Origin of the sequence: Mycolicibacterium aromaticivorans JS19b1 = JCM 16368, assembly GCF_000559085.1 — a bacterium.
In the GTDB taxonomy this organism is placed as follows: Bacteria; Actinomycetota; Actinomycetes; order Mycobacteriales; family Mycobacteriaceae; genus Mycobacterium; species Mycobacterium aromaticivorans.
Window position 1 is genome coordinate 2,572,624 of record NZ_JALN02000001.1, and the last position, 57,671, is coordinate 2,630,294.

46 protein-coding genes and 1 pseudogene (2 of these 47 only partly in view) are annotated in these 57,671 nt (G+C 65.4%); 15 read left to right on the plus strand and 32 right to left on the minus strand.

Going from position 1 to position 57,671, the window contains the following annotated elements; translation table 11 throughout:
- On the minus strand, positions 1-293 hold the start of the coding sequence (locus tag Y900_RS12505) for a DUF732 domain-containing protein (protein ID WP_036342142.1). It extends 598 nt beyond the left edge of the window; 293 of the gene's 891 nt are visible here — the first part of the coding sequence; its start codon is at positions 291-293; its stop codon lies beyond the left edge, outside the window.
- 133 nt (positions 294-426) lie between these two features.
- Here Y900_RS12505 and Y900_RS12510 point away from each other — a divergent pair, with 133 nt between their 5' ends.
- Positions 427-1,458, plus strand: a complete 1,032-nt coding sequence (locus tag Y900_RS12510; RefSeq protein WP_036342143.1) for a fused (3R)-hydroxyacyl-ACP dehydratase subunits HadA/HadB — start codon at positions 427-429, stop codon at positions 1,456-1,458.
- Here the strand turns inward: Y900_RS12510 and Y900_RS12515 are convergent.
- The 6 genes from Y900_RS12515 to Y900_RS12540 all read right to left on the minus strand — a co-directional run bounded on the left by Y900_RS12515 (position 1,451) and on the right by Y900_RS12540 (position 11,542).
- Positions 1,451-2,086 carry a chemotaxis protein CheB gene (locus Y900_RS12515; RefSeq protein WP_051660025.1) on the minus strand — a complete coding sequence of 212 codons (636 nt, stop codon included), beginning with the start codon at positions 2,084-2,086 and terminating at the stop codon, positions 1,451-1,453. The two genes, Y900_RS12510 and Y900_RS12515, sit on opposite strands and share 8 nt — an antisense overlap.
- The gene (locus tag Y900_RS12520; RefSeq protein ID WP_051660026.1) at positions 2,073-2,939 is read right to left on the minus strand and encodes a CheR family methyltransferase; all 867 of its coding nucleotides are present in this window, start codon (positions 2,937-2,939) and stop codon (positions 2,073-2,075) included. Before Y900_RS12520 ends, Y900_RS12515 begins: the two co-directional genes overlap by 14 nt.
- Positions 2,932-6,474, minus strand: coding sequence for a response regulator (locus Y900_RS12525; protein ID WP_036342145.1), 3,543 nt, complete (start codon positions 6,472-6,474; stop codon positions 2,932-2,934). The genes Y900_RS12520 and Y900_RS12525 overlap by 8 nt, the downstream gene beginning before the upstream one ends.
- Complete coding sequence (locus Y900_RS12530) at positions 6,471-9,071, minus strand: two-component system response regulator (RefSeq protein WP_109751212.1); 2,601 nt, start codon at positions 9,069-9,071, stop codon at positions 6,471-6,473. Before Y900_RS12530 ends, Y900_RS12525 begins: the two co-directional genes overlap by 4 nt.
- A gap of 199 nt (positions 9,072-9,270) precedes the next feature.
- Positions 9,271-10,665, minus strand: a complete 1,395-nt coding sequence (locus Y900_RS12535) for an APC family permease (RefSeq protein ID WP_337588775.1) — start codon at positions 10,663-10,665, stop codon at positions 9,271-9,273.
- Positions 10,666-10,678: 13 nt separating this feature from the next.
- Positions 10,679-11,542 carry a universal stress protein gene (locus Y900_RS12540; protein WP_036346570.1) on the minus strand — a complete coding sequence of 288 codons (864 nt, stop codon included), beginning with the start codon at positions 11,540-11,542 and terminating at the stop codon, positions 10,679-10,681.
- A 347-nt stretch (positions 11,543-11,889) separates the two neighbouring features.
- On the opposite strand from Y900_RS12540, the gene Y900_RS12545 reads away from it, so the two are divergent.
- Together Y900_RS12545 and Y900_RS12550 are read left to right on the plus strand one after the other, a co-directional pair.
- Positions 11,890-14,013, plus strand: a complete 2,124-nt coding sequence (locus tag Y900_RS12545) for an EAL domain-containing protein (protein WP_036342146.1) — start codon at positions 11,890-11,892, stop codon at positions 14,011-14,013.
- Positions 14,014-14,092: 79 nt separating this feature from the next.
- Complete coding sequence (locus Y900_RS12550; protein WP_036342148.1) at positions 14,093-14,572, plus strand: hypothetical protein; 480 nt, start codon at positions 14,093-14,095, stop codon at positions 14,570-14,572.
- 132 nt (positions 14,573-14,704) lie between these two features.
- On the opposite strand, the gene Y900_RS12555 is transcribed toward Y900_RS12550, so the two are convergent.
- The 4 genes from Y900_RS12555 to Y900_RS12570 form a co-directional block, all read right to left on the minus strand.
- Positions 14,705-17,581 carry an MMPL/RND family transporter gene (locus tag Y900_RS12555; protein ID WP_036342149.1) on the minus strand — a complete coding sequence of 959 codons (2,877 nt, stop codon included), beginning with the start codon at positions 17,579-17,581 and terminating at the stop codon, positions 14,705-14,707.
- On the minus strand, positions 17,578-18,024 hold the full coding sequence (locus Y900_RS12560; RefSeq protein ID WP_109751065.1) for an MmpS family transport accessory protein: 447 nt from the start codon (positions 18,022-18,024) through the stop codon (positions 17,578-17,580). Before Y900_RS12560 ends, Y900_RS12555 begins: the two co-directional genes overlap by 4 nt.
- A gap of 120 nt (positions 18,025-18,144) precedes the next feature.
- Complete coding sequence (locus Y900_RS12565) at positions 18,145-18,975, minus strand: LLM class F420-dependent oxidoreductase (protein WP_036346576.1); 831 nt, start codon at positions 18,973-18,975, stop codon at positions 18,145-18,147.
- A gap of 63 nt (positions 18,976-19,038) precedes the next feature.
- The gene (locus Y900_RS12570) at positions 19,039-19,722 is read right to left on the minus strand and encodes a TetR/AcrR family transcriptional regulator C-terminal domain-containing protein (RefSeq protein ID WP_131536160.1); all 684 of its coding nucleotides are present in this window, start codon (positions 19,720-19,722) and stop codon (positions 19,039-19,041) included.
- A 74-nt stretch (positions 19,723-19,796) separates the two neighbouring features.
- On the opposite strand from Y900_RS12570, the gene Y900_RS12575 reads away from it, so the two are divergent.
- A complete protein-coding gene (locus Y900_RS12575; RefSeq protein ID WP_036342152.1) occupies positions 19,797-20,570 on the plus strand; it encodes an emopamil-binding protein in 774 nt (257 codons plus the stop codon).
- Between the two features lie 40 nt (positions 20,571-20,610).
- On the plus strand, positions 20,611-21,135 hold the full coding sequence (locus Y900_RS12580) for a hemerythrin domain-containing protein (protein ID WP_036342153.1): 525 nt from the start codon (positions 20,611-20,613) through the stop codon (positions 21,133-21,135).
- A gap of 44 nt (positions 21,136-21,179) precedes the next feature.
- On the opposite strand, the pseudogene Y900_RS12585 reads toward Y900_RS12580, so the two are convergent.
- Positions 21,180-22,120, minus strand: a pseudogene (locus tag Y900_RS12585) (lysophospholipid acyltransferase family protein).
- Between the two features lie 315 nt (positions 22,121-22,435).
- On the opposite strand from Y900_RS12585, the gene Y900_RS12590 reads away from it, so the two are divergent.
- The gene (locus Y900_RS12590) at positions 22,436-24,010 is read left to right on the plus strand and encodes a phospholipase D-like domain-containing protein (protein ID WP_081845087.1); all 1,575 of its coding nucleotides are present in this window, start codon (positions 22,436-22,438) and stop codon (positions 24,008-24,010) included.
- On the opposite strand, the gene Y900_RS30890 is transcribed toward Y900_RS12590, so the two are convergent.
- A complete protein-coding gene (locus Y900_RS30890) occupies positions 23,934-24,599 on the minus strand; it encodes a TIGR03086 family metal-binding protein (protein ID WP_081845088.1) in 666 nt (221 codons plus the stop codon). The two genes, Y900_RS12590 and Y900_RS30890, sit on opposite strands and share 77 nt — an antisense overlap.
- A gap of 87 nt (positions 24,600-24,686) precedes the next feature.
- Here Y900_RS30890 and Y900_RS12600 point away from each other — a divergent pair, with 87 nt between their 5' ends.
- Positions 24,687-25,115: a MarR family winged helix-turn-helix transcriptional regulator gene (locus Y900_RS12600; RefSeq protein ID WP_051660029.1), complete on the plus strand. Its 429-nt coding sequence runs from the start codon at positions 24,687-24,689 to the stop codon at positions 25,113-25,115.
- Positions 25,116-25,171: 56 nt separating this feature from the next.
- Positions 25,172-26,539 carry a hypothetical protein gene (locus Y900_RS12605; RefSeq protein ID WP_051660378.1) on the plus strand — a complete coding sequence of 456 codons (1,368 nt, stop codon included), beginning with the start codon at positions 25,172-25,174 and terminating at the stop codon, positions 26,537-26,539.
- Here Y900_RS12605 and Y900_RS12610 read toward each other — a convergent pair.
- The 5 genes from Y900_RS12610 to Y900_RS12630 are packed head-to-tail and all read right to left on the minus strand — an operon-like array spanning position 26,512 to position 36,840.
- Positions 26,512-27,858 carry a cation:proton antiporter gene (locus Y900_RS12610; RefSeq protein ID WP_036342159.1) on the minus strand — a complete coding sequence of 449 codons (1,347 nt, stop codon included), beginning with the start codon at positions 27,856-27,858 and terminating at the stop codon, positions 26,512-26,514. The genes Y900_RS12605 and Y900_RS12610 overlap by 28 nt on opposite strands.
- Before the next feature lie 5 nt (positions 27,859-27,863).
- The gene (locus tag Y900_RS12615) at positions 27,864-28,724 is read right to left on the minus strand and encodes an ABC transporter permease (protein WP_036342160.1); all 861 of its coding nucleotides are present in this window, start codon (positions 28,722-28,724) and stop codon (positions 27,864-27,866) included.
- Entirely contained in the window at positions 28,724-29,572 is an 849-nt protein-coding gene (locus Y900_RS12620; protein WP_036342161.1) for an ABC transporter ATP-binding protein, read from the minus strand. The genes Y900_RS12615 and Y900_RS12620 overlap by 1 nt, the downstream gene beginning before the upstream one ends.
- Complete coding sequence (locus Y900_RS12625) at positions 29,569-35,061, minus strand: type I polyketide synthase (RefSeq protein ID WP_036346582.1); 5,493 nt, start codon at positions 35,059-35,061, stop codon at positions 29,569-29,571. The genes Y900_RS12620 and Y900_RS12625 overlap by 4 nt, the downstream gene beginning before the upstream one ends.
- A 9-nt stretch (positions 35,062-35,070) precedes the next feature.
- A complete protein-coding gene (locus tag Y900_RS12630; protein ID WP_237752549.1) occupies positions 35,071-36,840 on the minus strand; it encodes an NAD(P)/FAD-dependent oxidoreductase in 1,770 nt (589 codons plus the stop codon).
- Between the two features lie 270 nt (positions 36,841-37,110).
- On the opposite strand from Y900_RS12630, the gene Y900_RS12635 reads away from it, so the two are divergent.
- Positions 37,111-38,382: an NAD(P)/FAD-dependent oxidoreductase gene (locus Y900_RS12635; RefSeq protein ID WP_237752550.1), complete on the plus strand. Its 1,272-nt coding sequence runs from the start codon at positions 37,111-37,113 to the stop codon at positions 38,380-38,382.
- Between the two features lie 15 nt (positions 38,383-38,397).
- Here Y900_RS12635 and Y900_RS12640 read toward each other — a convergent pair whose 3' ends face one another.
- Positions 38,398-38,745, minus strand: a complete 348-nt coding sequence (locus tag Y900_RS12640; protein ID WP_237752686.1) for a DoxX family protein — start codon at positions 38,743-38,745, stop codon at positions 38,398-38,400.
- 122 nt (positions 38,746-38,867) lie between these two features.
- Positions 38,868-39,305, minus strand: a complete 438-nt coding sequence (locus Y900_RS12645) for a MarR family winged helix-turn-helix transcriptional regulator (RefSeq protein ID WP_036342164.1) — start codon at positions 39,303-39,305, stop codon at positions 38,868-38,870.
- Positions 39,306-39,496: 191 nt separating this feature from the next.
- Between Y900_RS12645 and Y900_RS12650 the strand changes: the two genes are divergently transcribed.
- Both Y900_RS12650 and Y900_RS12655 read left to right on the plus strand, forming a co-directional pair.
- Entirely contained in the window at positions 39,497-41,530 is a 2,034-nt protein-coding gene (locus Y900_RS12650; RefSeq protein ID WP_036342165.1) for a toprim domain-containing protein, read from the plus strand.
- Positions 41,531-41,539: 9 nt separating this feature from the next.
- A complete protein-coding gene (locus Y900_RS12655) occupies positions 41,540-43,681 on the plus strand; it encodes a DNA gyrase subunit A (protein WP_036342167.1) in 2,142 nt (713 codons plus the stop codon).
- On the opposite strand, the gene Y900_RS12660 is transcribed toward Y900_RS12655, so the two are convergent.
- Genes Y900_RS12660 through Y900_RS12685 form a run of 6 tightly spaced genes read right to left on the minus strand, consistent with a single transcriptional unit; the run spans position 43,678 to position 49,934 of the window.
- Positions 43,678-44,625 (minus strand): alpha/beta fold hydrolase, encoded by a 948-nt coding sequence (locus Y900_RS12660; RefSeq protein WP_051660033.1) that lies wholly within the window; start codon positions 44,623-44,625, stop codon positions 43,678-43,680. The genes Y900_RS12655 and Y900_RS12660 overlap by 4 nt on opposite strands.
- Before the next feature lie 35 nt (positions 44,626-44,660).
- The gene (locus Y900_RS12665) at positions 44,661-46,049 is read right to left on the minus strand and encodes an oxygenase MpaB family protein (protein ID WP_036342168.1); all 1,389 of its coding nucleotides are present in this window, start codon (positions 46,047-46,049) and stop codon (positions 44,661-44,663) included.
- Positions 46,050-46,093: 44 nt separating this feature from the next.
- Complete coding sequence (locus Y900_RS12670) at positions 46,094-47,305, minus strand: lycopene cyclase family protein (protein WP_036342170.1); 1,212 nt, start codon at positions 47,303-47,305, stop codon at positions 46,094-46,096.
- A 24-nt stretch (positions 47,306-47,329) separates the two neighbouring features.
- Complete coding sequence (locus Y900_RS12675; RefSeq protein WP_051660034.1) at positions 47,330-48,049, minus strand: DUF3159 domain-containing protein; 720 nt, start codon at positions 48,047-48,049, stop codon at positions 47,330-47,332.
- Entirely contained in the window at positions 48,046-48,981 is a 936-nt protein-coding gene (locus tag Y900_RS12680; protein ID WP_036342171.1) for an alpha/beta fold hydrolase, read from the minus strand. The genes Y900_RS12675 and Y900_RS12680 overlap by 4 nt, the downstream gene beginning before the upstream one ends.
- 20 nt (positions 48,982-49,001) lie before the next feature.
- On the minus strand, positions 49,002-49,934 hold the full coding sequence (locus Y900_RS12685) for an MBL fold metallo-hydrolase (protein ID WP_051660035.1): 933 nt from the start codon (positions 49,932-49,934) through the stop codon (positions 49,002-49,004).
- 109 nt (positions 49,935-50,043) lie between these two features.
- Here Y900_RS12685 and Y900_RS30245 point away from each other — a divergent pair, with 109 nt between their 5' ends.
- The 3 genes from Y900_RS30245 to Y900_RS12700 are packed head-to-tail and all read left to right on the plus strand — an operon-like array spanning position 50,044 to position 51,631.
- Positions 50,044-50,616, plus strand: coding sequence for a TetR/AcrR family transcriptional regulator (locus tag Y900_RS30245; RefSeq protein ID WP_081845090.1), 573 nt, complete (start codon positions 50,044-50,046; stop codon positions 50,614-50,616).
- On the plus strand, positions 50,613-51,041 hold the full coding sequence (locus Y900_RS12695; protein ID WP_051660037.1) for a DUF4174 domain-containing protein: 429 nt from the start codon (positions 50,613-50,615) through the stop codon (positions 51,039-51,041). Before Y900_RS30245 ends, Y900_RS12695 begins: the two co-directional genes overlap by 4 nt.
- On the plus strand, positions 51,041-51,631 hold the full coding sequence (locus Y900_RS12700) for a CIA30 family protein (RefSeq protein ID WP_051660379.1): 591 nt from the start codon (positions 51,041-51,043) through the stop codon (positions 51,629-51,631). The genes Y900_RS12695 and Y900_RS12700 overlap by 1 nt, the downstream gene beginning before the upstream one ends.
- A gap of 15 nt (positions 51,632-51,646) precedes the next feature.
- On the opposite strand, the gene Y900_RS30250 is transcribed toward Y900_RS12700, so the two are convergent.
- The 3 genes from Y900_RS30250 to Y900_RS12715 all read right to left on the minus strand — a co-directional run bounded on the left by Y900_RS30250 (position 51,647) and on the right by Y900_RS12715 (position 53,937).
- Positions 51,647-52,582 (minus strand): coiled-coil domain-containing protein, encoded by a 936-nt coding sequence (locus Y900_RS30250; protein WP_192827507.1) that lies wholly within the window; start codon positions 52,580-52,582, stop codon positions 51,647-51,649.
- A gap of 115 nt (positions 52,583-52,697) precedes the next feature.
- A complete protein-coding gene (locus tag Y900_RS12710) occupies positions 52,698-53,573 on the minus strand; it encodes a universal stress protein (protein ID WP_036342173.1) in 876 nt (291 codons plus the stop codon).
- A 52-nt stretch (positions 53,574-53,625) separates the two neighbouring features.
- A complete protein-coding gene (locus Y900_RS12715) occupies positions 53,626-53,937 on the minus strand; it encodes a hypothetical protein (protein ID WP_036342175.1) in 312 nt (103 codons plus the stop codon).
- 131 nt (positions 53,938-54,068) lie between these two features.
- Between Y900_RS12715 and Y900_RS12720 the strand changes: the two genes are divergently transcribed.
- Positions 54,069-55,037 (plus strand): amidohydrolase family protein, encoded by a 969-nt coding sequence (locus Y900_RS12720; protein ID WP_036342178.1) that lies wholly within the window; start codon positions 54,069-54,071, stop codon positions 55,035-55,037.
- Positions 55,038-55,074: 37 nt separating this feature from the next.
- Here the strand turns inward: Y900_RS12720 and Y900_RS12725 are convergent, their stop codons facing one another.
- The 3 genes from Y900_RS12725 to Y900_RS12735 all read right to left on the minus strand — a co-directional run.
- Positions 55,075-56,124 carry a VldE C-terminal domain-containing protein gene (locus tag Y900_RS12725; RefSeq protein WP_036342180.1) on the minus strand — a complete coding sequence of 350 codons (1,050 nt, stop codon included), beginning with the start codon at positions 56,122-56,124 and terminating at the stop codon, positions 55,075-55,077.
- Between the two features lie 134 nt (positions 56,125-56,258).
- Complete coding sequence (locus Y900_RS12730; protein ID WP_131536162.1) at positions 56,259-56,699, minus strand: pyridoxamine 5'-phosphate oxidase family protein; 441 nt, start codon at positions 56,697-56,699, stop codon at positions 56,259-56,261.
- A 51-nt stretch (positions 56,700-56,750) separates the two neighbouring features.
- On the minus strand, positions 56,751-57,671 hold the 3' portion of the coding sequence (locus Y900_RS12735; RefSeq protein WP_036342182.1) for an arylsulfatase. The gene runs 690 nt beyond the window's last position; 921 of the gene's 1,611 nt are visible here — the last part of the coding sequence; the start codon falls outside the window, past its right edge; its stop codon occupies positions 56,751-56,753.

Genomic DNA, 57,671 nt, shown 5'->3' on the forward strand with positions numbered 1-57,671 from the left:
GTCGTGACGCCGGTGGCCAGCCAGGTCAACCGGACACTCGATCGGGCCACCGGCACCTCGACGTACGCCGGTAACATCTGCCCGCCGACGGGGTCGTTCGCTTCGGACCTGCCGTTGCGCACCCGGTTGGTCGCGTGCCCCGCCGTGTAATACCGGCCTTCGTAGCGGGCCGTGGGATCCGGCCGCCAGCCCGTCGGTCGGGTGGGCGTCAGCACGCCGCCGCAACGCGCGCATATGCCACCTGCGTCGAGGTCAGCCCCGCAATAGGGGCAGGACGCGGGAGCTCCCTTCATTGCTCACCCCAACCGCCGTGCACTCGGTTCTTCGTGACAGCCGAATCGTATCGGCGTGCCAGGCTATGTTCACTGCGCGTTAGGGTGCTGTGGTCGGCTTCAGTGAACAAGCCGATAGAAAAGTTGAGCATCCATGACCGCACCAGCAGAGACGTCGCCGCTTGAAGCGCGTGTCGGCCACTACTACCGGATGGACGGCACCTACCTCGTCGGCCGGGAGAAGCTCCGCGAGTACGCCCGCGCCGTGCAGGACTATCACCCTGCCCACTGGGACGTCGCCGCGGCAGCTGAGCTGGGCTATTCAGATGTCATCGCCCCGCTGACCTTCACCTCGGCACCGGGCATGCAATGCAACCGGCGGATGTTCGAGTCGATCGTCGTCGGCTACGACACCTACCTGCAGACCGAAGAGGTCTTCGAACAGCACCGCCCGATCGTCGCCGGCGACGAACTCGTGATCGATGTCGAGTTGACCTCGGTGCGTCGGACGGCGGGACGCGATTTCATCACCGTCACCAACACGTTCACCGACACCCGCGGCGAACGGGTGCACACGCTGCACACCACCGTCGTCGGAGTGACCGCGGAGGACATCGACGCGGGCGTGAAGATCGCCGTTCAGAACGCGATGATGCACGACATGAACATCCTCGACATCGGCGGAGACGACGCCGATTACGAGAAGGAACTGCGCCCCGACGGCGAGATCCGGATATCGGACGGCGGTCTGACCCGTTCACCCGGGACCCGGTCGTTCGACGACCTGGCGGTCGGCGAGGAGCTTCCCGCCCACCACACCCGGGTCTCCCGCGGCGATCTGGTGAACTACGCGGGCGTGGCCGGCGACGCCAACCCGATTCACTGGGATGAGGACATCGCCAAGCTGGCGGGTCTCCCCGACGTGATCGCTCACGGCATGTTGACGATGGGCCTCGGCGCCGGATACCACTCGGTGTGGTCGGGCGACCCGGGAGCGGTCACCCGCTTCGCGGTGCGGCTGTCGCAACCCGCGGTCGTCTCGGCCAAGGAGGGTGCCGACATCGAGTTCAGCGGCAAGCTCAAGTCGCTGGATCCCGAAACCCGCTCGGGTGTCGTCCTTATCGGCGCGAAGTCGGCGGGCAAGAAGATCTTCGGTCTGGCGACGATGAACGTGCGGTTCAGCTGAGGCTGTGTCGGCCGTCTAGTCCGGAGAGCCACCGCCCGATGTCTGCTGGATCCGCGATGTGATCGGGATCCACCCGGCGCAGTGCGGCGTTGACGGCGACGGCCGCCTCGCATGTGTCTGGATCCTGGAGAACAACGCGGCCGCCGCCGGCCTTCACCTCTTCGCAGCCCCGGGCCCCGTCGTCGCTGGCGCACGAAAGCAGCACAGCCGTAACCGAATTGACCAATTGCGCCGCGCTGGAGAACAACGCGTCAAGTGAGGGCCGCGAATGCAGGAGCGGTGCGTCCAAGGTCAGGTGGGCGCGCACACCGGGGCCTGTCTCGTACTGCTCGACCGGGGTCGCCGGTTCCGTCGACGGGTTCCGGTCATTGCCCACCAGCAGGTGATAAGCGGCCGGGGCCAACGTCACCTCCCCCGGCGAACACGCCCAGGGACTGGCGGTCGGCTCCCGAATCGGGATTGCCGTGTAGCCCTGCAGGACCCGGTCGAGTCCCGCATACTGCGGCGCGCGATGCAGTGCCACCAACACCACGATGTCGCGGGCGTCGCCGAGGGTGTCGAAGACGCCGCGCAACGCTTTGATGCCGCCGGCGCTGCCGCCGATGACCACGACGTCAGGGCCGGGCACGCTGGTTCTGACTCTTGGCGTAAATGCCCAGCCGGCGGTCCTGCGCCTTGAACAACTTCATCCCGTCGACGGTGAGGCCTTCGCGTGGACCGATGACGAGATTTCCGAAGGGAGCCAGGCTGTCCCAGAACATGCGTTCGGCCCTTCGCTGCAACGTCTCCTCGAAATAGATGAAGACATTTCTGCACAGGATCAGATGGAACTCGCCGAATGTGCTGTCGGTAGCCAGATTATGGGAGAAGAACTCGAGTCGGGACCGCAGTGTGGGGCTCAGAATAGATCTGTCGTACTTGGCGATGTACCAGTCCGAGAACGGCCTTTCACCCCCACTGGCCTGGTAGTTGCGGGTCGCTTCCACCATCGTCTCGGCGGGGTAGATCGCCGATGCGGCAACACGTAGCGATTCGCTGTCGATATCGGTGGCATAGATGGTGGACCGATCCAGCAGGCCGGCCTCATCCAGCAGGATGGCCACGGAGTACGCCTCCTCCCCCGTCGCGCACCCCGCCACCCAGATCCGGATTCGGGGATAGGTGGCCAGCCTCGGCAGCACCTCCGTGCGGATCTTGGCGAACACCAAAGGATCCCGGAACATCTCGGTGACGTTGACCGTCATCGCCGACAGAAACGAGGCGAGCAGGGTCGGATCGCGAAGCACCCGGTCTTGCGCTGAGGAGATGCTGCCGAGCGAGTGGCGATCGACGAACGCCATCAGCCGCCTGTTGCGCGACGCGTCCGTGTAGTGGCGAAAGTCGTAGCCGAGGAACTCGAAGACCGTGTAGAAGAACGCCTCCGCCTCGATCGCCGTCAGTTCTTTGGACCGAGCCGGGTCATTCTCCGCAGGATCACTCATTGGTGGTTGCCGCCCCCTGCTGGCCACGCAACCGGCTGCCGAGCCAGACCCTCAGCACCGATGTGAGTTGATCCATGTCGACCGGCTTGGTGACGTAGTCAGAGGCCCCTGCATCCAGACATTTCTGCCGGTCACCTTTCATGGCCTTTGCGGTCAGCGCCACGATAGGCAAACTGCGCCAGCGTGATTCAGCTCGGATCCGGCGCATCGCCTCGTACCCGTCCATGACGGGCATCATGATGTCCATCAGCACCAGGCCCACCTCGGGGTGGGCGGCGAGGCTGTCGAGTCCTTCCTGGCCGTTGCGCGCGGGAATCACCGTGATGCCGTATCGCTTCAGCGCGCTGCCCAGGGAGAACACGTTGCGGACGTCGTCGTCGACGAGCAACACGGTGTTGCCCTTGAGGCTTTCGTCGATCCGCTTCGGGTTCGACAGGATCTCACGCGCCGTGTCGGGCATGTCGTTGGCCACCCGATGCAGGAACAACGCTGTTTCATCCAGCAACCGCTCGGGCGACTTCGCGTTCTTCAACACGATCGCGGAGGCGAGCACTTCGAGGCGCTGTGTCTCGGCCATCGTCAATTCCCGCCCGGTGTGCACGATTACCGGCAGATGCTTCTGCTTGAGCTGGTCCTTGACCCGCTCGATGAGGTCGATGCCATCCATGTCGGGCAGCCCCAGATCGAGGACCAGACAGTCGTAGGACGTCGGCCCGGCCAATTCGGCCAGCACCTGCTGACCGGTCCCGACACAGGTGATCGCGATGTCGTCGCTCTCGATCATGTGCTTGACGACCTGACGCTGGCTGGCGTCGTCCTCGGCGACCAGTACATGTCGCGGTCCGGGCTTGAGGAATTCGGCGACCGCACCGAACATCGAACGGAGGTCGGCGACGTCGGCGGGCTTGTTCAGCGTGTGGATGGCGCCCATCCGCCGACCGCGGCCGTCGTCATTGGAGCCCGAGATGACGTTGACCGGGATATGGCGCGTCGCGAGGTCATGTTTGAGGACATCGAGGACCACCCAGCCGGCCATATCCGGCAGGCCGATGTCCAACGTGATCGCGGCGGGTTGGCGTTCCTTGGCCAGTGCCAGAGCCGTTCGGCCGCTGGCCGTGACAACCGCGACGAAACCGGCCTCGGTGGCCAGTTCGACCAACAACCCCGCGAACGTCGGGTCGTCCTCGACCACCAACAGGACCGGCTTGGTTCCGCGCGGCCAGTCGATGTCCGAGATGTCCACCGCGCCGATGCGCTCGAACGCGCCGTCGAGTTGGCGAGGCGAGGTGTCGGCTAAGGCCGGCCCGGCGCCGTTCCCGGACACTCGCGTTGCAACCGGTTCGGCGACCGGGCTGCTCGGCGTGAGCTCAGAGGTCGGGGTCGAGGACGGCGCGGAGTCAGCCCCGTGCTGACCCGCAACGGGCAGGCGGCAGGTGAACGTGGACCCCTGTCCCAGCGCGCTGCGGAGGGTGATCTCGCCGCCGAGGTTGCGGGCCAGTTCCCGGCTGATCGCCAGTCCGAGCCCGGTGCCGCCGTACTGCCGGGTGGTGCCCCGGGCTGCCTGTTGGAAGGACTCGAAAATGAGGTGATGATCGTTCTCGTCGATGCCGATCCCGGTGTCGGTGACGGCCAACGCGAGATAGCCGTTGCCCGGATTGCCCTCTTTGTCACCTGTGCCCGACAGCGCTACGGTCACCGATCCCTCGTCGGTGAACTTGATCGCGTTGGCGATCAGATTCTTCGCAATCTGTTTCACACGCGTGTAGTCGCTGGTGAGTTGTGCTGGGGCAGAGTCATTCACCACGACCCGGAAGTCGACGCCCTTGTTCTCCGCTATCGGCCGGAACGTGCGCTCGAGGAAGGCGACGAGGTCGCTCACCACGATCACTTCGCGCTCGAGGCGCAGGGATCCGGATTCGACCTTGGCGAGGTCGAGAACCTCGTCGATGAGGTTCAACAGGTCCTTGCCGGACTGTTGAATCGTCTCGGCGAACTCCTGCTGTTTGTCGGTGAGCGAATCCTCGGAATCAGCCAGGAGACCGGCGAGGATCAAAATGCTGTTCAGCGGTGTGCGCAGTTCATGCGACATGTTCGCCAGGAACTCCGACTTGTACCGCGACGAGACAGCGAGTTCCTCCGCCTTCGCCTCCAGGGTCTGGCTGAGCCGGTGGAGCTCTTCGTTCTTGGCCTCCAGAGACTGGGCCTGGGTCTCCAGCCGTTCCGAACTCGCCTTGAGCTCCTCCTGCTGGGAACGCAGTTCCTCGGTCGTCTCCTCCAGTTCGGCATTCTGCGCCGACAGCTGGTCCTCGCGTTGCGTCAATTGCTCGTTCGCCGTGCGCAGCTCTTCTTCCTGTGCTTGCAACTCCTCGGTCTGCGCCTGCGACAGTCGCAACAACTCGCTGGTCCTCTGCGCCGACTCGATGGCGCTCAGGGCCACTCCGGCGCCCAGCGCGATGCTCTCCGCGAGTTCGACATCATCGTCGGAGAACAGCCTCAGGCCGGCCAGCTCGAGAACGCCGTGGACCTCCGACTCGGACTTGATCGGGATCAAGATGAGCGACACGGGATCCGTTTTACCCAGCCCCGAGACGATCTCGACATAGTCGCTCGGTGCCCCGGTGACTTCGATCCGATTGCCCTCCAAGGCACACTGGCCGACCAGACCATCTCCCAGCCTGAAGGAGTACGGCAGATCCTTGCGTCGGTGGAAGGCATACGACGCGACCAGAGCGAACTCGTCGACCGTGCCCGTCTGGCGCAGATAGAGGGCACCGTGCTTGGCGTCGAGTGCCTGAGCGGTTCGTGACACGATGATCGCCGCCGCAGCCGGCAGGTCGGTCGCGGTCTGCACCTCGGTCATCAGACTCGCCTGGATCTCCTTGGCGCGCCTGGCCTTTTCGTTCTGTTCGGCAGCCCGCGTCACGGTGCGATGGATGTTGCGGCTGGTGAAGTACAGCAGTATGCCCAATACCAGGACGATCGCGCTGGCGAAGATCCACAGCATGGTGCGGGCGAAGGTGACCGCCTTGGCGGCTTGAGTGTTGGCGTTGTCGACGGCCTTGCCCGCCTCCTGCTCGACGTTGCTGAGCTGACTCTCCAGCAGCGCGACCTGTCCTTCGGTCCCTCGGTCGGAAAGTGTTGGAGCTCCCGCATTTTGGGTGCTCGGCAGCTCGGACCGGAATGCCGTCCAGGTTGCCAACGCTTGTTGGGACAGCATGCGGATGGTGCTGTTGTCATTGGTCTCGGCGGCCGCCCGAAGCTCGGTGTCGACCGATTGACCGAGGTTGTCGAGCTGGCCGTCGAGTTCTGCGCGGCGCGCCGGGTCAGTGGCGAGCAGCAACCTGTCGCGGGTGATCAGCAACGCCTTCAGATCCCGTTGGATGTCGAGTGCGGCGACCTGGCCATCGCGGGCTTGGCTGCGCTCCTCGTAGAGATCGGTGATCCGCCGCAATTGAACGGTATAGAGCGTGTTCGCCAAGATGACGGCCAGCAGCGCGCATCCGCACACGATTGCCAATCGGGTCGCAAGCTTCATATCACCCTTGCCTCACCGGAATCGCCGATCGTCCACGCCCTCGGCCACTTCTCGACCTGGACGTCGAGGTCGATCGCCTCGATCGGGTGGGCATACAGGAATCCCTGCTGCAGCAGGCATCCCGCGTCCCTGAGCCAGTCGGCCTGCTTCTGGTTCTCCACGCCCTCCGCTATCAGATCCACATGCATGCACGCGGCAAGGGCGATCTGGCTGCGCACCAGGCGTTGGACACGCTGGTCGTCATGCACCTCGGCGACGAAGGTGCGGTCGATCTTCAGCCAGTCGACGGGAACATGCAGCAGATTCGTCATGCTGGCGTGATCGACACCGAAATCGTCTATTGCAAGGTTGAATCCGATGCTGCGAGCGTGCCGTAAGGCCACGCAGGCCGGAGCCGGATCACCGTAGAACGTCCGTTCGGTGAGTTCCAGGCAGATGTTCTCCGGCGGTATCCCGCAGTCACGCTGAGCACCGATCAGGTCGTCCAGGAAGCTGCCGTCCTGGACGTGGTCGGTCGAGAGGTTGACGTGCAGTTTGAGGTCGTCCCTTCCCAAGGAGGCGTAGTCGTCGAAACTGCGCATCAGAATCCAGCGGCTCAGCGGGGTGATCTGTCCGGCGCTCTCGGCCAACGCGATGATGTCGGTGGCCGGCATCTCCTCGCCGCCGATGCGCCACCGCACCAGCGCCTCGAGGCCGAAAAGCGCTCCGGTCACCGAATTCACAATGGGCTGATAGGCCATCCGGAACTCCGATCGGGAGATGGCGCCCGCCACTTCCGATCGCAGATCCACTTTCCCCCTGTGCCGTGACCCGATCCCGTCGGTGTAGAGCACGCATTCGTCCAACCGGTTCTTCTTGGACTCGAACATTGCGATATCGGCTTGGGACAGCAGCTCTTCCGGCGTACGTGCACTGCCGCCCAGACACGAGATACCCATACTCAACGACGGATGCAGTGTCACCGCCTTACACCGCACGGGCTCCCCCTGGACTCGCTGCAGAATTCGGTTCCCCGCTGCGACAGCATGATCCACCGACGGCACGTCCTCGAATACGACGATGAACTCGTCGCCGCCGATCCGGCACACCAGCGCGTCGTTCCCGGCGGCCGACCGAAGTCGTGCGGCCACTTCGACGAGCAATTCGTCGCCGGTGTCATGGCCATAGGTGTCATTGACCGACTTGAACCTGTTGACGTCCATGTACAGCAGCGCCACGAGTTTTCCGTCGCGGCAGCGGGACAGCTCCGCGAGCCGCTCGTTGAGTTGCCGTCGATTGGCCAGATCGGTCAGGGGGTCGTGGCTCGCCAGATGGCTGATCACCGTCTGGGCTTGTTTGATCTCGGTCAGGTCATGAACCACGACCGCGACGTGCAAATCGACGGATTCACCGATCGGCGACAGCGTGATCAAGACATCGACGGGACGACGGGTGCCGGCGGCGAACGTCATCTCCATCGACACCTCTTGGTGTGTCGCGAGAGTGAGGTCCAATTGCTCACGCAATCGCGCTCGGTGAGCATCGGTGGCAAGGTCGACGATGGACCGGCCGATCAGGGTGTCGGTGTGTCCGCTGAACAGGGCGGTCGCGGCTTTGTTGCAGCTGCGAATGGCGCCCGAAACGTCCACGGCGAGGATCGCGTCGGCGGTGGCCTGCATGACGGCGGCGTACTCGGCTTGGACGCGGTACAGGGTGGCATTGGAAATCGCGAGGGCGGCCGCCGCCGAGACCCCCCGGAACAGCGCCGCTTCGACTTCGGAGAAGGCGGGGCCATCGGTTCGGCCGACACAGACGAAGCCGACATGTTCACCGCGGGCCATCAACTCCTCGACCAATACCGCCGCGTGTGGTGTGACGCCCCGGACGGCGCCGACGACTTGCTCGGCAAGCCACGACTGAACCGCTTCCGGCGTTCGGTCCGCCTCCGGATCGGAAAATGTGTCGTGCCAATCGTTGTCACGAACAGGCACCCGGAGCAGGCACTCCGCCGAGAAGATGCGGCTCAACTCGGTGACGATGGTCTTCTCCAGCGCGGCCAGATCAAGGCTGCCTTCGGTGAAGATGGTTGCCAACCTCGCCCGCCGCCGCGCGAGGGCCAACTCCTCGCGCTGCCGGCTCTCGGCGGCTCGGGCGATCTGGAGTTGTTGTTCATGCAGCTTCGCTGCCTCGATCCGCAACCTGGCGAAGGACCGATCCAGCTCCAGCAAAGCCTTCACTTTGGCGTACAACACCGCCGCGGAAACCGGTTTCAGCAGAAAGTCGACCGCGCCGAGATCGTAGCCGCGATCCAGATCCCCATCGTCCGCCTGGCCGGTGAGAAAGATGATCGGCGTCGAGGCCAACTCGTCGGCTTCCCGGATGAGTTGTGCCGTCTCGAATCCGCCCATCCCCGGCATGTTGATGTCCAGGACGATCACGGACACCTTGCGCTGAAGCAGCGCCGTGAGCGCCTCTTCACCCGAGCCGGCCTGGACAAGCTCGCAGTCCAGCGGCATCAGCACAGTGCACAACAGGTCCCGCAGACGGGCGTCGTCGTCGACCACCAGCACCGTCTGTTTGCCCTCGGTTGTCGTGGACCCCTCCACCACGCCATCCATCAGCACAGGATCAATGTTCCCTCCCGCGCGAGGTCCGGCACAAGCACGCGACCGTCCACCCCCAGACTCTTTTCGTGAACAACAATTCGTTCCACCAGTTTGCCGCCACGCAGGCTGGGCGCAGATGACAATCGGCAAATTCAGCAAATTTCGGGCCCAGGCCGGGGCCGAGTCAGCCCGGCCCGGCGGCGTCCGAAGCTCAATGCTTGAAGTCCGGTACCGGCGTACCTTCCTCGGTCAGGGTCTCGTCTTCGATCCGCATCGTCAGTTGGTCGCGGAAGCCCTTCGTCAGGTAGACCAAAACCGCGATCCCGATGGCCAGCCAGATGCCGCCATAGAGCAGGGCATCGAAATGCAGGTTGACCCACAGTGCCCCCGTCAGCGCCATGCCGATGGCCGGCAGCACGATGTTGGTGGCGATCTCTTTCGGGGTGCGCCGCCGCTTGAGGCGGAAGGCGAACAGCACGATGATCGTCAGATTCACCACCGTGAATGCGATGAGGGCGCCGAAGTTGATCATCGACGAGGCGAATTCCAGGGTGAATTTCACCGCGAGCAGTGACACCACGCCGACGATGAGGACGGCGTGGGCAGGGGTGAGGAACCGCGGATGAATGTAGGACAGGAAACGCCCGAATCGTCCCCTGCCGTTGCGCCCCATCACGTAGATCATCCTCGCGACGCTGGCGTGCGACGCGAGGCTCGACGCCACTACCGCGGCCAGAGCGGCTGATACGAAGAACACCTTGAACACCATGCCGCCGACCTTCAGCGCCATCTCGGGCAGCGTGTCATCGGTGACCTCGAACCCGTCGAGAGTCGGGAACACCGACTGGCTGAACCATGCCGCAGCGAAGAAGATGGCGCCGCCGATGAGCAGTGCCAGGACAATTGCCCGTGGCACGATGTCCGGTGATTTCGCTTCCTCGGCGTACATCGTGATCGCGTCGAAGCCGATGAACGAAAAGCAGACAACGGTCGCGCCTGCGACCACAGCCTGCATCTGGACACCTTCGTGGGCGAGCGGATCGAGGGTGAAGATCGTGCCCGCCCCGACGCCCTTGCTCAGCGCCATCGCCGCCAGCACCAGAAACGCACCGATGAGTACGACCTGGAAGACCACGAGGATTCCGTTCACCCGCGAGGTTCCTTTCATACTCAGGTAATTCAGCGCGGTGATGGCGGCGACGTACCCCAGCACGAAGACCCATGACGGTGCTGAGGGAAAGAACGACTCGAAGTAGATGCGCGCGATGACCGCGTTCACCATCGGAAGCAGCAGATAGTCCAGCAGCGAGGACCACCCCACCACGAAACCGAAGTTGGGGTGAATGGTCTCCGAGGCGTAGGTGTAGGCCGAACCCGCCGACGGGTAGACCCGCGTCATCCGCCCGTAGCTGATCGCGGTGAACACCATCGCGACCAGGGCGACGATGTAGGCGAGTGGTACCACCCCGTTCGTCTCACCCGAGACGATCCCGAACGTGTCGAACACCGTCATCGGTGTCATGTATCCCAACCCCAGACCGACGACGGCCCACAATCCGAGCGACCGTGAGAGGTGCGATCTCGGCGGAGATGCGTTTTGCGACAAGTTCTTTGCCTTCCTAGTGGTCGGTGGCGGTGTCGGGGCCGGGAACGACGACGAGGGGCACGTGCAGGACCCGCATCATCTTCGCCGCCGTCGAGCCGAGGAACAGCCGTCTCGGTTGGGCCAGCCGGCTGGAGCCGACGATGATGAGATCGCCGTCGCGCCAGTCGAGCTTCTCCACCGCCGCCTCGACCGTGGCCCCGTCGGCGACCACCACGGTGACCGGAAACCCGGAGGGCAGCGACGACTCGGCGGCCGCCAGGATTGCCGCGGCGTGGTCGAGCGCCTGTCGGCGCGGCCCTTCGGCGCTGACTTTGCTTCTGGAGCCGTAGCGCTCGAGTGCGACGAGTGACACCAGCCGCAACGGAACTCCCGCGGCAGTGCTGACGCGCACCGCCAGGTCGAGCAGATGCTCGGCGCCCGGCCGGGTGCCCACCCCGCAGGTGATGCTGCGGACGCGTTCGACATCGGAGTGCCTGGTGCCGCGCGGAGCGACTGCCACGGGCACCGGAGCCGAATGCAACAGTTCGTTGACGACGGAGCCCAAGGAGAATCCGGCGGCAAAGCCACCCGATCCGCCGACCACGATCGCGGCCACCTCCAGCCGCTCGGCTTCCCGGCTGATGCCCTCGGCGAATGATTCGTGAAAGCTCACGTGGATGCGGGCGGTGACATCGTCGGGCACCGACTTCTGGGCCTCACGCAGCCACTGGCTGGCCTGGGTGGCCAGCTCGCTTTGGTATTCGGAGTCAAGGGGAATGGGAACCGGCAGTACCGAGCAGATCTCCAGCTCGGCGCCGAGTGTCCTGGCCAACCGCACGCCCAGGGCCAACGCGTCGGCGCCGCCAGGGGTGGCCAGGTATCCGATGAGCAGTCTCACTGCGTTCCGTTCTTTCGGCGCGGCGCGGGTTGCGTTCACGGGATCCCGCGCAAACGCAAGGTGCAGATTATCGACCGCACCGCCGCCGTGTCCGGTAAGCGTCCACATCGGACGGCGCGAACCACCGGTTGATCCGGAATCCCGCAGCGGACTGATGTTTCGCGGCACGACGAGCCGCGCCCCTGGCCACCCGAACCGAGGATCCACCTGTCCTGGCGGTGATGTTGACCGCGGCCAGCAACACCGCCGGGGTGAATCCGAGGTGCGGGTCGCGACACCCCGGCAAACTGGCTTCCGACGGTGGTATTCCAGTGCAGATTCACCGGTGGTGCGGTCTACTGGTTGCTATGGGGTTCGACGGGGTCGACGAGCCGCTCGCAGAACATGGGGCGGAGCTTCCCGTCGAACTGGTCCGTACGTTGCTGAGTCTGCTGCGTAACCGGCTCGGACTGGAGACAGCATGGCTGTCTTCCTTTCGTGACGGCGTGCAGACCTTCGAGGTGCTCGACGGTGAAACCGAATCGATCGGACTGTCCGCAGGCGACCGCGCGTCCCTGTTCGACTCCTACTGTGTGCGCGTGATCGACGGGCGACTGCCCGGGATCATCCCCGACACCAGCGCCAACCAGACCACCGCGGGCCTGCCGATCACCAGAGAATTCGGGCTGGGTGCCTACGTCGGTGTGCCGGTGCTCAACCGCAGCGGCGGGACGGTCGGGATGGTATGTGCGGTGAGCCGCGAGGCCAAGCCCTACCTCGCCGACGTGGACCTGCGCATCGTCAAGCAGATCGCCGAGCTCATCGGCACGCTGATCGAATCCCCGGACACCGGCCGGGACACCACCGCCGCGCAGCGCGCGTCGATACGACGCGTGGTGTATCAACGCGACTTCGAAGTGGTGTTCCAATCGGTCCACGACGTGGCGACCGGCAAGGTGGTGGGCGTGGAGGCGCTGGCCCGCTTCCCCCGTGAGCCATTTCGTCCGGACGGATTTCTCGCCCAGGCCGCACTACTGGGCTTGGGAATCGAGTTGGAGACCGCGATCGTGGCGCGGGTCATCTCGATGCTTCCGCAACTGCCCGAGGACGTGTACGTCGCGGTGAACATCTCCCCGTCCGCGGCGCTTGTCGCTCCGTGGGCCCAGATGCTGGCGGATGTCGACCCGGCGCGAATTGTCCTGGAGCTCACCGAGCATGACGCTGTCCTGGACTACGGCGCGCTTGATGACGCGCTCGAGCCGTGCCGTGCCCGCGGCGTGCGGGTTGCGGTCGACGACGTCGGCGCCGGCTTTTCCTCCTTCTCGCACGTACTGGAGTTGAGTCCGGAATTCGTCAAGATCGATCAGTCCATCACCCGTCATATCGACGTCGACGACGCCCGGCGTCGATTGGCGCACGCCATCGCCGAACTCGCCGGACAGATGGGCGCGACCGTGATCGCCGAAGGCGTTGAGACACAAGGCGAACTCGATGCCGTCCACTCGGTTGGCATCAGTTCCGCGCAAGGCTATTACCTCAGCCGGCCATGCCCTCTCGTGCACGGATTTCCACCTGCGGCCGCCGCGGCGTCCACCGACCTCCTGCCGACCGCGGTGGACCTGTTGGGAGAGCGGCGATTTGAACTCGCACTCGCTCACTCGCCGATCGGCATGGCCGTCGTCGGCCTGGACGGATCGTTTCTGCGCACCAACCGCGCCCTGCGGAACATGCTCGGTTATACCAAACGTGAACTGGCCGAGCTGACATTCCAGGAGATCACCCACCCCGACGATCTCGACGCCGATATCGCACTTCTCACCGAATGCCTGGAAGGACGGCGGCGTTCCTACCGCATCGACAAACGCTATGTCGCCGCCGACGGGCGTATCGTGTGGGGCGCGCTGACCGTCGTCGTCGTGAACGCACCGCGAGATCAACCGCGCTACTTCGTATCGCAGATCGTGGACGTGACAGCCGATCGCATCCGTGAGGCCGATCTGGCCCGACAGGCCGCCACCGACCCCTTGACCGGGGTCGCCAATCGGTCTGCGGGGTGGAGCCGGCTAGAACAGCTCGACGTCAGCGGGCGGGGTTACGGCATCCTGTTCTGCGATATCGAGCGCTTCAAGAACGTCAACGACCAATACGGCCACCGCGCCGGGGACCGGCTCCTGGTCGAGGTCGCGGCGCGCCTGCGAGCGGCGGTGGACGATGACGACATGCTGGCTCGTTGGGGCGGTGACGAATTCCTGGTGATCACCGATTCCGTCAACGACTGGGAGCTCGCCCGCCTGGCCGATCGAATCACCGATCAGCTGGAGAGCGGTCCGGTGACAGTCGCCGAGGGTAGGCAGGTACTCGCGCGGTTGACCATCGGCTTCGCCGCCCACCGCACCGGTGACGGTCGATCGATCGACGGCGTCCTCGAACATGCCGACCAGGCCATGTACAACAAACGCCGCCGTGACCGAGCGCGCGCCGCGGGCAGTTAGGCCGGCGCAAGGCCGCATCCCTTAATTAGATCGGGTAACGTTCCTGTGGTATACGCGCGTGCAGAAGAGGAGCGACTACGTGAACCTTGGCCCCTGGGGTGACCTCACGATTCTTGCCGCTGCACTGGAGATCGTCTTCGCCACTTGCGTATTCGTCTACATCGGCCGCCTGGAGCGCCGAACATCCCATCCGATGGGTGACCAGGTGGGTGCCCATAAGAGGGTGCTGGCCAAAGTTCGCAAGCGAGAGCCGCTGTCGCAGGACGAATTCGACTACGCCAGCGAGCTCGTAGCCGACGCTCGATCACCGCTGGCCTATGCCATCCCCGCGGCTCTGTTCACCATCGGCTTCTTCTACGTGGTCGGCTGCTTGTTCATGCTGCACCTCGACGGCGGCAATCCATCATTTCGAACGTTCATCGGCGGCATCCCGATGCTCACGTCGATGAACATGGCCGCTCAGCTGCGGCGGGTCGCCGGCATGAAAAGCAAACTTCGCGATATCCCGGTGTCGGAGACCGACGACACCGACCAGCTCACTTCTGTTGGTAGCGACTGACTTTCGCCGGGCAATCAACGACCCTCACCGGCATCGAGTCTGCGCCGAGCGCGGGATGTGCACCCTGCGCAGCGCACTGAGATGCGCTGATTGCAGACTCGGCGCACCGGGGGCGTTCCCGGTGGACTGTCGTCAATTCGGCGCTGTGGTGGCGGGGTCGTCGTCGTCCCACAGCAACAACTGACGGACCGATTGTCGGGTGCCATAGGGCTGCAGCATCTGGCTGGCCGGCCGCGGACGCACCTTCAGTGGCCACCAGAACCATCGACCGAGTAGCGCCGCCACCGCGGGCGTCATGAAGGACCGCACAATCAGCGTGTCGAACAGCAGACCCAGCGCGATCGTCGTCCCGATCTGACCGAGGATCCGCAAGTCGGCGAAGATGAACGACGCCATCGTCGCGGCGAACACCAGACCGGCCGCGGTCACCACCGCGCCCGACCCGGCCATCGCCCGGATGATGCCGGTGTTCAGGCCGGCGTGGATCTCCTCCTTGAACCGGGAGATGAGCAGCAGGTTGTAGTCCGATCCCACCGCCAACAACAGAATGATGGCCAGCGCCAGCACGATCCAGAACAGATGGATGCCGAAGATGTCCTGCCAGATCAACACGGACAGCCCGAATGAGGCACCTAGAGACAACGCCACCGTGCCGACGATCACGAACGCGGCGACGATGCTGCGGGTGATGAACATCATCACGAGCAGGATCAAGCTCAGCGCCGCGATCCCGGCGATCATGAGGTCGTACTCGGCGCCGTCCTGGATGTCTTTGTAGGTGGCAGCCGTGCCCGCGAGATAGATCTTCGAACCGGCCAGTGGCGTGCCCTTGACAGCTTCCTGCGCAGCGTGCCGGATCCCGTCGATGTGCGAAATACCTTCCGGCGTAGCGGGATCGCCGTCATGGGTGATGATCATCCGTGCGGCCTTGCCATCGGGTGACATGAACAGCTTCATGCCGCGCACGAACTCGGGGTTGGTGAATGCCTCCGGCGGCAGGTAGAACGAGTCGTCGGTCTTGGAGGCGTCGTATGCCTGGCCCAGTGCGGTCGAGTTCTGCAGTGCCGCTTGCGACTGGTCGTTGATTCCCGAGGTGGTGGCGAAGTTGGTCAGGGTGAGATCGCGGTTGGTCTGCTGACTTGCGATCTGCGGCGGAATCAGAGCCAGCAGCTTGGGTTGCAGCGCATCGAGTTTGGCGATACTGCCCGCGACGTTGCCCAGCTGATCGGTGAGCGCGTCGATGCCGTCCAAGGCGTCGAACAGCGATCGCAGCGCGGCGCAGGCCGGGATGTCGTAACAGTGCGGCTCCCAATAAAAGTAGCTGCGTAGCGGGCGGAAGAAGTCGTCGAAATTGGCGATCTTGTTGCGCAGGTCCTGGGCGGTGGCGACGGTGTCCTGGAACGCCTTCGTCTGCTCGTCGGTGACCGCGCTGGACTGCTGTTGCAGCGCATACTGCTGGCGCAGGATGTCGATCGAGTTGTTGATCACGTCCACCTGCTTGAGCAGGTCCTCTCCGCGAGCCTGCTGGAACGGCAGATTGTTGATCTGCGAGGCACTTCCGGCGCTGATCTGGAACGGGATCGACGTGTGGTCCAAGGGCGTACCGAGCGGGCGGGTGATCGACTGCACCTGGGCGATGCCCTCGGTGTGGAACACCGCCTTGGCGACGCGCTCCAACAGGATCATGTCGGTGGAGTTGCGCAGATCGTGGTCGGTCTCGATCATCAGCAACTCGGGATTGAGGCGGGCCTGCGTGAAATGGCGTTCGGCGGCGGTGTATCCCACGTTCGCCGGCGCGCTGGCCGGCATGTAACCGCGGGCGTCGTAGCTGGTCTTGTAGGCGGGCAGCGCGATCAAACCGATCAGCGCGATCGCGACCGTCACCACCAGCACGGGCCCGGGCCAGCGCACAATCGCGGTGCCGATGCGCCGCCAGCCCTGGGTCCGCATCGGGCGGGCGGGCTCGAACAGGCCGAAGTGGCGGCCGATCACCAACAGCGCCGGGGCCAGGGTCAGCGCTGCGATCACGGCGACGAGCACGCCGATGCCGGCGGGAACGCCCAGACTGTTGAAGTACGGCAGCCGGGTGAAGGTCAGGCACAACACTGCGCCGGCGATCGTCAGGCCAGATCCCAGGATGATGTGCGCGGTGCCGTGGTACATCGAGTTGTACGCCGAGACTCGGTCCTGCCCGACATAGCGTGCCTCGTGGAAGCGGCCGAGGAGGAAGATCGCGTAGTCCGTTCCGGCGGCGATCACCAACAGCGTCAACAGGTTTGTCGAATACGTCGACAGTTGGATGATCCCGGCGTTCGCGAGCACGGCCACCGACCCGCGTGACGCGGTCAGCTCGATCATCACCGTGAAGATCACGAAGAACACCGTGGTGAGCCGCCGGTACAGGACGAACAGCATCACCGCGATCACCCCGATGGTGATGAGCGTGGTCTTCAATGTGCCGTGCCTGCCCACCTCGAACTGGTCGGTCACCAGAGGCGCGGCACCGGTGACATAGACCTTGAGGCCCGGCGGCGGCGGGGTGTTGTTGACGATGTTGCGCACCGAGTCGACCGACTCGTTGGCCAGCGACTCACCCTGGTTGCCTGCCAGATACAGCTGAACCAGCGCAGCCTTGCCGTCCGCGCTCTGTGAGCCGGCAGCGGTCAGCGGATCACCCCAGAAGTCCTGGATGTGCTGAACGTGCTTGGTGTCCTGCTGCAGCTTCTTGATCAGGCCGTCGTAGTAGTGGTGGGCTTCGGCTCCGAGTGGCTGGTCACCCTCCAGGACGATCATCGCCGAACTGTCGGAGTCGAATTCGCCGAAGACCTTTCCGATCCGTTTGGCGGCCAGCAGCGATGGCGAGTCCTGCGGGCTCAGTGAGACGTTGTGCGACTCGGCCACGGTTTCGAGCTGCGGGACGAAAACATTGGTCATCACCGCGAGGCCCAGCCAGAACACCGCGATGAGAACCGAGTACCGGCGGATGAAGTCGGGAATCCGGTGGGTCATCCCGACTTGTCCAGGCAGTACGTGAACGCGTTCAGCGTGTTCACAGTTCGCTCGTCTTTGACGACGTCATCGATCTTGATGCGGCAGCCGATCCAGTCGCTGTCACCCTGAGCGGAGACGTTGACGAACACCGCGGGCTGGGTGGTGGTCGCGTCGTACGCCCACGGCAGCGTGACGGCGTCCGCGCGTTGCGGCTGCGCGTTGACGTCCAGATAGGTGACGGTCGCGACGGTGCCTGGCGGGCCGAAGACCTCAAGCACCACGTGCTTCGGGTTGAACGGGACGATGTCGTTTCCTGCCCCGCTGGGAGTAGAGGTGACGTCGTGAGAGGCGAAGATGCCATGCAGCCGATACACAGTAAACCCGGCCACCGCGACGACCACCACCGCCACCAGCAACATCCAGCGTTGGCTGAGCCGCCGGCCGAGCGAAACCCGCTGCATCCGTGACCCTTTCATGAGCGGCGACAGGCGCGTACGGTACAACGTTCCCGAAGGGGGCTTATCAACTAGATTGACCGTACGGTACCGGACCGGACTCCACAACAGGGGATCACAGACGAGCTAGCCCCGATACTGGGCAACTTTCTGGGCGTAGCCGTCGAGCAACCGCAGTGACTCGTCCCGCGACTTCGTCGGCAGCAGAAGATTCGCCTGGCGGTAGCCGAGGCCGTCAAGCGCCTGCCAGTAGTCGAGATCGATCGGCGTGCCGAACGTCGTGAGGGGCACGTCGTGACCGGCACCCGACCGGATCTGCTCGATGCGCTTGGTCAGCCGCTCGACGGGCAGCGGATTGGAGATCCACCCCGCCTGGTGGCGGACGATCCGCTTGACCGTGGCGTCCGAGTCGCCACCGATCACGATCGGCGGATGCGGTTCCTGGACCGGCTTGGGGCGTGCGTACGAGGGCTCGAAGTCGACAAATTTCCCGTGATACTCGGCCGGTTCATCGGTCCACAACGCCTTGATGGCTTCGATGCGCTCATCCAACAGCGCCCCGCGCGTCTTCGGATCGGTGCCATGATCGCGCATCTCCTCGAGGTTCCAGCCCGCACCGACACCGAACACGAAGCGGCCGCCGGAGATGAGATCGATGCTGGCGGCCTCCTTGGCCGTGGTGATGGGGTCGCGCTGGATGAGTAGGGCGATTCCGGTGATCAGCTCGATATCGGAGGTGACGGCCGCGGCCGCGGCGAGCGTCACGAACGGATCCAGGGTCCGGTAGTAGACCGATGGCAGGTCGCCGCCCTGCGGGTACGGGGATTCCCGGCTGGCGGGGATGTGCGTGTGCTCGGCGACGGCGAGTGCACGAAAGCCCCGTTCTTCGATCGCGCGGGCGAGCGACACGGTGTCGATGGTGTCGTCATTGACGAAGGTCGAGATGCCGAATTCCATGACGACCACATTGCCACTGTCGGGTCGGACGAGCCGCGGGAACGGTCACCGACGATGTCCCCGCTAGGACAGTTTGGCCGCCAATCCGGTGATCAGCACGTCCAGGCTGAAGTCCAGCTGCTCTCCGTCATCCGGTTCGGCATCGCGCACGGCCACAACCTGACGTAGCAGTGGAAAGCCTTCGGCAGCAGTGGTGTTCAGCGCGGCCGAGACGTCCGCGACATACGGGTGCTCTCGGCTTCTGGACCGAAAAACCGCTTCCCTGCCGGCGGCATGGCCGAGCTCGCTGACCAGTCGAAGGATGTGGCCGGCCTCCGTGACGGAGAAGCCTGCGTCGACGAGGCCCTGCAAAACGCGCTCGACGGGCTCGAGAGCTCCGATACCGCTGGCGGGCAGACGAAAATAGGCGACGAGTTCGCCGAGTGTGACGGTGGCGTCACGAAGGGCCATGGCGTAGCGGCGCAGGACGTCCCGCCAGTCGCCGCCTGCGGACATATCGATGCGATTCAGCTCCATGGCAAATGCGTCGACGGCAACCAGCTCGCGCAGCGCTTCCCGATCGCCCACGTGATAGTTGAGGGCTTTGGGGTCCACGCCCAGGACGTCGGCGATCGCTTGCATGGTCAGCTCATCGAACGCCAACGAGCGGGCTGCGGACACAATCCGCTCGCGGGTGATCTGTCGTGGCCGCCCGCGCCGGCGGGGTGCCGCTGACTCCTGCACAGAGTGCCTTTCGGTTCCGAACACCAGTGAAGCGTGATATTTTCCCGTTCGGGATTAATTCCAGCACGCCACCCCATCATCGGCGATGAGGACACCCCATGACCAATGTTGTTGACCGCGAGCCGAACCTCGTCAGCCCGTGGGCGCCGCACCGGGTCCGGATGTACGTCGCCACCGCGCTGTTCACCGGGCTCGTCTTCGTGGGGATGACGATCGGCGTCGGGATCGGGATCATCGAACCGGACTTCACCTCCGACGTGGTCGCCAATCTCCTGTTCGGCATTCCGGCAATCCTGATACCCCTCGTTCTCCTGTGGGATGCGCCCGGCGAGGTTCGTCTGCGGGAGGAGAAGGCCGCCGAGCTGACGCTCTTCTATCTGCCCTACACCGCATTCAGCCAGATCTGCTATGAGCTGGTGTTTCTCATCGGCCATCCGCTGGGGTGGTGGACTCCCACGAACGATCCCGGCATCAAATGGCTGTGGTGGCAGTACGGCCTCGCCGACACCCGCTACGCCAGCGGTAACCCGTGGACCTTCGCCCTCGAAGTGGTCGGGGTGATCACGGGCGTCGTGGTCATCACCATGTGGGCCCGGCTTGTCCGGCAATCGCTTCCGACCGAGAAGCGGATCCGGTACCTGTGGGTGGCCTTCGCCGGTATCGCGGTGCTGATGAGCAGCACCGCCGTCTACTTCATCTCCGAAGTGGGCGCCGGCTTTCGAGATATCGGGCAGGACGCGTTCGGACTGTGGTTCAAATTCATCGGCGAGAACATCCCGTTCATCGTGCTGCCCGCAATGGTGCTGTACGCCATTCATATTCAGATCGACTACCTGACCCGGAAGGTGGCCGCATCCGGCTCGGGCCGGTAGCGAGCGTTTCGATCGACGGCGCGAGGGGCAACTGTTGCCCATGTCCGACATCATCGATCTCATCTACGCCGATCATGACTGGCTGCGGCGCCAATTCTTCCGGCTCGACGATGCAACGTCCCACGACGAACTGGCAGCGATCTGGACGACACTGAGCGCCCGGCTCGACGCCCACGCCGACGCCGAGGAGACCGTCTTCTATCCGGCGCTACTCAAGCACGGGGGCGACGATGATCCGGGCAACCCGGAGGGTGACCCTCGAGACGAGACCGAAGACGCCATCACCGATCACAACGCGATCCGTGATGCGGTGCGCAAGTCACGCAGGCACGAGCCGGGTACCGCGGAGTGGTTCGAGGCTGTCTTCACTGCGCGCAAAGAGAACGGTGAGCACCTCGACGAGGAGGAGCGCGAGGCCATGCCGGACTTCATCAAGAGCGCGAGCTTGGAGCTGCGCCACGCGCTGGGCATGAAGTGGCTGCAGTTCTACGCCGAGCGGGAGTCGATCGACGGGATCGACAGTCGCGACAAGGACGCCGACGACTATATAGCGAAGCATTCGTGACCGATTTGTACGGGCGCACCGTCGCCGTCACGTTCGCCTGAGTTTCACCCGAACAGTGGCAGGGCCCGCTTGCGAGCCAGCGCGTCCATGCCGCTCTGAATGCTGTCTTGCACCTCGCGGTACTTCTGCTCGACGTAGTCGTCGTCCTCGGCGCGTGACGGATCGTGGTCCACCTCCACCGCCGGCATCAGCCGGGTGCGGATCTTCGCCGGCAGCGGCAGCTGCGGCAGGGCCGCAGGCGCGATACCCCACGGAAGTGAGACGGCGAGCGGAAAAACCTTGAGGCGCAGCATCTTGTCCAGTCGCAACGCTCGCGAGAGCCCGTCTCCGCGGATAAGCACCGGCATCGCATCGGCTCCCCCGACGGTCGCGATCGGCACGATCGGTACTCCCGCCTTGATCGCCATCCGCACGAATCCGGTGCGGCCCGCCAAATTCGCGACGTCACGCTCGCTCCACGGCCGCAGCGAGTCCACCTCACCGCCCGGCCAGACCGCCACGTCGTGGCCCTCGGCCAGCGCTGTGGCCATCGAATCGGGTGCGGCCGGCAGCACCCCCATCGCCCGGAAGTACCGGCCGATCACCGGCATCGCCATCAGCGCATCGTGGGCCGTGCCGTGCAGGGTGCGCTCCTGCCCGAACCGGCGCCACCACTGCACCCCGACCGTCCAGGCATCCCAGACGAACGGGGCGCGCCGGAGTGGATTCCGACCAGCAGCACAGGCGGGTCGGGCAGGTTCTCCCAACCGTCGAACTCCATCCGGAACCAGTGATCCACCAAGAAGTTCCACGGGTACTTCTGGCGCTGCATCGTCGTCTCGTCCTGCCCACCCAGATCCCACTGCCCGGTGCGCTGGTTGAGCCAGCCGCTGACGCCGCCGTCCGCACTCTCGGCACGCCGCTGCGCCATCTTGCGTCTGGCCTGGTCAGCGTGTCGCTGTGCTTGCTTGCGGACGGCGGCAGGGCGCGAATCAGTGTTGGTCATGTCGCCGGGGTACCCCGGCTGTGGGACGCGTCACACCTACCAAACCGCGGCCGGCTCCAGAATGTCCGGGCAGCGCCTTCAGTCCGACGACCGAACCGACGAGCAGCGCGAGCATCGGCAGACGTGCCATGGTCGCGGCCTCCTGACGTCGGTGCCGCTCGACAGTCTGCCGAAACGCTCTGCGCTGTGGCCGGATTCGCCATGACGAGGGGCGAGACGAGATCGGGCGACGCCCGTCACCATCGGTGATCACCACCATGACAAGTTTCTTACGGGCCAGCCCGACGGAGTGGGTATGAGGGAAGATTGCACGAGATGTGCGCTGGAGTACGGCGCGCATCCCAGAAGAGGAGAAAGTCAGTGGGCCCCGTCGAACCGGCTGGTGAGAAGTCGCTGCTGGTGCCCGGCGACACGTGTTGGCGTTCGGCGGAAGCCGATCGCTTTGCCGCCATCATCGACGGCGCGGACTACCTGCGGCACCTGAAGGACTCCTTGTTGCGTGCCCAACACCGCATAGTCGTCGTCGGCTGGGACCTTGACTACCGGACTGCTTTCGAGCGGGGCGAGAAGACTCTGGACGGGCCTAACCACCTCGGCCCCTTCCTGCATTGGCTGCTCGAGCGTCGGCGCGGACTCAACGTGTTCCTACTGAAGTCCAACCTTCGCCTCCTTCCCGCGTTCGACGGATTCTGGTTCGGCGTTACCCCGGTCAGTGTTCTCAACCAATTCACCTCGGCGCGTTTGCATTTCGCGGTCGACGGCGTGCACCCCACCGGCGCGGTGCACCATCAGAAGATCGTGGTCATCGACGATGTAGTTGCGTTCTGCGGCGGCCTGGATCTGACGCTGGGGCGGTGGGACACCTCCGAGCACCTGCCCGCCGACCGCCGCCGGACCGGCCTTGGCGGCGCCTACGGCCCCCGCCACGAGGTGATGGCCGCGATGGACGGCGCTGCAGCGGGTGTACTCGGCGAACAGGCCCGGGACCGGTGGGAGGCGGCGACCGGACAGACCTTGCAGCCAGTGAAGTCATCGTCGCCGACGTGGCCCGATGGGCTCATCCCCGGTCTGCGCAGAGTCGAGGTCGGGGTGGCGCGCACGCTTCCCCGGCTGCCGGGCCGCAGCGAGGTCCGGGAAGTCGAGGCGCTCGATCTAGCGGCGATCGCCGCCGCGCGCGACGTCATCTACCTGGAGAACCAGTACTTCGCGTCGCGCAGTATCGCTGGGGCGATCGCTGCCCGACTTCGTGAGCCTGACGGACCAGAAGTCGTGATGATTCTCCCGCGCAGCTCAGAAAGCCGCTTGGAACAAGAATCGATGGACAGCGCCCGCGAGCGACTCGTCCGGATGCTCAAAGCGGCCGACGAGCACGGGCGGCTGGGGGTGTACTGGCCCGCCGCGGGTCGGGGCGTGTCGGTCTATATCCACTCGAAAGTCCTTGTGATCGATGGCCGATTACTTCGCATCGGATCGTCGAACTTCAACAACAGGTCGTTGGGGTTCGACAGCGAATGCGATATTGCGATCGAATCCCTGCCCACGCGTGGGAACGCCGCGCCGGTCGAGGAAGAGATCCTCCGCGTTCGAAACACGCTCGTAGCCGAGCACCTCGGTGCGTCAGCCGATACTTTCCGCGACGAGATGGCCTGCCGCGGCTCATTTCTGGCGACTGTCGAGGCGCTACGAGGGACCGGACGATCGCTTAGGGCGCTCACCGACACGATGGTGGCCGCAGACGCGAGTCCCTTCGCGGAGAACGACCTCATGGATCCCGCCCGAGTGCCGCAGTCCCTGCCGGAGAGTGCCCTGAGGCTCATCGAGTCGGTCGCGACGTGGCCGCTACGGCACTCGCTTCTGGGTACATGGCTGCGGAAGCTTCGCGGCTTCTGAAGTGAGGCCTGCGGCCGAGATGGTGCAGTATTCGATCCAGGTCGCCGGCACCGTCGACCGGCTCGATCGCCGGACCGAACGGCACGGCATCGAGGAGCCTGATCTCGCCCGCCGGTATACCGAGCACCAAAGGCATTGCAGCAGCGAGGATATCGGGCGGCAGTTCATAGTTCACCCCGAGCGACGCGGCGACATCCCAGCCGTGGACGACGTAGTCCACGAAATGAAAGCCCATGGCCACCGAGCCGGGAAAGACTGCGTTGTCACCGAATTCAGGGAGGGCGAACGACGCGTCATCGACTCCGTCTGCCGAGAAGGCGTCGAGAACGTCGTCGGCCGCCTCGGCGTAGGTACGAGCGGGATCGCGGCGCACCTCGGCAACGACAGACTCGGCCCGCCATTGGCCGAGGTCGGCACCATGACCGCGCGCGGCCGCGGCGAATCCGCGGTGCTGAACAGCCATGTGCGCCAGAAGGTCGGACAGGTCCCAGCCCGCACAGGGTGTCGGCCGGTCAAGGTCGGCGGGCTGAACAGTGTCCACGACCGCCACCGACCGCAGGATGGCACTCCGATGCTCGACAGTAATCATATGCTTATCGTATGCGCTCGCTTACTATAAGGCAATGCCTAAGCTGGCTGCGTGGCGGACAGATCTCGGCGCCCCGATCTCGCGGCGATGATCGCTCCTCTGCTTCGCGAGTTGATCGCGGCAGAAGAGCCGGTGCTCGCTGCACACGGCATCTCGATGTGGGGATACGTGGTTCTGGTGGCACTCGACGGCTCGTCGGTCCGGACCCAGGCCGCACTGGCGGCGGCGATAGGCGCCGACAAGACACGCATCATCCGCGACCTCGATGAACTACAGGAACGTGGGCTGATCGAGCGCACCCCTGATCCCGACGACCGCCGGGTTCGCCTTCTCGCCATCACCGATGCCGGCCGTGCGCTGAAGAATGCGGTCCAGGATGAGATCCAGCGCGGCGAGGAGCACTGGCTGAGCGAACTCAGCGCCGATGAACGCAAAACCTTCCTGCGGGCGCTCGGCCGGTTATCCGCCGGCGACAGACGCCGCGCCGCCCGCGGCAGGAATGGTGACACGACGTGAGCGCTGCGCAGGCGCTGTATGCGGACTATCTCGTCGTCGGCTCGGGTGCGGTCGGTATGGCCTTCTCCGACACGATCGCAACCGAGAGCGACTCCTCGGTGGTGATCGTCGACCGGTTCGAATCCCCAGGCGGCCATTGGAATTCGGCTTACCCCTTTGTGCGGTTGCACCAGCCTGCCGCCTACTACGGCGTGAACTCTCGCGATCTCGGCACGGGCCGGATCGAAGACAACGGTGCCAATGCCGGGCTGTACGAACTGGCCGGCGTCGACGAGATCCGGTCCTATTACGGCGCGGTGCTGCGGGACCTGACGGACGGCGGACGCGTCCGGCACTTCCCGCTGAGCGAGTATCACGGCGATCGCACCTTCACCACAGCAGCCGGCGATCGGGTCGCCGTCGACGTCGGCCGCCGCGTCGTCGACACCACCCATTCCAAGGTGATCGTGCCGTCCATGCGGCCGCCGAATTTTCTCGTCGAACCCGAAGCCGACTGCGTACCGCCGAATGCGCTGCCCCGCAGCGCCCCCGGTCATGACCGTTTCGTGGTCATCGGCGGCGGCAAGACCGGCATGGACAGCTGTCTGTGGCTGTTGCGCAACGGAATCAGCCCCAACCGGCTGACGTGGATCGTCCCTCGCGCCTCGTGGTTGCTCGATCGGGCAAACGTACAACCGGGACCGGAATTCGCCGACCGCGTCAAGGCCGCGTTCGGTGCGCGCCTGGACGCCATCGCAACCGCCGACACCATCGACGATCTCTTCGCTCGCCTCGAACACAGCGGGTCACTGCTGCGCCTGCACGCCGACGTCGAGCCGACGATGTATCGGTGTGCGACCGTCACCCAGGCTGAGGCCGAGCAGCTTCGCCGCATCACCGACGTCGTGCGGATGGGCCATGTGCGCCAGATCGGTGCTCAGCGGGCCACGTTGGACGGTGGTGCGCTTTCCGCCGATGCGTCGACGCTGTGGATCGACTGCACCGCTGAGGGTTTAGGCCTCGGGCCGACCAGCACCACCTTCACCGGGCCCACGCTGACCCCACAATGCGTACGAGCCTGCCAACAGATCTTCAGCGCCGCGTTCATCGCCCACGTGGAGCTCAGTTATGACGATGACGCCACCAAAAATGCCTTGTGCGAACCGGTTCACTTGCCCGGCGTGCCGCTGGACTGGCTGACCATGAGCGTGATCGAGCACCGCAATCAGATCAACTGGTTCGCCGAACCCGAGCTCATGGAGTGGTTGCACTCCTCACGGCTCAACGCGATCCGCGCCATGATGGCGCCGGTCATGGAACGCCCGCGCGTTCGTCAGCGGGTCTTCGATGCCATCTCGGGTCAGCTGCGGGCGGCCAACGCCAAGCTGGCTGAGCTTCTCGCAGCCGCGAGCCCAGATCACGCGGCGGCCGGCTCCTCACTGTAGGGCTCCTCCCCCTCCGGGCCGAATTTCGCACCCGACCTGGCCAGCCGGCGTTCGAACAGACGCTGCAACGGTGTGGCGACGAACGTAGTGATGATCGTCATGACCGCCAGAATCGTGTAGAGCTTGCCGGAGATCAGTCCCGCTTCGAGACCGATGTTCAGCAGGATGAGCTCCATCAGACCGCGGGCGTTGGCCAGCGCTCCCATCGAGCCCGCCTCGTACCAACTCATGCCCTGCCAGCGCGCCGCCAGACCGACGGCACCGAACTTGGCGGCGAACGACACCACCAGGACGATGCCCGCCATCAGCAGAGTCGACGAGTCGAAGATCAACGTCAGCTGAGTGTTGAGTCCCGAATAGATGAAGAATGCGGGAAGCAGTAGGTAAGCCACCAGCGGCTCGAACCGCTCGCGGATCGCATCCAGAAACGCGCCGCGGGGCATCACCACACCCGCCACGAAAGCGCCGAATACTGAATAGATTCCGACCATATCGGTGAACCAGCTCGCGGTGAGCACCACGAGGAGCACGATGCTCGTGTGCGCGACCGGCAGCCCGCCGGTGCGTTCGACGTCGGACCGCGGAGGTGTCCAGGTCTCCAACCGACGCAGCAGTGGTCGGCCCACGTAGAGCATCAACAACAGGTAGGCGATTCCACCCCCGACGGCCAGGATCGCGCCGGACACATGACCTTTCGCTGTCGCCACCACCGTCGCCAGCAGAATCCAGGAGCAGGCGTCGTCGATTGCCGCACACGACAACGCCATAGTTCCCAGGCGGGTCTTGAGCAGTCCGGAGTCGTAGACGATCCACGCGAGCATCGGGAACGCGGTGATCGCCACCGCAGCCGCCACGAAAAGGCCGCCCTGCCAGTGCGCCACCTTGTCGGTGAAGTAGCCGCCGATGCTCACCATCACCCAGCCCAGGACGCCACCGAGGATCAGGGGTATCCCGATTCCGGTGGCGGCGGTGGCGCCGGCCTGCCGGGAGTGGGCTGCCAGGATGCTCAGCTGGAACGAGGACCCCACGAGGAACATGTACAGGACGAGGCCGAGCTGGCCGACGACATAGATGACCGTGAGGTTCGGGTGCACGATCGTCTCCGCGCCGATCGTCAGCTTGGCCGGAAACAGCCACTGCTGTGCAGCAGGCCAGATCCAGCCCAGAACCGAAGGCCCGAGCAGGAATCCGGCAACCATGATCGCGACGACCTGCACTTGGGCCAGCCTGCGGAACAGCGGCCACAGCAGCCGGTAGGTCAGCAGGATGACGGCGATCTGCAGGAAGAAGTGGTAGGCGATGGTCAGCAGGGGCGGCATGGGTGTCAGCCCTTGTCGGACCATCGGAAGATGTAGAGGCAGGCCATCAGACCGCCGATGCTCCACGCGGCCAGCACCAGGAAGATACGCCCGTGCTCCCAGCTGCCTGCCGGCTCGAAGGCAACCATCTGCGCGGGCAGGAGCACCGAGCGGAATCCCTGCGCCATCCACTTGACCGGGAAGATGGACCCGACGATCAACATCCAGGTCGGCAACGCCATCAGCGGCACGTAGGTCCCCGACACGAACTGCAGACCGACGGCAGGCCCGTTCGTCATCACCGCCGCGGAGACGGCGTTGCCTGCGAAGTTGCTCACCAGGATGCCGAGCAGCGAGCAGCTGATGATGCCCAGGATGAACACCCACGCCAGCGTGAACCAGGCGAATACGTCGGTGGGTAGTTGAAGCTGAAATGCCGCCACCCCCAACACCACGAGGACGATCGCCTCGGCGAGGCTGGCGATGGCAACCAACATGATCTTGCCGATGAAGTACGACGCCGCGGTCGCCGGCGTCCCGCGCAGCCGCCGAAGAGCGCCGGTTTCACGGTCGGCAGCGATACCGATGCCGAGGTTGATGAACGACGTGGAGAGGATTCCGTAGGCCAGCATGCTGGCGGCGATCACCGCGCCGGTACTGGTCTGCGTGCCAGGGATCTTCGCGGAGAAGATCGACCCCAGCAGAACGCAGATGATCGCCGGCATCGAAAACGTCAGCACCACTTGCTCGGGACGTCGGTAGAACATCTTCAGTTCGGGGATGACTCGCGACAATCCGATCCGTACGGCCGATGGCAGGGCTGTTGCCGCCGCGGCGCCGCGATGCCGTGGCTGGGCATCGTTACGCGGGGTTGAGTCCACCGACATCACGCCATCCCGATCAGTTGCAGGTAGGCATCCTCGAGGGTGGGCCGGGTGACGGTGAGCTGGGCCAGTTCGGTGCCGTCGGCGGACTGTTGCCTGATGAACTCGGTCGGGTGGTCGGTGTGCTCCACGCGCAGCTGGTCGCCGTCCATCCACTGCACCGTGGCCGCGGTGTTCACGTGCGCGGTCAGCCGTGCGGGGGAATCGACGGCCGCCACTCGGCCACCAGCCACCACGGCCACCCGGTCCGCAAGGGCAGCAGCCTCTTCCAGATAGTGCGTCGTCAGAAGGATGGTGGTGCCGTCGCTGGACAGGAGCCTGATGAGGTCCCAGAACTGGCGCCGTGCTTCCGGATCGAATCCAGTGGTCGGCTCGTCGAGAAAGAGAAGCTCCGGTTGAGCGATGATGCCCAGTGCGACGTCGAGCCGGCGACGCTGCCCTCCCGACAGTGTTCGGACCCGCGAGCCGGCACTTGATGTCAAGCCGACGAGCTCGAGTAGCTCCTCGGGGACCCGGGCCCGCGCCTCGCCGTAGCACTTCGCGAACATCCGCACGGTTTCCAGCACCGTGAGAACCCCGAAGTCGCTGGTTTCCTGCAAGACGATGCCGATTCTGGCGCGCCAGCTGCGCCCGGCATCCGCGGGATCTTCGCCCAGGACCTGAACCCGTCCCGAGTCGCGTTTGCGGTGCCCTTCCAAGATCTCGATGGTCGTGGACTTGCCCGCCCCATTCGGCCCGAGGATCGCGAAGATCTCGCCGTAGCCGACCTCGAGGTCGAGATCGCGAACCGCCTGCAACCGGCCATAGGATTTGGACAAACCCTCGACCTGGACCGCCGATCCGGCTGTCATGAGAATGCCTCTCCGGCATCTGATTCGGGCTCGTTCTCCAGCTGCGCGAGAAGTTCCTGCAGGTCGGCGTCGGACAGCTCTGCCATCAGCTGGTCCAGCTCCTCGTCGAGATCCGGCAAATCGGTCGTCCCCGCCGACTCGGTAGGCGCCGTGGCGACGTCACCATGGATGAAGTGCAACTCGGCGAGCACGCGGTCGGCGAGCGAGTTCACGCTAACGCCGCGAAGGATCTCGAGTACCGGCAAGTCGATCGAGAAGGTCATGTTGATCCGCACTCGGAAGTCCATCGCCATCATCGAATCCAGGCCGATATCGTCGAGCATGTCGTCCGGCTCGAAATCCTCGACGGCGCAGTCGAAGACAGCTGCCACGATCTGCCGAAGCTGATCAGAGATGACGGCAGGACGGTCGGCCTCGGGAGTCGTCGCGAGCATCATGAGTATCGACCCGTCGGATTCGCCTGCGCCGGGCAAGGTCTCGGAGGTCCCGAGTTCGGCGAACATCATCGGCAGACGGCTGCCGAGCCCTGCTTGGCGGGCCCGACCCCAGTCGGCGCTGATGGCGACGACCTCGGCCGGTTGCTGGTTGATGAGCCGGTCGAGGATCAGTGCACCCACCGCTGGGGTGATGAGTTCGATGCCCCGTGCGGCGTACAGCTTTTCGAGGTTGAGCTCTTCGACCATCCCCACCGACCAGGGGCCCCAGCCGATCGTGAGTGCCGGCAACCCCTGCTCCCGGCGATAGTGCGCGAATGCGTCGAGGAAGGCGTTGGCGGCTGCGTAGTTGCCCTGCCCCGGCGAGGCGATCGTCGATCCGGCGGAGCCGAACATCACGAAGAAGTCGAGCTGATGGTCTTTCACCGCGTCATGCAGCACGCGGGCACCGGTCACCTTGGGCGCCATCACCGCGATGAAGTCCTCTTCGCTGATGTTCACCAGGAGTTGGTCGTTGACCGATCCGGCGGCGTGGATGATTCCGCGCACCGACCGTCCGCCGCCTCGGGCGTGGTCGCGCAACCACGCCGAAACCTGCTCGGGGTCCGCAATGTCGATGCTCGCTGTCGTGACGTGCGCGCCGAGACGTTCGATGTCGATAATCGCCGTGACGGTCTCGAAATGGGGCTCCTCGGCGGTGAGGCCGGGCCAGCTGTGCCGCGGTGGGATGGCACTGCGAGCCCACAACGCGATGTGCCGCGCTCCCCGCTCCGCGAGATACCTGGCGACCACCCGCCCGAGAGCGCCTGACCCGCCGGTGACGACGTAGGTCGCGTCCGGGCTGAGCTTGGTGGGAAACGGCCGCGTCAGCTGATCGCACGGCCGCAGACGCGGCACGTAGGTCACCTCTCCGCGGATGGCGACCTGATCTTCAGGCCCCCCGTTCAGGAGGTGTTCGCAGATGCGGGCCGCGATCTGGGCGTGGCCGTCGGCGGCATCGATGTCGATGAGTCCGCCCCAGTGCTCGGGTAACTCCTGGTGGCCGATGACGCGACCGAGCCCCCACAGCGCGGACTGGTCGACACCGCGGAGTTGGGTTCCCGGTGCGGGCTGGGCGTTCGCGGTGACCACATGGAGCCGAAGCTGGTCGGGAGTGTCCTGTTGGGCAAGGGCTTTCGCGAGCCGCAGCGCGGTGAGCACACCGAGCCGATACTGCTCCTCGACGGAACCGGATTCAGTGATGTCCAGCGGCCAGCAGTCGATGATCCCGCGGAGATCATCGTCGAACAGTGCGGCGAAATCCGTCGCAGCGAGTTCATTTCGGTCGTCGTGGTCTATTACGCGGATGCGGTGGCCTCGTCGACGCATCTCGTCGGAGACAGCCGCACCGACGCCGGTGCCGTCGCGCAGGAGCAGCCACGACGTCGGGTCGGCGGCTTCGATCTCCTCGCCGGGTGGCTGGTCCGCCCTGGGCTGCCACTGAATCTGCAGGACTCCCTTGTCGATACGGTCGGGCGACATGCGCGACGACTCGCTCAACGACTGCACGACGAATCCGGTGATGACGGCGAGCGGTGCACCGTTCGGGTCGGTGATCGTGATGTCGCTCTCGACGTGCGACTTGGTCACCGACACCACACGGACGTGGACCGTCATGTCCGGCGCCGGTGCGCCGTAGACGGCGCAATGCCGAATCCGGACCGGCAGGAACGGTTCCTCGTTCTCTTCCTGACCGAGAAAGGGTGCGCCGAACAGCGCCTGGAACGCCCCGTCGATGAGCGCCGGGTGGAAACGGAATCGTGGCACCTCATCGACGATCGATTCGGGCACCGCGATGTCGGCAACGGCCCAGTCCTCGCCTGCGGTGACCTTCCGAACGGTCCGGAAGGCGTCGCCGTAGTCAAAGCCGATGGACTCGGTGCGACGGTAGAAGTCGGCGCCGGTGATCGAGACTACCGACTCGGCGCTGTCTGCCACGGTCATCGGCTTGGGCGCGGGTGGCAGGACGTTGAGTTCGGCGGTGGCGGTGACGACCCACTTCGGTTCGCCGTCGGCGGTCGCGGTGAAAGACGCGAATTCCAGTGTGCCGTCGTTCTCGTTGAGAGTGGTCCGCAGGATCGGATCGCAGGTGTCGTCGAGGATCACCGCACGATGAAGCACCACATTGTCGACGCTAAGGTCCGAGCCGTAGACGGCGTTCGCGACCGCTATACCCATCTCGACGTAGGCCGCCCCCGGCACGACCACACTTCCCTGCACCCGATGGTCGGCGATGAACGGGTTGAACACCGTGCTCAGTTCTGCTTCCCAGGTCGGGTGCAGCGCACTGATCCGTTGTCCGAGAAGGGGATGCACCGGCCTGTAGAACAGTGCTTCGGTGGCTTCCCGCGTTTCATTCCAGAAGCGTTTGGTCTGCCAGGGGTAACTCGGCAGCTTCAGCGGGCGGACACCCTCGCGGTGCTGGAGTGCGCCCCACTCGACGTCGTGGCCGTTGCAGTGCAGTGTGCCAACGCAATTGAGGAGCGTACGGACGTCATCCTGGTCGCGTCGCTGGACCGCCGTCACCGACACTTTCTGCTGGCCCGCGGTCTCCACGATCGACGCCGCCAGGACCGGGTGCGGACCCAACTCGACGAAGTGGGTGTAACCGTCCTCCACCATTCGCCGGATCCCGGGCTCGAAGAGCACCGTCGCCCGCGTGTTCTGCCACCAATACGCGGCGCCGGCCTGATACCCGTCCAACCGCTCACCCGTGACCGTCGAATACAGCGGCATGGTGGCATCCTTCGACGACATTCCGTCGAGCGCCCCGAGCAGATCTTCTTTGATCGCATCCATGAAATGCGTGTGGTACGGCACCCGTCCGGTGAGATACCGGGTGAAGATGCCGAGCTCATCCAACTGTGGAGCCAGTACGGCGAGGACGTCCTCGTCCCCGGCGACGGTGACCGCAGACGGGCTGTTGATCGCCGCTATCGATATCCGCCTGCCGAACTCGGCCTGCAACTGCGGGTCCATCACTCGCATCAGCGAATCGACATCTGTGCCGACGGCGAGCATCCGGCCCTGCCCGCTGGTGCGCTGCTGGAGTCGGCTCCGGTGGTAGACGACCTCGACCGCTTGCTCGAGGGTGAGCAGGCCGGCTAGGTGATGTGCGGCGACTTCGCCTGCACTGTGCCCGATTACGGCGTCCGGGCGGATACCGTACTGCGCCAGCTGTTCCGCCAGAGCGATCTGGACCGCGAAGTTGGCCGGCTGCGCCACCTCGGTTTCGGTCATCCGCGAGCTTGTCTCGTCACGTCGCAGTTCGTCGACGAGGGACCACCCGGTGTACTGCGCAAGCTCGCGATCGCTGCGCAGGATGCTGTCGGTGAAGGCGGGAAGGACATCGAGAAGTCCCCGGCACATCCGCCACCACTGCGGGCCCATCCCCGTACAGACGAAGGCGAGCTTGGGCGCGCTACCCGCGGTGCGTCCCGAAATCGGACCACCGTCGGCCAGGAGTCGAAGTTGTTGCTGTGCATCGTCTTTACTGTCGGCGATGATGACGTGCCGGTAGTTCAGATGCGAGCGGCGCAAGCCCAGCGTGTACTGGAGATCCGGCAGTGTGAGGTCGGGGTTCGCGTCGAGATGTCCGGCGAGCCGGTCGGCGGCCGCAACCAGGGCCTCCTCGCTGCGCGCCGAGATCGGAAGCACGGCAGGCAGTTGCGGTGCGAGCGGGTCGGGAGTGGGTGCGACCGTGGCGGGCGGCTCCGCGAGCACCACGTGGGCGTTGGTACCGCCGAAGCCGAACGAGTTGACGCCGACGAGCCGTCGCTTGTCGGCGGGGAACGGCCGGCCGGTCGCGGGCACGTCGATCTTGAGTTCCGTCAAGGAAACGTGCCGGGTGGGCTCGTTCAGATGCAGGTTGGCCGGAATGTATCCGTATTTGGCCACCAGAGCGGCCTTGATCAGCCCGGCGACACCGGCCCCAGCTTCGAGGTGCCCGATGTTGGTCTTGATCGAACCGATCACAAGCGGATCGGCCGACGGTCGGTCGGCGGTCAGCGCGCCGGCCAGGGCGCGCATCTCGATCGGATCGCCGACGGGCGTTCCGGTGCCATGCGCTTCGACATAGCCGATGTCGTTGGCCGCGACGCCCGCTCGCGCGAGGGCCATCCTGATGGCGGCTTCCTGAGCCTCCTGACGCGGCACGGTGATGCCGTCGGTGTGACCGTCCTGCGACACGGCGGTGCCGAGGATCTCGGCATAGATGTCGTCACCGTCATCGAGCGCCTGCTGCAGCGGTTTGATGACCACGACAGCGCCGCCTTCGCCACGTGCGTAACCGTCGGCGGAATCACTGAAGGCTTTGGAACGTCCTTCGGGGCTGAGGAATCCGCTCTTGGACTCCGCGATCGCCGTGTTGGGGCCGCCCATGATGTTCACCCCGCCGGCCAGCGCGACAGTGCACTCGCCGTTCCAGATGCTCTGCGCAGCAAGGTGTACGGCGACAAGCGAACCAGAGCAGGCCGTGTCGACCGTAACGCTGGGCCCGCGGAAATCGAATGCGTGCGAGAGCCGGTTGGCCAGCATCGTCATCATCATGCCGGTGGCCGAATGCGCCTTGAACCGGTAGCGACTGGTACGGCCTTGGTTCTGTAGCAATTGATAGTCGAGGGTGAAGCCGCCGATGAAGACCCCGACGTCGCTCCCGGCGAGGCTGTCGGCGGGAATACCGCCGTCTTCCAGCGCTTCCCACGCGACGTGGAGGAGAAGACGCTGCTGCGGATCGAGGGAATGCGCCTCACGGGGCGAGATCCCGAAGAACTGGGGATCGAATTGGTCGATCTCGCTGAGGAACCCGCCGCGGCGGGCCACGATCTTGCCCACCTTGGCCGGATTGGGGTCGTGATAGCGATCGGCGTTCCAGCGCGACTCGGGAACGACACTGGTCGCGTCCGTCTCACTGCAAAGCAGGTTCCACAGACTGTCCACCGAATCGGACCCGCCGGGAAGGCGACAGCCGATACCGACGATGGCCAGCGGCTCGCGGCCACTGTGATCACTGAGCATGGTCACAGGTCAGCTCGTCTGAAGGGCCGGCGAGGTGCTGACAATCCAGTCGCTGCTCAGGGGATCGCTTTCCTGCTGCCGTCGGTAGGCGGAGCGCAACTCGCGCAGCAGTGGATCCCGCTGCCACTCCTGCACCTGGTGCATGACATCGTCGTCGCCGAACATCGCCGACTTCTCGGCGAGGACTGTCTCGACGAGCTGCCCGGCCAGTCGGCGCAGCATGTCGGCGTTGGTGTCGAACTGCTCGTCGAAGTTCTCACTCGGGCCCATCATCGCTTTGTGCAGAGTCACCATGAAGTTCAACGGTGAGTACAGGTCCACGAACGGCACAGTGGGAGTGCCGTTTTCGACGGCGGCCCACTCGCGGAAGAACTTCTGCACGCGGTTGCTCAGAGCGATGAGCCCGTCGAGGTGAGGGACGAAGCCGGGATCGTCGGCCAGGTTCACGTACCGGCCGTTGACGTACAACAGACCGATGAATCCCCAGTAGAAGGCGACGTCCCAGATGATCTTCGCCGACATCACGCTCGGCACGCCCATCAGCGAGTACTGGTCCTGGTATACCGCCAGCCACATCTCGGTGAGCGAGCGAAAGAGTGTGTCGCTGATCTGCGCGCGTGCGACGACATCATCACCGTCGAGTTCGCGGGTGATCATGTCGGTGATCAGCCCGTTGCCGATCGCGACGAGATCCAGCCCCGACGAGTAGAGCGGGTCGAGGAAGATGCCCGCGTCGCCGGTCAGGCACCAGCGGGCCGTGCCGTCGTAAACCTGTGCCGCGCCGTGGCTGTACTTCTTCATGACGCGAAAGTCCTTGATGTCATTCGCGTGCTCGTCTACCACGGCTGCGCACTGGGGCTCGTGGTCGCGTAGCCATGCGGTGGCCTTCTCCAGCGTGTTGAACGCGTCGAACGGATGGTAGGCCGGGTCGGCGACGATACCGACGCTGGTGGCACCGGATGCGAGGCGGATCAGCCAAACCCAGTAGCCTTCGCCCATCAGGTGATTGGTGGACAACGCGCGGTCGCCTTCGACCAGGCGGCTCTGCCAGTCCGGGTCGTCGCTCCACCGACCGACGTCGATTTCCGTTGCAACGCGGAACCATACGGCGTTGCAGTCGTGTGCGTTGGCCTGCCGGATGTTCAAGTGGCGGGGCAGGAACCGGTTGCGCCCGGATGCGTCGACCACCCACCGCGCCGTGGTTCGGGTGGTGGACTCACCGTCCTGGACCGAGATGGTGTGGGGATCATGCCCTTCGCTCAGTTCCACTGCACTGACCCGGCCGTGAGTGATCTCGACGCCCTCCGCCAGGCAGCGCCTGCTGAGCTCGTTCTCCAATCGTCCGCGGTCGATCTGATAGGTGACCTGCGGCACGAACGACGAACTTCCCAGCTCCATCCGTTGCGCGATGTCGGTGTTGCGATCGACGGAGAAGAACATCCGCAACCCCATCTTGCGGATCTGAGCGGTGCTCAGATGATCGCCGAGGCCGAGGCGGTCGCGCAGGTAATGAGCAGACACCTCGACGGTCGACTCCCCCACCGTGTGGGTCATCTCCGGGACCGGGTGGACGTGGGGTTCGATCACCTGGACTCGGGTGGTCGGACGCGCCCGGCGAAGTTCCAGAGCCAGGGTGAGAGCCGCGGCGCCGCCCCCCACGACACTCACGTCGTGATCGGCGGGCGGCCCGCCGGCTTGGGACATCCGAGACCGGATACGCCTGGCGAGGGCCTCACGGCGTTCGCGACTCAGCTGCGAGACCTGCGCTTGGGCATCCACCCCGTGACCTCCCTCGAGTCGTGGCCGATGGGTACCCCGCATATTTCGCGGGTACGCATGGCGGCGCTCTTGCGATAGGCAACGTCTCGGCACCGGATCGCTCATTGCATCGCGACGCCAGACCTTGACGAAGCGCTGCTTCGAGCGAATCACAGCAACGGCGGCGGTGCCATGTCGAGAGCCATTACCGATTGCTGACGTCTGCGTCGAGATTGCCGCCCCGCTGGGAAACTGGTGATGTGTTGGAGGACTGGACGGCCGGAGACACCCGTGAGTGAGCAGCCCGGAATCGACGACTGCGACGTACTGGTGATCGGTGCCGGTCTCGCAGGGTTGCGATGCGCGGTCGTACTCGTCGATCGCGGGTACGAGGTGGCGGTATGGGAGGCCGAGGACCGGGTGGGCGGCCGCATCCACACCGACGTCGTCGACGGGTTCCGCTGCGACCGCGGGTTTCAAGTACTCAATCCCGCGTATCCGGCGCTCCAACGAGCGGTCGCGATCCGCGACCTGGGCCTGCAGTCGTTCGACGCCGGTGTGCTCGTCCGCCGCGACCGCGACCGCGTGAAGTGGGTGCATCCGCTGCGTCAGCCACGCGAAGTCCCGCGCATGCTGATGGGTGGCGGTCTGTCGCCGCGTCAGGTGGCGGCCCTGCTTCGATGGGCTGCTCCCGCACTGCGTCCGAGGCTTCTGGCTGCCGCGCACCACGACAGCAATCTTCGGGACGCCCTTGATCACCGCGGCGTCGACGGCATCGCCCGCCGCGTGCTCGACCGCTTCCTGGCGGGGGTGCTCCTCGACGACTCCGGCTCGACATCCAACGCCTTCGCCCTGCTGCTGACGCGGATGTTCGCGCTCGGCGTTCCGGGCCTGCCCGCGGGTGGCATGCAGGCGTTACCCGAGTTGCTCGCAACGCCGATCGCGGATCGGATTCATCTGCAACACAAGGTAACTCGAATCTCACGTGCCGGATCCGACTGGATGGTCACCGCCGGCAACAGGACTGTGCGGGCCCGTGAGGTTGTCGTGGCGGCCGATGCCCTCGCGAGCAGCGTTCTGACGGGCGCACCCCCACCGGCGACGAAGGGGGTGGTAACCGATTGGTGGGCCGTGGATGACCTGCCGCCCAGTCCGGCGATGCTGAGTGTCGACGGGCGGGCCCATCCGCCGGGACCGGTTCTCAACACCGCGGTGATCAGCTCGGCAGCACCCACCTACGCGCCGCCGGGCCGGCATCTCATCGCCGCATCGGCGCTCATCGGGCCGCAGCACCCGACACCGCCCGAGGCAGTACTGCGTAGGCACGCTGCCGACATACTCGGTCTGGACGCATCGAGATGGACATTGGTTGTCCGGCACGAGATTCCGGACGCGCTACCCGCCCAGCCCGCACCCCTGGTGGTTCGGCGACCCGTGCGCAGTCCGGACGGACTCTGGTTGTGCGGTGACCATCGGGACACGGCGTCAATCCAGGGTGCGCTGGTGAGTGGGCGCAGAGTCGCGGAAGCGATCATGGCGCGCCGCTGCGGTGCCAACACCTGACCCCGCCGCCGAACGTCACCGCTTGGCGCGCGGGATTCCCGTCGCCCACAGCGCCCACGCGACGAGAACTGGTTGGAACAGCAGCCTCACGAAGCGACTGGTGTCACTGTTGAGACCGAAGCCGTCCGCGTGGTTGACGTACTGCGCGATGTTGCCCGGGAAGATCAGGATGAAGAACGCCGCCAGCAGCCTGCCCACCAGCACCCGGTCCCGGTTCAGTAGAGCCAGCCCGACACCCAGCGTGATCTCGACGCCACCAGATGCCATGACGACTCCGTCGGCGTCCATCGGCACCCACCGCGGTACCTGAGCCTGGAATTCCTCACGGGCCCAGAACAAGTGGCTGAATCCGGCGAAGATCATCGCGCCCGCGAGTACGAGCCGGCCGATCGTCCGCGCGCGGGTGGTCGGCGGGGGTGGAGGCAGTTCGGACAGAGGTGCTAGGGACACGGGTCAAGCCTTTCGTCGGAGTCGGGTCGGAGAAATCAGTTGGCGGTGCGGGCGTGCAGTTCCGTGGTGATCAGGTGCAGTGCTTCGCGCAGGGCCGCGAGATCCGCGGCGGCCGAACCGCCGGAGCCCAACAGCCGGTCCGGAATGCAGGCCGCCCGCTCTTCCAGGGCACGTCCCTCGTCTGTCAGGGTGATGTCGACGCGCCGCTCGTCGGTCGTGCTGCGCTGCCGGCGCACGAAGCCGGCCGATTCGAGGCGTTTGAGCAGGGGTGACAAAGTGCCCGAATCGAGATGGAGCCGGTCACCGAGATGGCTCACCGTGCACGGCTCCTCTTCCCAGAGCACCAGCAGCACCAAATACTGCGGATAGGTCAGGTCGAGTTCATCCAGCATCGGGCGATAGGCGGCAGTGACCGCGCGCGACGCCGAGTACAGCGCGAAGCACAGTTGTTCATCGAGACGCGGACCAGGCATTCCGTGACCATATCGCACACCATTTAATTGTGCACAACTCACATCGGGATGGCCGACGCGCCCATCTTTGCAACACCTGTGACCTGGCCTGATGCCGTGCTGTAAGCACGGCCACCCTTGCGGCTGTCCGAGAAAGTCGTACCGGCCGCTTACGATTCCACCGGCGATGCATTCAAGGGAAAGGGCCCGACGTGAGCTACACCGCCGCTGACATCACCGAGCTCGACGATGTCCAGCACACACGCCTTCGGCCGGCGGTCAACCTCGGTCTGGACGTTCTCAACACCGCCCTGCGGGAGCTGATCGACAACGCGGTGGAAGAGGTGGCTGATCCCAGCCACGGTGGGTCCCAGGTCACCATCACGCTGCACGCCGACGGATCGGTCAGTGTTGCCGACGACGGGCGCGGGTTGCCCGTCGACACCGATCCGACGACCGGAAAGAACGGCATCGTCAAGACGCTGGGCACCGCGCGGGCCGGTGGGAAATTCTCCGCGCACACCGACGCCACCAGCACCGGAGCCGGCCTGAACGGGATCGGTGCGGCCGCAGCCGTCTTCATCTCCGCGCGCACCGATGTCTCTGTGCGCCGGGCCGGAAAGACCTACCTGCAGAGCTTCGGCAGGGGTTATCCCGGAGTGTTCGAGGGCACCGACTTCGACCCGGATGCGCCGTTCACCCGGTCCGACACCCAGAAACTGCGCGGCACCGGCAACCGGAAGCCCGACGCTCAGGGCACCGAAGTGCGCATCCTGTTCGACTCGACCGTCGTGCCGGATTCCCGCGTCGACATCGGCGAGGTGCTGCTGCGTGCCCACGCGGCGGCGCGGATGTCGCCCGGCGTGCACTTGGTCGTCGTCGACGACGGCTGGCCCGGCGACGAGATCCCATCTGCCCTGCTCGCGCCGTTCGACGGTCCCTGGGGCACGGACACACTGCTAGACCTCATGTGCACCGCTGCCGACACTCCGGCACCCGCCGTGCGGGCTGTCGTGGAGGGTCGGGGCGAGTACACCACCAGCCGTGGCGCGACGCCGTTCCGGTGGTCGTTGACGGCCGGCCCGGCCGAGCCGGCGACGGTGGCCGCGTTCTGCAACACCGTGCGCACTCCGGGTGGTGGGTCGCACCTGACGGCGGCGATGAAGGGCGTGTCCGAGGCGCTCGCCGACCGCGCATCCCGGATCCGCGACCTGGGCCTGGCCAAGGGCGAAGAAGGCCCGGAGCCACAGGATTTCGCGGCAGTCACCGCACTGGCCGTCGACACCCGCGCCCCCGACGTGTCATGGGACTCCCAGGCCAAGACAGCGGTGTCGTCTCGATCGCTGAACCTGGCGATGGCCCCGGACGTGGCGCGCAGTGTCACCGTCTGGGCGGCCAATCCGGCCAATGGCGACGCGGTGTCGTTGTGGACGAAGCTGGCGCTTGAATTCGCCAGGGCGCGGCGCAGCGCCGAAGGCGCCAAAGCCCGATCGCGTGCGGCATCGAAAGCCAAGGGCCTGGGCACGAATCTGTCGCTACCCCCGAAACTGCTGCCCAGCAGGGAAACCGGGCGCGGCTCCGGCGCGGAGCTGTTCCTGTGCGAGGGCGACTCTGCGCTCGGCACCATCAAAGCCGCGCGCGACGCGACTTTTCAGGCCGCCTTCCCATTGAAAGGTAAGCCGCCCAACGTCTATGGGTTCGCCCTGAGCAAAGCCCGGGCCAAGGACGAGTTCGATTCCATCGAACGCATCCTGGGGTGCGGGGTTCGGGACAACTGCGACCCCGAGCAATGCCGCTATGACCGGATCCTGTTCGCCTCCGACGCCGACCCCGACGGCGGCAACATCAACTCGAGCCTGATCTCGATGTTCCTGGACTTCTACCGCCCGCTCGTCGAGGCCGGGATGGTCTACGTGACGTTGCCGCCACTGTTCGTGGTCAAGAACGGCGACGAGCGGATCTACTGTCAGGACGAATCCGAGCGCGACGCCGCCGTCGCGAAGTTGAAGGACACCTCCAAGAAGCGGGTAGAGGTGCAGCGCAACAAAGGTCTCGGTGAGATGGACGCCGACGACTTCTGGAACACCGTGCTGGATCCTGTGCGGCGCACAGTGATTCGGGTCCATCTCGATGACGACGACAAGAAGCTGCACCACACGTTGTTCGGCGGACCGCCCGAGGGCCGGCGTACGTGGATGGCCGATGTGGCCGCCCGTGTCGACACCTCTGCGCTGGACCTCGACTAGGAGTATCACGTGACCGCCACCCTGGACATTCCAGAGCAGAACGCCGACCTGGTGCTCGACCAGAGCGCCGACGAGTACTGGAACCACTACCAGCTGACGTTCGCGCTCTACAGCGTCAGCGACCGTGCGATCCCGTCGGCGTTCGACGGGCTGAAGCCGGGCCAGCGACGCCTGCTCTACCAGATGCACGACTCGAGGCTGCTGCCCGGCAACAAGCCGCAGAAGTCCTCGAAGGTCTGCTCGGCGGTCACCGGAAACCTGCACCCCCATGGCGGTGCGTCGATGTACGGCGCCGCGGCGCTGATGGCTGCCGAGTTCCAGCGCGTGAAAGTCATTGACGGACAAGGCGCATTTCCCCGTATCCAGGGTGACATCCCCGCCGCCGACCGCTATACCGAAATGCGATTGTCGGCGCCAGGAGCGGCGCTGACCGCGGAGCTCGACGACCACGCGGTACCGATGGTGGCGACGTTCGACGGCGAGTGGACCGAGCCGACGATGCTGCCCGCCCAGTGGCCGGTGCTGCTGTGCAACGGTGCCGTCGGCATCGCGGAAGGGTGGGCCACCAAGGTTCCCGCGCACAATCCCCGCGAGATCATGGCCGCCTGCCGCGCGTTGTTGAAGACGCCGAACATGACCGACGACAGGTTGGTCAAGCTCATCCCCGGACCCGACTGGGGATGCGGGGCGACGGTCGTCGGCACTGCCGGGCTGCGCGAGTACATCACCACCGGCCGGGGCGCGTTCACGGTGCGCGGCACGGTGAGCGTCGACGGCAAGAACTGCATCATCACCGAACTTCCCCCCGGTGTTGCGAGTAACACTGTGCAGGAGAGGATCCGGGCCCTGGTCGAGTCCGGCGAGATGTCCGGCGTGGCCGACATGTCGGACCTGACCGACCGCCGCAACGGGCTGCGCATCGTCGTCACCGCCAAGCGCGGCCACAGTGCAGAAGACATTCGCGAGCAGCTGCTGGCCCTGACCCCGTTGGAGTCGACGTTCGCCGCCAGCCTGGTCGCCCTCGACGAGAACCGGGTGCCGCGCTGGTGGTCGGTGCGCGAATTGATATCGGCCTTCCTGCATCTGCGTGACTCGGTGGTGCTGCATCGCAGCGAGTATCGGTTGGAGAAGGTGACCGCGCGCCGGCATCTGGTGGCCGGTCTGATGACGATCCATCTGGACATCGACGCCGCCGTCGCGGTCATTCGCGGGTCCGACACGGTCGACGAGGCACGCCAGGGACTACAGGAGCGGTTCGGGATCGATGCCGTCCAGGCGGATTACGTTCTGGCCCTCCAGCTTCGCCGCCTCACCAAGCTCGACGTCATCGAACTGCGCGCCGAAGCAGAGAAGCTCGACGCCGAGTTCGCCGCACTGACCGAGCTGGTGTCCGATCCCGACGCACGCCGCAAGGTCATCGATGAGGAACTCGTCGAGACCGCGAAACTGTTCAAGGGACCGGAGTTCGACCGCCGGACCGTCCTGGACGCCGAGGCCACCCCGGTGACATCGAGCGCCGACGACGACGGGCCCCGCGAGCGAAAGATGAACGCCGCCTGGCGGTTGGACGATCGCGGGGTGTTCTCCGACAGTCACGGGGAGCTGCTCACCTCCGGCCTCGGCTGGGCGGTGTGGACCGACGGGCGGGTGAAGTTCACCACTGGGAACGGGCTGCCCTACAAGACCCGCGACATTCCGGTGGCACCGGACATCACCGGGCTGCTGTGCTCCGGAGTTCTGCCGCTGGGTTACCACCTGGCGCTGGTGACCCGGCGAGGAAAGGTGCTGCGGATCGACCCGGCCGCGGTGAATCCGCAGGGTGCCGCGGGCAACGGTGTGGCCGGGGTGAAGCTTTCTGCCGGTGACGGTGACGAGGTCATTGCCGCATTGCCGGTGTCATGCGGTAACGGCGAAGCCATCCTGTCGACGTCGGAAAAGAGTTGGAAGGTAACCGAAGTCGCCGATATCCCGGTGAAGGGCCGAGGCGGAGCCGGCGTCGGCTTCCATCCGTTCGTGAAGGGCGAGGACATCCTGCTGTCGGCGTCGATCTCGGCGACCGGGTACGTGCGGGGCAAGCGAGCGGTACGCGCGGAGACCCGCGCCAAGGCGTCGATCAAGGGGTCCGGAGCGGACGTGACACCGGCGGACTAACCGTCCGCCCTTTCGCCGATGAACTCCACCCCGGCATTGATCGCCGGACGGTGACGCAGGACTCGGTAATGAGCCAGTCGGCCGAGACCCTTGGTGGTCAGTAGTCGCGCACCGTGCCAGGACGCGGCCAGTCGCTCGGTGGCGGCATACGGGCTGTCCGGGTCGTCGGGGTCGTGGATGAGAAGCAGCGGAGGGTAGTTGGCTCGTCGGCCGACTCGTGTCATGTTGGTCTCATGCAGCGGCATGGCGATTCGTTTTTCCAGACGACGGTGTAGTCCCGCGCGGATCCGGCGGCCGAAGCCGTGGCGTGCGGCGAACAGGTCGAGATAGAGCGGGAAATCTGCCATCGGCGCGAAAAAGACCAGCCGCCCTACCGGTGCGCCCTGCGCCGCCGCCAACGCCGTCGCGTTCGCGCCCAGTGAGTGAGCGACAACCGCGTGGGCAGGCCCATGGGTCTGGATCATGGCCGCGATCGCGTCGGCACACTCGGTGGCCGTTGTGCGCCCGGGAGCGAGTTCACCGGGATCGGATTCGTTGTGGCTGGGCAGGTCGAACGCGACGACCCGGTGCCCGGCTCCCACCAGCGGTTTAACGAACATCGCCAGGTGCGGGCGCTGTCCGCCCCACCCGTGCACGAGGTATATCGGCGGCCCCTCGCCCCATTCCTCACCCGCGACCCGATGGCCATCCCAGAACGCTTCCACCGGCCTGCCGGTGGGCACACCCGGCGGCATTCGAAGAGCTGACTCGAGAACCGGTGGGGTGCACCATAATTCAACCGCCCAGCGTGATCCCAACCACGGCGCGAACCGCTCGAGTAGACCAAAACGTCGGCGCACCCGGACATCGACCTCGGGGAGGATGCCCGAGCCGACGACATCGAGCGGGGGGATCTCGCCGGCCTGCCCCTGCGCCGATGCTGGTTGGGGTACTCCTTCAGTCATCGCCTCGATCGTAGTACCGGCGTGACGCCGGTGAGCTAGCCGGTGAATCCCTCGCCCGCTGTCGAGCGGTCGTGGTGGCTGAAGGTCAGCGGAATGTGCTTACCGCGGGCGATCTTGTTCAACATGGCAATCCGCTCACGTGCGGCGGCCCCGCTCTTCTTCCTGCTCTCGCGGATGGGATTGGAGAACGGCAGCAGGTCGGTGACCCTCGCGATGCCGACGTTAAGGCGCGTGAGGTCGGTGAAGATGCGCACTCGTCGTTCGAAGTTGTAGCCCAGCGGCTCGAAGAGCGTGCCCGCGACCATCGCCTCGATCTGCTTGTAGCCGAACACGACTCCTGCCGGTGCCAGGGCCACGCTTGCGGTGATCTGGTTGACGTGCCGGGCCACCACCTTCTTGACCACGCCGGGAAGCGCGTCCGTCAGGGTCGTCAGGTGCACCGGACCCGCGATGGCGTCGACCAGTTGGGCACGCCACGGAGACGGGTTGCCGCCTCGGGCCAGGACGTAATTCAGCGATTTGATCAGCTCGATGCCGTTCGGGGAGTGCAGCGCTTCAGGGGCGCCCCACAACCGCCCGGAGAACGACGAGTATTCGGCGAGATCCTCGAGTTGTTGCGGGGTCAGCTTGCGACCGAAGGCATGGTCGACGAGACGTCCGAGCAGCATGCCGCTGCCGAACCCGAGCAAGGACGTGACTGGGATCGGTTCGCCGAACTTGAGATAGACGTCGTCGCCCCACTTGCGTCGTAGCCCGCGGCTGGCCAGAGCGTGCATCAACCGCACCCGCACCACGTCCTGGAACGCATCCGAATGCCGATCGAAGATGTCAGGCAGCGTGAACTCGGCGAAAACCCGTGCGGTCTCGATGAATCGGCGCGGGCCGTCGTCTGCGAATCGCCCGGTGGCTCCGGTCGCCGCCGAGATGTCGCCGGTCATCGCGGTCTCGTAAAAAGCCCACCCGCGAATGATCGTTGTGGCGGCCCACGTGCTCGACATCGCCAGCATCCGGCCCCGCTCGGCCGCGACGAGATCGAACTGGGCAGGCAGCTGATCCAGGTGGTCGAAGAGATCGACGAATTCCTGCGGCGGGTCCTCGAGCGTGTCGATGCCCTGGGTCAGCGCTTGTTCGAAGAGCGCCCGGCCCTGCTGATGGCCGAGGCGCTCGAAGGCCTCGACAGCACCGATCATGAGCTCGTCGCGCTGCCAGAAATAGTCGTCTCGCAGGCGGGTGAGGTCACTGGGTTGGACCTCCCTGTCGATATCGATCCACCCGCCGAAGATGAATTCGCGCATGAATCGCCACTGGTCAGCGTAGTGATCGCGGCCCGGCGGGATGGGACGCAGCGGCCGGTCCGGATGGTCACGCCGATTGAAGTCGACGTCGGAGAGGAGGATCTCCGGACGTTCACCAGTCACCGTCATGAGGCGACGTTATCGCGGGCGGGACGTTCTGGCAACGCCCGTTGTCAGTTGGCGCGGGTAGGTGCGGATGGGAGCTCATCGTTGGTGTGCAGCGCACGCATGAGTGCAGGCAGAACAAGACGGCGGCGCAGTCGCCAGTTCGATTCACGAAACAGGCTCGCCATCGCCGCAATGGTGCCGCCAACGTCGTCGCGGCCGGTGAGGTAAGCCCACTGGTGCGCGTCCGGCAACGAGAAAAATTGTTCGAAAAATCCGGGGACCTCGGCGGCGGGCATCCGTAGCAGGGCCTCCAGTCCGATGCGCCTAACGCGGTGGATCACCTTCGCGGCGGTGGGCCAGACCGTCGCCTTGGCCGCCGCCAACGCGCGATCCGGGTCCGCGGGAAGATGCTCTGCGAACGCGCACGCCACCCGCGGAGCCAGGTGAAGCGCGGCTGCGACACTGAATCCGCTTGCCGGATGTATCAACGGTGCGGCGGCGCCGAACCCGAGCACGCCAGATCCCGAATGTCGGGCTTGGTCGACGGGGAATGAAACCTTCTCCGTCCGTGCCTCTTTCGGCGCTGAGATGCCGTGGTGAGCCAGCCGGGCATGGAGCCGGCGACGCAAGGTCGCCAGTGGCAATCCGGGCCGGCGCGCCAGTGACGTCTCTTCCACCAGCACCCTCCCGCCGCCCAGCGGTACCGCGTAGAGGAACGTCGGCCACCCTGACTCGCCGTGCCCGGCCCGCCAGTCCATGAACAATGCTTCGCCCGGGTCGACCAGCGGTGTCACCGATGTTTCGTCGAGGATCACGCCATAGGCCGTTTGCTCGGCGGATACGCGGTGCGACTGGTTGGGATCCAATGGGCGCGAACGGCCGGTGGCATCCACGACGACCGAAGCTCGCAGGGTCGAGCCGTCGGCCAACGCCACCGAGCCGCGCGTCGGAGATCCGACAGCACGTCCGGTGTGGACCGTCACGTCCACACTTTGACCGACGAGGTGAGAGCGCAGCGCGTCAACGTCGAGGACCACGTATTCCCAACCCAGACGATGTTCGGTGAGCGCAATGGCCCGTCCCGCGGCCCGCGCGGCGATCGTGGAGGCAGGCAGGTCGGCGGGCAGTTCTGGGCTCCACATGCCGTAAGTGGCCACCCACCGCCGCCCCGGGTTCGGATCCAGCAGGCCGACCGCCAGTCCGCGTTGACTGCACGCCGCTGCCAGCGCCATGCCGGCAGGCCCCGCCCCGACTACCAAGACGTCCACGAGCTCCATCGTGCCCCCCTTGGGAACGAACCCCTATGGCGCCGTATCAAGCGTTGACCGAGCCGTCACCCGCCGCGAATACATGGCGCGCAGAATCCGTAGCTGCAGGTACGTTGTCACCACCAGCAAGGGCACGCCCATCACCATGCTGGCGATGCCCAGCGCTGCCACGTTGTCGTCGAGGTAGAAGGGGATCTTGACGGCGCAGCGCACAACGACGGCGGCGGCCCAGATGACAGTGCACAGGTCGTAGGCCCGACGTTGAACGCTATCGGAGTACCACCGTGCGTCCCCAATCACCGGCCCGACAAGCACTCCGACGAGCGGGCGGCGTACCACCAACGAGGCGACCAAGATGACGCTCATCACCGACGTACGGGCGATGTCCAGGAGATAGAAGTCGGTCCCGTCACCGGTGCTGACGACCACCAGGGCGGACACCCCGATCAACGCCGCGCCGGCCACCGCAGTCCGCAGCGGCTGTCGACTGAGCAGTCGTATCACCGCCATGACCACGGCGAGCGCCACCGCCACACAAACGGCGGGGCCGATCTGCCGTGTCGCCAAGTAGATGACGAGGAAAAGGGTGTGCGGTACGAGCGCATCAACGAGGCCGTGCCAGCCGCCCGCGAGGTCGATCAGCTTCGATGTGGGCGACGTGATGACCGCTGCGAACTCCGCCCGTACGCCGTGGAGGCGGTCGCGAATCGATGTGCTCCGACGCCGTTTGGCCGTCGTCGATCGTCGTCTCACGATGGCAGGGTCTCCAGCCAGGTGGTCACGGTGTCGACGTAGATCTGTGGGTCGTGACCGTGCATCGAATGCGGCATCTGGGGGAAACTCTGATAGGTGAAGGAGTTTCCGGCCTGCTCCACGAGGCGCTGCACATGTTGTACCTGCTGGTCGGAGATGGCGCCGATGAGATGCCCGGTCGCCGGATCTTGCACGCGGAAGTGATGGGTGAACAACACCGGCACCTTCACGCGGGCGAGCATGGTTTCGTGGTCGCAGTTCCGGGCCACCGTCCCGGTGGAAAATGCGTGTCCCCACTCCGGGTCGTACTCGCGCAGGTTTTGGGGCACCCCGTCGTGTGCCGGCATCCATGCGGGCAGTTCCGCTTTCTGCGCTTTCCGCATGCCGTCGACATCGGCAATGCTCCACTGCGCCCCCAGCCACTTGTAGAGCAGATCGAAAAGCGGTCCGACAGCTTGCCGAATGGACTGTCCCACTGCAGGGTTGACCTCAGAGGAGAACAGCGGCGCGTCTTCGTAGACGGCTGCGCGGATCTGCCCGGGCGCTGCGTAGGCAGACAGCCATGCTGCGATGACGCCACCCGACGACAGTCCGCTGACCACCACGGGGCGGCCGATCACTCGATCGATGAATCGAACGAGGTCGGATCCGAACAAGTCCAGACTGTAACGGCCGGGCGTCCAGGTGGACCGTCCTTGCCCGCGCAAGTCGACGGCGTAGACCTGGAATCGCGGCGACAGCAGCTTCATGGCTTGTTCGTAGCCCCACCATGACTCGGTCTGGCCGGGGATCAAGAGGATGGCCGGATTGTGCGCGTCACCCGCGGTCGCGTAGTTCATCTTGACCTCGCCGAGATCAGCGATCTGCTCTGGATAGTGATGCGGCACAAATATTTCCGGGTGGTCCTGGGCTTCCAGATATCTCGACGTCATTGGTGCGCTGCCCTTCGTGACTAGTAGATGTCCAGGTCGGCGGCGAACGCCACAGCGCCGGTGAAGTGCGAGCCGATAGCGATGCGGGCCCTGGCCATGTTCTCCGGCGTGAGCGGATTATGGGTAATGACAACTGATTTGACATCTGCGCGGCTCGCCAATAGGCCCACCTCCTCGGCGGTCAGGTGTTCACGCTCAAAGCGTCGTTTGATCGCAGCCAGCACCTCCGAGGGAAACGGCAGGGAGCGCGAGATCTGTCCGACGACCTGATCGGGGTCGGTGATCTCGCTAACCAGCAGATCCACCCCTAGAGCCAGTCGCTCGACCTTCTCACTCGGGCCGGTATCACCCGTATAGACGATACTGCGTGTCGGGGTATCGAAGCGCAGCGAAAGCGACTGGTAGCGCGATGCTTCCGGGCTGCCCTCCGGATAGCCGTAGTGCGTGTTGATTGTCGCCGTCACATCGATTCGGCCCACGGTGAACCTGGAGCCGTCCGTGATCTCAACGACGGTTATGTCGGCGTCAGACTGCCGGATGAAACCCGGGACCTGTGACATCAGCCCGGACGCGAAATCGAACGATGACCGGATCGCATTGGCGATGCGTAGGGTGCCCGGCGGACCGTAAATGTTCAGCGGTCCCGGGATCTGCGCCTGCAGCCGGCGCCCCAGGAGTCCGTACAGCCCTGCGGTGTGGTCGATGTGCAGGTGGCTCAGAATCACGGTGTGCACGGCCGGAAGTGAAATTCCGGCTCTGGCAAGCTGATCGACCGCGCCGTCCCCGCAATCAACCACGATCGGCTCCATCCCGTCATAGAGCACGTTCGCCGGCTGGTGCCGTACAGCGCTCGGAAGCGGACCGCTCATTGTTCCCAGCGTGATCCACCGAAACTCCTGGTTGCCGTGCGGTGCGGTCTGGGCGGCATACACGCCGTCGGCTTCCTCGGGCATCGGTTCACCTTTCGATCGAGCGGTCGCGGAACTTCACTTTACGGCCGTTAAATGAAATGTCCAGCCGACGATGAACATGTGATCCGTCTAACAGCCGTAAAGTGAGCACGTGGTCCCGCACGATCCTGAGCCTCAGACCCGCGCCGAGCGCGTCCGCCAGACACGGGCTCGTATCGTCAGTGTGGCGTTGACACTGTTCGCCGAAAAGGGCTATGAGGCAACGTCGTTGCAGGACATCGCCAACGAGATGGGACTGACCAAGCCCGCAGTGTTCTACCACTACCGCGGTAAGCAGGAGATCCTCAAGGACCTGGCTGAGCCGGCACGGACTGCCCTGTCCGCACTCCTGGATCGTGCCCGTGCCCACCCGCTCGGGCCGGAACGCACAGAGATACTGGTGGCCGGGCTGGCGGACCTGTTTCTCTCACGCCGTGAGTTCGCGCGAATAATGGCGCAGCAGGCCGCATTCCGTGAAGCCATGCGCACCGCGGTCGGTGGACCCGGCATGCTCGATACGCTCATCGAGGTCACCTATGGACCCGATCCAAGCCTTGACCAGCGGTTCGCTGTGTATTCAGCGACGTCGGTGGGTCCCGCACTCTCGGCGCTCGGAGATCACCCGCAGCACGAACTTAGAGCGGTTTTGCTGCGAGCATTTCGCCGGATCGCCGGCGTGCAATGATCGTGGCGGCAGGGTTGCGATCACTCCGCGACCGCTGCGGCGATGACGAGCTCGGCGACTATCGCTGGGAACGTCGTCCCCTGCTGGTGTTCGCGCCCACGCTGAGCGACCCGCGGCTCGCGGAGACGTTGAGCCGGACCGAGGCCAGTCGTTGCGACTTCGCCTCCCGCGACGTGATGCTCGGGCAGGTGCTGGCCACCGGCAGCAGCGCGCTGGATGGCCAACCCGTCGACGCCGAGCAGTCGAAGCGGCTGCGGACGCAGTTCGAGGTCGATGCGGCGGCCTTCACGGTGGTGTTGATCGGCAAAGACGGCGGCGAGAAACTGCGCGTCACCGGGGTCCCCGACCTCCAGCATATCTACGCCGTGATCGATGGTATTCCGCTGCGCGGCAACGAGAGTCGCGCCAATCCAAGGCGGTGTTGATGATTCGACAGGGTATGGCCGACACCATGGCAGCACTTTCGGCACTTCTGCTGGTGTCCTGTGGAAGCGTCGATCGCCTCGCCGGAGCTGAGGTCCCGCTGGTTTCCCTCGACGCCGCCGACGTTGCCCGCTGGACGACGGTCAACGACCCGGTCATGGGGGGTCGTTCCACGTCGAAAGTCGCGTACGCCGATGGGGGCCTTGTGTTTTCGGGGACCATCTCGCTGGAGAACAACGGCGGTTTCGCCTCGGCCCGCAGTCCGGAAGACCCCGATATCGGGCGACGAGCCACGGGCGCTACGTCGATCCGCCTGCGAGCGGTGGGTGACGGTAAGACCTACGTGTTGAGGGTGGGCGCTGCGGGACAGCCGTGGTCCTACATCCAGCGTTTCCCCACCCAAGCAGGCGTCCAACGGACTTATGAGCTTCCCGTTGGAGCTTTCCAGCCGGTGGGGATGCGTCTGGACCCGGCGCCGCAGGCCCCTTCGACTCTGGACCCGTCGAGCATCAGTCAGGTGTCGGTCTACATTCTCGACGAACAGCAGGGCCCGTTCGCCATCACCATCACAGGGATAGACGCGGCGGGGTAAGAGCGTCGGTCGAACTCAGGACACCGTGACGTGGACGTGGTTGAAGTGGTTGGCCACCCGCCACATCGTGTAGGACACTCCGAAGCGTTGCGCCTGGCTTTGGACGTCGGCGTTGATCGCATCGCCGAGCGTCATATCGGAGCCGATCATGATGTCGATGGCGTGGCCACTCGGATGATCGGGAAGCGAGTCTGCACGCACGCCGCCGATGGACTGCACGCCCGGGAAGGTCGCGATGATGTACGCCGCAAGGGTTCGTGCGTTGGGGGTCAGGCCACTCATCCCGACGGTGGGGATCGCGCCGCCGGGGCCCAGTAACGCTTGCTGAGCGGCCGGCAGCGCGTAATAGGTTGCCCGCACCAATCTGACCTGGCCCTCGACTTCCGACTGCTTGCGATCCAGATCGGCTCGCAGCGTGGCGGCGGCGTCGGCGGCCGCGTTGGCGGTGGCCGCGGATTCGGCAGAGGCTGCCGCGGCAGCCTCTGCCTGTCGCTGGGCGTCGCGGACCTTCTGTAGCTGCCCCGTCATCTGGTCGGTGATCGTCCGCTGGAAGGCCAGTTCGTCGATCAGGCGCTGCGGCGACGCGGCGACGAAGAACGCCGTCACGCTGTCGGTGCGCCCGCCGGAATAGATGGCAGCCGCGGCTCTGTCGACGGTCCCCTGATAGTCAGCCAGCTGCGCCTGGGTGGATTCGAGCACGGCTACGTCGTCGGTGTGCTTCTGCTCCGCGGCGCTCCGCAGCTGCAACTTCTTCTCGAGGTCTTGCTGGACGGATTGAGCTGTTTCGATCAACTGCTGCGCCTGTTTGGTCAGCTCGTTCAGCCTGGCCAGCTCGTCTGATTCCGGCACGGCGAACGCCGATCCGGCCGACGCCACGCAGAGGGCAGTGGCGATCGCTCCTGCTGCCCTGGTCGGACCCGTTCTCGGTGCGAAAGGCCGGTGAAACTTCACGACTGCGCATCCTTTTGACTGCCAAGCGACGTCGTCTTCGTCGAATTGCCGACCCGTGTGGCTCAGGTCCGGAGAAGGTTACGAAACGGCGCGGAGGTTGTCCAACCGTGCCGAACTAGCGGACCACGAGAACTGGGCACTCGGCGTGATGAATCAGGTTCTGGCCGACCGAGCCGAGGACCGATCCGGCCAGCCGTCCGCGGCCGTGGCTGCCGACGACCACCAGCTGAGCCTGCCGCGACAGATCGGTGAGCCCTTTCGCCGGGCTGACGTCCTGAAAAACCTTGACGACGTGGGCGTCGGGATACTTCCTGGCCAGCGGTTGCACCAGCTCGTCCATCCGCCGGCGCTGCTGGGTCTCCAGCACATCCAACAACTGCCAGTCCATGTTCCCCGCGCCGCCGAGATCGCCCATTCCGACCGCCGCGTCGAGCTCCCACATGTGCACCACCGTCAGCTGTGCATGCAATGCGCGGGCGATGTCGAAGGCTTCCGCGAGCGCCCGGCCGGACGCCTCCGAGTCGTCGATACCGACTACGACCGGCAACGGTTTGCCGCTCCGCTTGGCGACGGGTGCCCGCCAGACCACCACCGGACACGGAGCCCGATGAACGGTCCGCACAGCATGGCCGCCCAGCACTCGGTGGTCCGCCGCACCGCTGCCCACCACGAGCAGCCGGGCCTCGCGCGAGGCGTCTGCCAGGGCCGTCGCGACCGCGGACTTGACCGTCGCCGTGCGAATCACCAGATCGGGTTGCGCCGACCGCAGGTCCGCTTCCGCCGCTGCGAGAACCTCATCACCGTTGCCCCCCGGCTCGGTGGGTGCTTCTGCGCCGGCGAAATGCCATTCGAGCCGCGGGACCGCGTGCAGCAACGTCAGCGGGAGTGCATGGGCGATGGCGAATTCCGCGGCCCACCGGGCCGCACCGAGGGAGGCGTCCGATCCATCAATGCCGACAACGACGGACTGTTCTTGAGCAGCGGAGGTCACGCTCCGAGACTAGGGGACCCGCTCGGACGGAAAGGACACTCCCAAGCGGGAGCTAGCCCACCCAGCAGGGAGCGTCGCCAGGGGTGTAATACGGCAGCCCGTTGGGAGAGATGCAGGGCTGTTCGCCGGGGAAGGCCGGGACCAGCGAGAACGCGTAGGTCTGGGGCAAGCCGTACCGAACCCAATCACCGGCGACAGCCGCGTCCACGGCATCGCCCGCGATACCCGGTGTGCACCCGCCGACGGTGACGTGCCGACCACCGACGTCGCCGCACACGTCGGCCTGGGACACCGGGGCAATCGCTGCGGGGATCGCCGACAAAGCGGCCGCGCTGAGCAGAACAACAGCAATTTTCTTTACCATGCCGTCATTATCGCTGCCCGGTGCGCCGGGCGTTACCACTCTCGTAGAGGGCCGTGCGTGGTGCGACGCCGGTAGATTTTGGTGTGCGGCGGACCGACCTGCCGTGCGAGCCCCGAGCCCGAGGAGAGCGAGTGGCCAATTCGAACAGCTCCGAATTGGTCGACGTCCACGCCCACTTCCTCACCGAGGAATACGTCAGCGCGGCGGTCTCCGCGGGGATCGTGCAACCTGACGGCATGCCCATGTGGCCGTCCTGGAGTATCGAGGCACAGCTCGAGCTGATGCAGCACAACCGGATTCGGCACGCGGTCCTGTCGATGTCCACGCCTGGAGTGTCCTTCGCGGATCCCTCCGACGCGTCGGCGCTGGCCCGGCACGTCAACGACTTCGCCGTCACGACCGTTGCCGCCCACCCAGGGCGCTTCTCGTTCTTCGCTTCCCTTCCGCTGCCCGACGTCGACGCGGCGGTCGTCGAAGCACAGCGCGCGATCGACCGTCACGCAGCGGCCGGCGTGGTTCTCCTGAGCAACCACCGCGGACAGTACCTCGGTGATGCGGCGCTCGATCCGCTGTGGGTATACCTGAACGCGCGGCAGTCCATTGTGTTCGTCCACCCGACGTCACCGCCACACGCCGAGACCGTTGCACTCGGTCGGCCCCGGCCCATGATCGAGTTCATGTTCGAAACCACCCGCACCGTAACCGATTTGATCTTCGCGAACGTGGTCGGCCGGTACCCCGACATCAAGTTCTTGATCCCGCATTGCGGGGCCGCCCTTCCGCTTCTGGCGGCGCGTATCGAGCAGTTCCGCAGCCTGTGGCCGATGCCCGACGGAGGGCCACCCGGACCCCTGACGACCGAAACCCAGTTGCGCCGCTTATGGTTCGACCTCGCCGGGTATCCGATGCCCACCCAGGCGTCAGTCGTGTCGGATGTGGTCGGCACCGAACGCATCCTCTACGGGAGCGACTTCTGCTGGACACCAGCGTTCGGTGTCGCCAAGCAGGTCGCCGCGCTGGACGCAGACCGGAGCATCGACTGGCGGCGAGTGACGTCCGAGAACGCGCAGCGCGTTCTCGGTGACATCCTTGCTGTCTGAGCGGCCTGGCCTTCCCGCCGATCGGTTGGTCGACGAGTCAGCCGCGCGGAGTGGTGGTGATGTGCACGTGGTCAAAGTGTCCGTAACCCGTCGCTTGAGGCCCGGCCGGCGTGGAGTAGACATCCCGCCAGATCACGTCCTGCAATCCGAAGCGGCCTGCGTTGGCCAGCGCGTACGCGCGGATCTGGTCGCCGAGCGCGATGCCCTCCGGGCTGCCCGGATTGGGAATCATGATGTCGATCGCCAGACCGCGCGGATGCCACGGCTTCGAGTCCGGCCGCACACCGTCGATGGTGGCGATCTGGGGGAACTGCGCGCTGATCGTCCGCGCGGCCAGGACCGTGTTGGGTTGCAGGCCAACCTCATTGGCGACACCAACGGGCAATGCACCGGGATCGTCCGGGATGGCAGCTGCCGGTGGCGGAGCCAGGTCGCCGGGAGGCAGGCCGGCGTTGTCGACCACCGCTTGCTGCTGGGGAGTCAAGGCTGCGTACTGGGCTTCGGCGGCGGCGATCTGACGCAGCAGTTCCTGCCACGTGGCTTGCAGGTCGGCTCGGATAGTGGCAGCCCGCTCGGCCGCAGCCCGCGCGTCCGCGGCTGATCGATCTGAGGCGCGGGCGACAGCAGCAGCACACTCGCGCGTATCTCGATATCCCCTCATCTGATCAGCGGTCGTGGCGTTCACCACCTGCTGCAGCGCCAACTTGTCGATGAGACGTTGCGGCGACGACGCGCTCAGTACCGCCGCCATCTGGCTTTCGCCACCGCCCATGTAGATCATCGCCGCAAGACGGTCGACCGCGGCCTGATAGGGCGCCAGTTGATTGTTCGCAGCCTCCAGCGCGGCCATGTCGGCGCGTCGGCGATCCTCCGCCGCGGCCTGCTGGGCCTGCGCGGCGTCGGCGTCGCGCTGAGCGGCGGTGACAGCTTCGCGGCTGCGCACCGCCTGTTCAGACAACTCGTTCAGCCTGCCCAGCGCATCGTCGGCGGGCGCCGCGTGCACTGCACCCAGCGGTGCGGCGACCACAAGCAACACCGACCCGGCGCCGCATACCGTCCGGCGAAAGCAGTGGCGAACCCCGGTCATGCGGATTGTCACGGTCCTTCGGTCATGGAACGGTCCCGGCCCGGGTGTCGGTGTCCCGGGCAAGGCTACGAACCGCGCAGAACGTTGTCTAGCCGAGTAGCGACACGGCACAGCGCCGGTTTGGCGTTGGCGTACTAACCGTGGTCCGACGTTGAATTTCCGTAGTCCCAGGAGACTGTCCGAACCGGTGTCACACGGATATAGGCGGCGCCCGGTCTCGGTTCGGTGGGCCAGTCGGACTCTGCCACGCCCCGAGCCCGAGCCCCTTCCCTGGCGAGCTCGAGTGCCTCCCCTGGTTCGCGAACGATACGGGCGTGGCCTTGGAGCATCACACCGCGGATATCTGCCATCGTGGAGCCGTCTTCGAGCAGGATGCTCACGTTCGGATTGCTTTCGATGTTGGCCACTTTGCGGGTGCGGTCTCGCACACCGAGGATGACGTCGCGGCCGAGGCGGAAGTATCCGAGAGGCACCGAGTGCGGGAAACCGTCTTTTTCGATGGTCGTCAGGATCGCCCAGCCCGGCCGGCTATCCAGGTACGCCTCAACTTCTTCGTCAGTGAGTTTGCGTGGCATCAGCACAGGCTAAGCGCCTTCAGATTCCTCAACTCGACTGCCCAATGGTCGCTACGGCTCCACGTCGACCTCGAACAACGACACGGGTCCGATGATCACGCCGTTGTCTTCGACGTAGCGGTCCCACAGTTCGATCAGGTCGGCCAGCTTGTCGGGCCGGGATGCAGCCTGATCATGCACCTCGCCGGGATCGCTCGAGAGGTCATAGAGCTGCCAGGTGCCAGAGCCATAGGGCTCGGGCAGATGAAGCGCCTTCCAATCGCCCTGCCGAATCGCGCGGCGGCCGAACAACTCCCACCCCGTGCCGGTGTCGGCATCGTGCACCACATCTGCCTGTCCGGACAGGTAGGGCACCATCGATCGGCCGCGCATCGGCTCCACCTCCCTGCCCCGGTACTCGGTACCCGGATGCGCGGCGCCGGCGAGCTCCAGCACAGTCGGTGCAATGTCCATCACCGTGGTGAAGGCCGTGCCGATCTCACGCTGGCGAGCAAAGCCCGGCCAGGTGACGAAGCCCACCACCCGGATACCGCCCTCGGTGGTGAACGCCTTGTGCAGCCGCGACGGCGCGGTGGCGGCCTGGGCCCAGCGCGGGCCATACCAGGCCCAGGAGGTGGGAGCACCGAGGTTGTCCACGCTGTTGTCACAGTGCTTGGCGACGAACGCTTCGATCTCGGGGCCGCGCATCGGCATGGCCTCGACGATCGTCCCCTCTGCGCCGTTGTCGGACAGAAAGATCACGACCGTGTTGTCCAACTCGCCGGTGCCGTCGAGATAGTCGATCACCCGGCCGATGTTCCAGTCCATCCGGTCCACCATGGCGGCGTACACCTCCATGTTGCGGGCGGAGACGGCGCGCTCCTCGTCGGTCATGTCCGCCCACTCCGGGGCGCCGTCGGCGACCACCGGGTGCGGCTCGACGTCGGGTGGGCACAGACCCAGCCGGGTGAGCGCCGCGAGCCGCTCCTCGCG

Coding starts and splice junctions, on each gene's coding strand:
- Y900_RS12520 (WP_051660026.1), bottom strand. CDS start 2,939: ATGAGTGATCCTGCGGAGAATGACCCGGCTCGGTCCAAAGAACTGACG.
- Y900_RS12645 (WP_036342164.1), bottom strand. CDS start 39,305: ATGCCTGGTCCGCGTCTCGATGAACAACTGTGCTTCGCGCTGTACTCG.
- Y900_RS12620 (WP_036342161.1), bottom strand. CDS start 29,572: ATGACAGCCGGATCGGCGGTCCAGGTCGAGGGTTTGTCCAAATCCTAT.
- Y900_RS12590 (WP_081845087.1), top strand. CDS start 22,436: ATGTGCGCTGGAGTACGGCGCGCATCCCAGAAGAGGAGAAAGTCAGTG.
- Y900_RS12605 (WP_051660378.1), top strand. CDS start 25,172: ATGGCCTTCTCCGACACGATCGCAACCGAGAGCGACTCCTCGGTGGTG.
- Y900_RS12715 (WP_036342175.1), bottom strand. CDS start 53,937: ATGGTAAAGAAAATTGCTGTTGTTCTGCTCAGCGCGGCCGCTTTGTCG.
- Y900_RS12730 (WP_131536162.1), bottom strand. CDS start 56,699: ATGCCACGCAAACTCACTGACGAAGAAGTTGAGGCGTACCTGGATAGC.
- Y900_RS12670 (WP_036342170.1), bottom strand. CDS start 47,305: ATGGAGCTCGTGGACGTCTTGGTAGTCGGGGCGGGGCCTGCCGGCATG.
- Y900_RS12555 (WP_036342149.1), bottom strand. CDS start 17,581: ATGACCCACCGGATTCCCGACTTCATCCGCCGGTACTCGGTTCTCATC.
- Y900_RS12625 (WP_036346582.1), bottom strand. CDS start 35,061: ATGCTCAGTGATCACAGTGGCCGCGAGCCGCTGGCCATCGTCGGTATC.
- Y900_RS12530 (WP_109751212.1), bottom strand. CDS start 9,071: ATGGATGGCGTGGTGGAGGGGTCCACGACAACCGAGGGCAAACAGACG.
- Y900_RS12695 (WP_051660037.1), top strand. CDS start 50,613: ATGATCGTGGCGGCAGGGTTGCGATCACTCCGCGACCGCTGCGGCGAT.
- Y900_RS12615 (WP_036342160.1), bottom strand. CDS start 28,724: ATGTCGGTGGACTCAACCCCGCGTAACGATGCCCAGCCACGGCATCGC.
- Y900_RS12560 (WP_109751065.1), bottom strand. CDS start 18,024: ATGCAGCGGGTTTCGCTCGGCCGGCGGCTCAGCCAACGCTGGATGTTG.
- Y900_RS12525 (WP_036342145.1), bottom strand. CDS start 6,474: ATGAAGCTTGCGACCCGATTGGCAATCGTGTGCGGATGCGCGCTGCTG.
- Y900_RS12610 (WP_036342159.1), bottom strand. CDS start 27,858: ATGCCGCCCCTGCTGACCATCGCCTACCACTTCTTCCTGCAGATCGCC.
- Y900_RS12680 (WP_036342171.1), bottom strand. CDS start 48,981: ATGACGTCGAGATATCTGGAAGCCCAGGACCACCCGGAAATATTTGTG.
- Y900_RS12725 (WP_036342180.1), bottom strand. CDS start 56,124: ATGACCGGGGTTCGCCACTGCTTTCGCCGGACGGTATGCGGCGCCGGG.
- Y900_RS12510 (WP_036342143.1), top strand. CDS start 427: ATGACCGCACCAGCAGAGACGTCGCCGCTTGAAGCGCGTGTCGGCCAC.
- Y900_RS12565 (WP_036346576.1), bottom strand. CDS start 18,975: ATGGAATTCGGCATCTCGACCTTCGTCAATGACGACACCATCGACACC.
- Y900_RS12685 (WP_051660035.1), bottom strand. CDS start 49,934: ATGCCCGAGGAAGCCGACGGCGTGTATGCCGCCCAGACCGCACCGCAC.
- Y900_RS12545 (WP_036342146.1), top strand. CDS start 11,890: ATGGGGTTCGACGGGGTCGACGAGCCGCTCGCAGAACATGGGGCGGAG.
- Y900_RS12600 (WP_051660029.1), top strand. CDS start 24,687: ATGATCGCTCCTCTGCTTCGCGAGTTGATCGCGGCAGAAGAGCCGGTG.
- Y900_RS12700 (WP_051660379.1), top strand. CDS start 51,041: ATGATTCGACAGGGTATGGCCGACACCATGGCAGCACTTTCGGCACTT.
- Y900_RS12665 (WP_036342168.1), bottom strand. CDS start 46,049: ATGACGGTGACTGGTGAACGTCCGGAGATCCTCCTCTCCGACGTCGAC.
- Y900_RS30890 (WP_081845088.1), bottom strand. CDS start 24,599: ATGATTACTGTCGAGCATCGGAGTGCCATCCTGCGGTCGGTGGCGGTC.
- Y900_RS12660 (WP_051660033.1), bottom strand. CDS start 44,625: ATGACTGAAGGAGTACCCCAACCAGCATCGGCGCAGGGGCAGGCCGGC.
- Y900_RS12575 (WP_036342152.1), top strand. CDS start 19,797: ATGACCAATGTTGTTGACCGCGAGCCGAACCTCGTCAGCCCGTGGGCG.
- Y900_RS12580 (WP_036342153.1), top strand. CDS start 20,611: ATGTCCGACATCATCGATCTCATCTACGCCGATCATGACTGGCTGCGG.
- Y900_RS12640 (WP_237752686.1), bottom strand. CDS start 38,745: ATGATCTTCGCCGGATTCAGCCACTTGTTCTGGGCCCGTGAGGAATTC.